At 58.6% G+C, this 57,671-nt stretch carries 54 protein-coding genes and 1 pseudogene (2 of these 55 cut by a window edge); 50 read left to right on the top strand and 5 right to left on the bottom strand.

Annotated elements, in window-relative coordinates; translation table 11 throughout:
• The 20 genes from H8S45_RS06110 to rnc all read left to right on the top strand — a co-directional run.
• Positions 1-276, top strand: partial view of a hypothetical protein gene (locus H8S45_RS06110; RefSeq protein ID WP_147573853.1) — the 3' portion only. Its footprint begins 1,929 nt before the window's first position; 276 of the gene's 2,205 nt are visible here — the last part of the coding sequence; its start codon lies beyond the left edge, outside the window; it ends in the stop codon at positions 274-276.
• A gap of 509 nt (positions 277-785) precedes the next feature.
• Positions 786-2,870 (top strand): elongation factor G, encoded by a 2,085-nt coding sequence (locus tag H8S45_RS06105; RefSeq protein WP_054326101.1) that lies wholly within the window; start codon positions 786-788, stop codon positions 2,868-2,870.
• A gap of 218 nt (positions 2,871-3,088) precedes the next feature.
• Positions 3,089-4,291 carry an FprA family A-type flavoprotein gene (locus H8S45_RS06100; RefSeq protein ID WP_054326102.1) on the top strand — a complete coding sequence of 401 codons (1,203 nt, stop codon included), beginning with the start codon at positions 3,089-3,091 and terminating at the stop codon, positions 4,289-4,291.
• A gap of 121 nt (positions 4,292-4,412) precedes the next feature.
• Positions 4,413-4,901: a DUF4830 domain-containing protein gene (locus H8S45_RS06095; protein ID WP_107630722.1), complete on the top strand. Its 489-nt coding sequence runs from the start codon at positions 4,413-4,415 to the stop codon at positions 4,899-4,901.
• Positions 4,902-5,087: 186 nt separating this feature from the next.
• The gene (locus H8S45_RS06090; RefSeq protein ID WP_054326104.1) at positions 5,088-5,825 is read left to right on the top strand and encodes a pseudouridine synthase; all 738 of its coding nucleotides are present in this window, start codon (positions 5,088-5,090) and stop codon (positions 5,823-5,825) included.
• A gap of 197 nt (positions 5,826-6,022) precedes the next feature.
• The gene (locus H8S45_RS06085) at positions 6,023-7,114 is read left to right on the top strand and encodes a PucR family transcriptional regulator (protein ID WP_054326326.1); all 1,092 of its coding nucleotides are present in this window, start codon (positions 6,023-6,025) and stop codon (positions 7,112-7,114) included.
• Between the two features lie 168 nt (positions 7,115-7,282).
• Entirely contained in the window at positions 7,283-7,963 is a 681-nt protein-coding gene (gene ftsE / locus H8S45_RS06080) for a cell division ATP-binding protein FtsE (protein ID WP_054326105.1), read from the top strand.
• Entirely contained in the window at positions 7,960-8,844 is an 885-nt protein-coding gene (gene ftsX / locus H8S45_RS06075; RefSeq protein WP_054326106.1) for a permease-like cell division protein FtsX, read from the top strand. The genes ftsE and ftsX overlap by 4 nt, the downstream gene beginning before the upstream one ends.
• Before the next feature lie 32 nt (positions 8,845-8,876).
• Positions 8,877-10,055 carry a murein hydrolase activator EnvC family protein gene (locus H8S45_RS06070; protein ID WP_054326107.1) on the top strand — a complete coding sequence of 393 codons (1,179 nt, stop codon included), beginning with the start codon at positions 8,877-8,879 and terminating at the stop codon, positions 10,053-10,055.
• Between the two features lie 63 nt (positions 10,056-10,118).
• A complete protein-coding gene (locus tag H8S45_RS06065; protein WP_054326108.1) occupies positions 10,119-11,285 on the top strand; it encodes a S41 family peptidase in 1,167 nt (388 codons plus the stop codon).
• Positions 11,286-11,417: 132 nt separating this feature from the next.
• Positions 11,418-11,891 carry a transcription elongation factor GreA gene (gene greA / locus H8S45_RS06060; protein ID WP_054326109.1) on the top strand — a complete coding sequence of 158 codons (474 nt, stop codon included), beginning with the start codon at positions 11,418-11,420 and terminating at the stop codon, positions 11,889-11,891.
• Between the two features lie 40 nt (positions 11,892-11,931).
• Entirely contained in the window at positions 11,932-13,443 is a 1,512-nt protein-coding gene (lysS, locus tag H8S45_RS06055; protein ID WP_107630719.1) for a lysine--tRNA ligase, read from the top strand.
• A 72-nt stretch (positions 13,444-13,515) separates the two neighbouring features.
• On the top strand, positions 13,516-14,883 hold the full coding sequence (locus H8S45_RS06050; protein ID WP_243182395.1) for a TrkH family potassium uptake protein: 1,368 nt from the start codon (positions 13,516-13,518) through the stop codon (positions 14,881-14,883).
• Positions 14,884-14,954: 71 nt separating this feature from the next.
• On the top strand, positions 14,955-15,611 hold the full coding sequence (locus tag H8S45_RS06045) for a potassium channel family protein (RefSeq protein WP_054326110.1): 657 nt from the start codon (positions 14,955-14,957) through the stop codon (positions 15,609-15,611).
• A gap of 2 nt (positions 15,612-15,613) precedes the next feature.
• Entirely contained in the window at positions 15,614-16,375 is a 762-nt protein-coding gene (locus H8S45_RS06040; RefSeq protein WP_054326111.1) for a TrmH family RNA methyltransferase, read from the top strand.
• Positions 16,376-16,388: 13 nt separating this feature from the next.
• Entirely contained in the window at positions 16,389-17,606 is a 1,218-nt protein-coding gene (gene dprA, locus H8S45_RS06035) for a DNA-processing protein DprA (protein WP_107630716.1), read from the top strand.
• Between the two features lie 126 nt (positions 17,607-17,732).
• The gene (gene topA / locus H8S45_RS06030; protein ID WP_186949816.1) at positions 17,733-20,198 is read left to right on the top strand and encodes a type I DNA topoisomerase; all 2,466 of its coding nucleotides are present in this window, start codon (positions 17,733-17,735) and stop codon (positions 20,196-20,198) included.
• The gene (gene trmFO, locus H8S45_RS06025) at positions 20,191-21,495 is read left to right on the top strand and encodes a methylenetetrahydrofolate--tRNA-(uracil(54)-C(5))-methyltransferase (FADH(2)-oxidizing) TrmFO (protein ID WP_186949814.1); all 1,305 of its coding nucleotides are present in this window, start codon (positions 20,191-20,193) and stop codon (positions 21,493-21,495) included. The genes topA and trmFO overlap by 8 nt, the downstream gene beginning before the upstream one ends.
• Position 21,496: 1 nt before the next feature.
• Entirely contained in the window at positions 21,497-22,510 is a 1,014-nt protein-coding gene (plsX, locus tag H8S45_RS06020) for a phosphate acyltransferase PlsX (protein ID WP_186949812.1), read from the top strand.
• Between the two features lie 67 nt (positions 22,511-22,577).
• On the top strand, positions 22,578-23,246 hold the full coding sequence (gene rnc / locus H8S45_RS06015) for a ribonuclease III (RefSeq protein ID WP_054326115.1): 669 nt from the start codon (positions 22,578-22,580) through the stop codon (positions 23,244-23,246).
• A gap of 64 nt (positions 23,247-23,310) precedes the next feature.
• On the opposite strand, the gene H8S45_RS16565 is transcribed toward rnc, so the two are convergent.
• Complete coding sequence (locus H8S45_RS16565) at positions 23,311-23,433, bottom strand: hypothetical protein (RefSeq protein WP_256435185.1); 123 nt, start codon at positions 23,431-23,433, stop codon at positions 23,311-23,313.
• Positions 23,434-23,556: 123 nt separating this feature from the next.
• Between H8S45_RS16565 and H8S45_RS06010 the strand changes: the two genes are divergently transcribed.
• Positions 23,557-23,883 carry a helix-turn-helix domain-containing protein gene (locus H8S45_RS06010; protein ID WP_186949810.1) on the top strand — a complete coding sequence of 109 codons (327 nt, stop codon included), beginning with the start codon at positions 23,557-23,559 and terminating at the stop codon, positions 23,881-23,883.
• Between the two features lie 57 nt (positions 23,884-23,940).
• Here H8S45_RS06010 and H8S45_RS06005 read toward each other — a convergent pair whose 3' ends face one another.
• A complete protein-coding gene (locus tag H8S45_RS06005; protein WP_186949808.1) occupies positions 23,941-24,360 on the bottom strand; it encodes a nuclear transport factor 2 family protein in 420 nt (139 codons plus the stop codon).
• A 151-nt stretch (positions 24,361-24,511) separates the two neighbouring features.
• Here H8S45_RS06005 and smc point away from each other — a divergent pair, with 151 nt between their 5' ends.
• The 12 genes from smc (at position 24,512) to rpsU (ending at position 36,948) form a co-directional block, all read left to right on the top strand.
• Positions 24,512-28,087 (top strand): chromosome segregation protein SMC, encoded by a 3,576-nt coding sequence (gene smc / locus H8S45_RS06000; RefSeq protein ID WP_147573852.1) that lies wholly within the window; start codon positions 24,512-24,514, stop codon positions 28,085-28,087.
• 78 nt (positions 28,088-28,165) lie between these two features.
• Positions 28,166-28,342 (top strand): hypothetical protein, encoded by a 177-nt coding sequence (locus tag H8S45_RS05995; protein ID WP_153802369.1) that lies wholly within the window; start codon positions 28,166-28,168, stop codon positions 28,340-28,342.
• 11 nt (positions 28,343-28,353) lie between these two features.
• Entirely contained in the window at positions 28,354-29,280 is a 927-nt protein-coding gene (gene ftsY, locus H8S45_RS05990; protein ID WP_054326121.1) for a signal recognition particle-docking protein FtsY, read from the top strand.
• Complete coding sequence (rph, locus tag H8S45_RS05985) at positions 29,280-30,005, top strand: ribonuclease PH (RefSeq protein WP_054326122.1); 726 nt, start codon at positions 29,280-29,282, stop codon at positions 30,003-30,005. The genes ftsY and rph overlap by 1 nt, the downstream gene beginning before the upstream one ends.
• A complete protein-coding gene (gene rdgB / locus H8S45_RS05980; RefSeq protein WP_186949806.1) occupies positions 30,005-30,577 on the top strand; it encodes an RdgB/HAM1 family non-canonical purine NTP pyrophosphatase in 573 nt (190 codons plus the stop codon). The genes rph and rdgB overlap by 1 nt, the downstream gene beginning before the upstream one ends.
• 24 nt (positions 30,578-30,601) lie before the next feature.
• Positions 30,602-30,901: a YhbY family RNA-binding protein gene (locus tag H8S45_RS05975; protein WP_054326123.1), complete on the top strand. Its 300-nt coding sequence runs from the start codon at positions 30,602-30,604 to the stop codon at positions 30,899-30,901.
• Positions 30,898-31,491, top strand: a complete 594-nt coding sequence (gene nadD / locus H8S45_RS05970; protein ID WP_107630712.1) for a nicotinate (nicotinamide) nucleotide adenylyltransferase — start codon at positions 30,898-30,900, stop codon at positions 31,489-31,491. The genes H8S45_RS05975 and nadD overlap by 4 nt, the downstream gene beginning before the upstream one ends.
• Before the next feature lie 44 nt (positions 31,492-31,535).
• On the top strand, positions 31,536-32,114 hold the full coding sequence (yqeK, locus tag H8S45_RS05965; protein WP_054326125.1) for a bis(5'-nucleosyl)-tetraphosphatase (symmetrical) YqeK: 579 nt from the start codon (positions 31,536-31,538) through the stop codon (positions 32,112-32,114).
• A 27-nt stretch (positions 32,115-32,141) separates the two neighbouring features.
• Positions 32,142-33,761: an LCP family protein gene (locus tag H8S45_RS05960; RefSeq protein WP_054326126.1), complete on the top strand. Its 1,620-nt coding sequence runs from the start codon at positions 32,142-32,144 to the stop codon at positions 33,759-33,761.
• 26 nt (positions 33,762-33,787) lie between these two features.
• Positions 33,788-34,153, top strand: coding sequence for a ribosome silencing factor (gene rsfS, locus H8S45_RS05955; protein WP_054326127.1), 366 nt, complete (start codon positions 33,788-33,790; stop codon positions 34,151-34,153).
• Positions 34,154-34,235: 82 nt separating this feature from the next.
• A complete protein-coding gene (gene leuS / locus H8S45_RS05950) occupies positions 34,236-36,644 on the top strand; it encodes a leucine--tRNA ligase (RefSeq protein WP_054326128.1) in 2,409 nt (802 codons plus the stop codon).
• 121 nt (positions 36,645-36,765) lie between these two features.
• On the top strand, positions 36,766-36,948 hold the full coding sequence (rpsU, locus tag H8S45_RS16560; RefSeq protein ID WP_031472056.1) for a 30S ribosomal protein S21: 183 nt from the start codon (positions 36,766-36,768) through the stop codon (positions 36,946-36,948).
• A gap of 367 nt (positions 36,949-37,315) precedes the next feature.
• Here the strand turns inward: rpsU and H8S45_RS05940 are convergent.
• Positions 37,316-37,946 (bottom strand): annotated as a pseudogene (locus tag H8S45_RS05940) (CatB-related O-acetyltransferase).
• Positions 37,947-38,217: 271 nt separating this feature from the next.
• Between H8S45_RS05940 and H8S45_RS05935 the strand changes: the two are divergent.
• The 11 genes from H8S45_RS05935 to H8S45_RS05885 all read left to right on the top strand — a co-directional run bounded on the left by H8S45_RS05935 (position 38,218) and on the right by H8S45_RS05885 (position 50,475).
• Positions 38,218-40,212 (top strand): DNA gyrase/topoisomerase IV subunit B, encoded by a 1,995-nt coding sequence (locus H8S45_RS05935; protein WP_107630709.1) that lies wholly within the window; start codon positions 38,218-38,220, stop codon positions 40,210-40,212.
• Positions 40,213-40,236: 24 nt separating this feature from the next.
• Positions 40,237-40,416, top strand: coding sequence for a hypothetical protein (locus H8S45_RS05930; RefSeq protein ID WP_054326129.1), 180 nt, complete (start codon positions 40,237-40,239; stop codon positions 40,414-40,416).
• 1 nt (position 40,417) lies between these two features.
• Positions 40,418-41,053 carry a hypothetical protein gene (locus H8S45_RS05925; protein ID WP_147573851.1) on the top strand — a complete coding sequence of 212 codons (636 nt, stop codon included), beginning with the start codon at positions 40,418-40,420 and terminating at the stop codon, positions 41,051-41,053.
• Complete coding sequence (locus tag H8S45_RS05920) at positions 41,037-43,244, top strand: DNA gyrase/topoisomerase IV subunit A (protein WP_107630707.1); 2,208 nt, start codon at positions 41,037-41,039, stop codon at positions 43,242-43,244. The genes H8S45_RS05925 and H8S45_RS05920 overlap by 17 nt, the downstream gene beginning before the upstream one ends.
• Before the next feature lie 37 nt (positions 43,245-43,281).
• Complete coding sequence (locus H8S45_RS05915) at positions 43,282-43,869, top strand: sugar O-acetyltransferase (RefSeq protein WP_054326132.1); 588 nt, start codon at positions 43,282-43,284, stop codon at positions 43,867-43,869.
• 66 nt (positions 43,870-43,935) lie between these two features.
• A complete protein-coding gene (locus H8S45_RS05910) occupies positions 43,936-45,126 on the top strand; it encodes a pyridoxal phosphate-dependent aminotransferase (RefSeq protein WP_054326133.1) in 1,191 nt (396 codons plus the stop codon).
• Positions 45,127-45,831: 705 nt separating this feature from the next.
• Positions 45,832-46,764: a DMT family transporter gene (locus tag H8S45_RS05905; RefSeq protein WP_107630705.1), complete on the top strand. Its 933-nt coding sequence runs from the start codon at positions 45,832-45,834 to the stop codon at positions 46,762-46,764.
• Between the two features lie 21 nt (positions 46,765-46,785).
• Positions 46,786-48,162 carry an MBOAT family O-acyltransferase gene (locus H8S45_RS05900; protein ID WP_107630704.1) on the top strand — a complete coding sequence of 459 codons (1,377 nt, stop codon included), beginning with the start codon at positions 46,786-46,788 and terminating at the stop codon, positions 48,160-48,162.
• A 10-nt stretch (positions 48,163-48,172) separates the two neighbouring features.
• The gene (locus tag H8S45_RS05895) at positions 48,173-49,252 is read left to right on the top strand and encodes an alginate O-acetyltransferase AlgX-related protein (protein WP_054326136.1); all 1,080 of its coding nucleotides are present in this window, start codon (positions 48,173-48,175) and stop codon (positions 49,250-49,252) included.
• A gap of 28 nt (positions 49,253-49,280) precedes the next feature.
• Complete coding sequence (locus H8S45_RS05890) at positions 49,281-49,856, top strand: hypothetical protein (protein ID WP_054326137.1); 576 nt, start codon at positions 49,281-49,283, stop codon at positions 49,854-49,856.
• 121 nt (positions 49,857-49,977) lie between these two features.
• The gene (locus H8S45_RS05885) at positions 49,978-50,475 is read left to right on the top strand and encodes a DUF6530 family protein (RefSeq protein WP_054326138.1); all 498 of its coding nucleotides are present in this window, start codon (positions 49,978-49,980) and stop codon (positions 50,473-50,475) included.
• A 26-nt stretch (positions 50,476-50,501) separates the two neighbouring features.
• Here H8S45_RS05885 and H8S45_RS05880 read toward each other — a convergent pair whose 3' ends face one another.
• The gene (locus tag H8S45_RS05880; RefSeq protein WP_054326139.1) at positions 50,502-51,068 is read right to left on the bottom strand and encodes a sugar O-acetyltransferase; all 567 of its coding nucleotides are present in this window, start codon (positions 51,066-51,068) and stop codon (positions 50,502-50,504) included.
• 25 nt (positions 51,069-51,093) lie between these two features.
• Positions 51,094-51,267 (bottom strand): DUF6472 family protein, encoded by a 174-nt coding sequence (locus tag H8S45_RS05875; protein WP_162838360.1) that lies wholly within the window; start codon positions 51,265-51,267, stop codon positions 51,094-51,096.
• A gap of 127 nt (positions 51,268-51,394) precedes the next feature.
• On the opposite strand from H8S45_RS05875, the gene H8S45_RS05870 reads away from it, so the two are divergent.
• The 6 genes from H8S45_RS05870 to H8S45_RS05845 form a co-directional block, all read left to right on the top strand.
• Positions 51,395-52,288, top strand: a complete 894-nt coding sequence (locus tag H8S45_RS05870) for a fumarylacetoacetate hydrolase family protein (RefSeq protein WP_147573850.1) — start codon at positions 51,395-51,397, stop codon at positions 52,286-52,288.
• A gap of 281 nt (positions 52,289-52,569) precedes the next feature.
• Positions 52,570-54,018 carry a tagaturonate epimerase family protein gene (locus H8S45_RS05865; protein WP_054326140.1) on the top strand — a complete coding sequence of 483 codons (1,449 nt, stop codon included), beginning with the start codon at positions 52,570-52,572 and terminating at the stop codon, positions 54,016-54,018.
• A 4-nt stretch (positions 54,019-54,022) separates the two neighbouring features.
• Positions 54,023-55,045 carry a zinc-binding alcohol dehydrogenase family protein gene (locus H8S45_RS05860; RefSeq protein WP_107630700.1) on the top strand — a complete coding sequence of 341 codons (1,023 nt, stop codon included), beginning with the start codon at positions 54,023-54,025 and terminating at the stop codon, positions 55,043-55,045.
• A gap of 38 nt (positions 55,046-55,083) precedes the next feature.
• The gene (locus H8S45_RS05855) at positions 55,084-56,133 is read left to right on the top strand and encodes a C4-dicarboxylate TRAP transporter substrate-binding protein (RefSeq protein WP_054326141.1); all 1,050 of its coding nucleotides are present in this window, start codon (positions 55,084-55,086) and stop codon (positions 56,131-56,133) included.
• 55 nt (positions 56,134-56,188) lie between these two features.
• A complete protein-coding gene (locus tag H8S45_RS05850) occupies positions 56,189-56,695 on the top strand; it encodes a TRAP transporter small permease (RefSeq protein WP_054326142.1) in 507 nt (168 codons plus the stop codon).
• On the top strand, positions 56,692-57,671 hold the 5' portion of the coding sequence (locus H8S45_RS05845; protein ID WP_054326143.1) for a TRAP transporter large permease. It continues 316 nt past the right edge of the window; 980 of the gene's 1,296 nt are visible here — the first part of the coding sequence; the start codon lies at positions 56,692-56,694; the stop codon falls past the right edge of the window. The genes H8S45_RS05850 and H8S45_RS05845 overlap by 4 nt, the downstream gene beginning before the upstream one ends.

Raw genomic sequence — 57,671 nt, 5'->3', positions numbered from 1 at the left:
CTTGATCCCACCTATGCAAAGGCGGACGCGCCCGCCGCGATCCTAGTCCGCGAGGGGGCGGGACCGTTCCTGCAGGTACTCCGCTGTGCGGACAAGCTGGCAGGCGCGGTGCGCTCCGCCTTGACGCTGGGTGCCTTTGCCGGCATATGCGGAATGCTGATCGTATTCTATCTGGTGTTCCAGAACGCGGTGGACGCACTGCCGGTTCTGCACCTGCTGCTGTATCTGTTGATCTGGTATGTTCCGGTATTCATTATCACACAGCAGACGCACTGAGATAAGGAAATAATGAAAAGGGCCTGGAAGCATGCTTCCAGGCCCTTTTCATTTGCCCCTTGCCGGGGAGTGGCCGCTTGGCAAAAGCAAAGGCCGCCGGAGCGAACCGCTCCGGCAGCCCGATCGGTAGAAGAGAAGAAAAAGAGGGGTTCAAAACGGCAGGATGGACACGACCGAAAACACCGCGAGAGCCAATGCCAAAACGGCGGCGGCGGTAGCAAGATAAGCACGGGTCATGACGGAGGCTCCTTTCCATTCTGCACAGCGGGGTAAAAACCATTACACTTATATAACGTTTGAAAAGGCGGTTTTGTGACAGGAAAAAAACAAAAAAATAAAAAATTTTCGGGCGGTGCGGCTCTGTCGAAAAAAGACAGAGGGGTACATTAAAATTGCACAAAAAACAGCTTGCATGAATTGGTAAAGTCGTGTATAATAACAAACAGGGAGTTTGTTCCCGCCAACTAAGCGCCCGCGTGAAGGCAAGGGCAGGGGAGTGTTTATCAAATATGGCCAATTACCCGGTTAACAAGATCCGTAACGTATGTCTGATGGGGCATGGCGGCGACGGCAAGACCTCGCTCGTCGAGAGCCTGCTCAATATCGCCGGAGTGACCGACCGTGTCGGAAAGATCACGGATGGCAACACTGTATGCGATTTCGATCCAGAGGAGATCAAACGCAAGTTTTCGATCTCAACGGCTGTGGCGCCTGTTGAATGGAACGGCTGCAAGATCAATCTGCTTGATACCCCTGGTTTCTTTGATTTTGAAAGCGAAGTAAACTGCGCGCTGCGCGTAGCCGAATCCGCTTTGATCATCGCCACTGGCAAGGCCGGTCCGGGCGTGGGGACGGAAAAGGCTTGGGAGCGCTGCGAGGCGCGTTCCATGCCGCGCATGTTCTATATCTCCAAGATCGACGAGGAGAACTCGGATTACTATACCTCGCTGCATAAGCTGCAGAAGCAGTTCGGCGTTTCGGTCTGCCCGATCGTGGTGCCGATCTTCGAGGGCAACCGCGATACGGCCGGCGTGGTCGACTGCGTCATCCGCAAAGCGTACCGCATGGAGGGCAGCAAGCGCGTCGAGATCCCGATTCCGGACGATATGAAGGACCGTATCGACCAGCACCGCGCGGCGCTGTGCGAAAATGTGGCCGAGCTGTCCGAGGAGCTGATGGAGCGCTATTTTGCGGGCGAGGAATTCTCGGACGAAGAACTGATCGCGGGCATCCGTCAGGGCGTCAAAGATCTGGTTATTGCGCCGGTGTTCTGCGGCACGGCCGTGACCGGCATCGGCTCCTATGCGCTCCTGAAAGGCATTGCGGACTACATGCCGTCGCCGGACGAAAAGCCGGTCGAGATCTGCGAGGACGAAAAGGGCGAGCTGATCGAGATCAACTGCACGCCCAACGGCTCGACCTGCGCGTTCGTGTTCAAGACGGTCGCGGACCAGTACGGCCGCTTCTCGTATTTCAAGGTCATGTCCGGCGAGGTCAAGCAGGACATGGTGCTGGTCAACAAGCGCGCGGACGCAAATGAAAAAATGGGGCATATTTACTCGGTCTGCGGCAAGAAGACGAGCGAGGTGCCGGTCGTCGGCTGCGGCGATATCGGCGCGGTTTCCAAGCTGGTCACCACCAAGACCGGCGACACGCTTTCCATGAGCGTGCGCAAGGTCGAACTGGAGCCAATCGAATTTGCGCCGCCGTGCTACACGCAGGGCATCCAGCCCAAGGTCAAGGGCGCGGAGGAGAAGATATCCGCCGGCCTGACCCGCCTGCACGACGAGGATCCGTCTTTCGAGACCGAGTTCAATCCGGAAACCAAGCAGCATACGATTTCGGGTGCGGGCGACATCCATCTGGATGTTTTGTGTTCCAAGCTCAAGGATAAATTCGGCGTGGAGGTCGTGCTGACGCCGCCGATCGTGCCGTACCGTGAAAAGATCCGCAAGACCGTCACGGTCGAGGGCAAGCATAAGAAGCAGTCCGGCGGCCACGGACAGTACGGCCATGTTAAGATGGAGTTTGCGCCGTATCCGGAAGGCGATTACCTGTTTGAGGAAAAGATCTTCGGCGGCTCTGTGCCGAAGAACTTCCATCCCGCGGTCGACAAGGGCATCCGCGAGGCAATGGAGCATGGCGTGCTGGCGGGCTATCCGCTGGTCGGTCTGCATGCCACGCTGCTGGATGGCTCTTATCATGACGTGGATTCCAACGAGCTTTCGTTCAAGATGGCGGCGCGCCTGGCCTATAAGGCGGGTATCCCACAGGCGAGTCCGGTGCTGCTTGAACCGGTCTGCTCGCTGCGCGTCGTCGTGCCGGATTCGTACATGGGCGATGTGATCGGCGACCTGAACAAGCGCCGCGGGCGGATCATGGGTATGAACCCGATCGAGGGCGGCAAGCAGGAGATCCTGGCGGAGTGTCCGATGGCAGAGTTATCCGACTATGCGATCACGCTGCGCTCGATGACGCAGGGCCGCGGCTCGTTCGTTTCCAAGTTCGAGCGGTATGACGATGCGCCTGCTCCGGTGCAGGAAAAGGTTATTGCGGAAAACAAGGCGAGACTGGAAGCGCTCAACAAGGAATAACATAAAAAAACCGGCTGCATAGCAGCCGGTTTTTTATCCGCCGCACGGGGGAACATACATAGCGATGCGGCGGGCTGGAGACGATAAATCATGAACGACGCCAAAAGTCGCAGGTTTTTTGCCCTGTTTTTTTATGCTTTCGTTTGTTTTGGCAGGGTAGACGGCTGTAAAATTATATGTTATAATTTTAACAGAAACTATTTCGGAGGTGTCGTGCGATGCACAGTACCAGAAAGATCAAGGACGATCTCATCTATGTTGGCGGCAGTGATCGCCGCCTGAGCCGGTTTGAAAATTTATTCCCGATTCCGCGCGGTGTATCCTATAACAGCTATGTGCTGCTGGACGAAAAAACCGTGCTGTTCGATACGGCGGACGATTCGATCGGCCGCCTGTTCTGTGAAAACGTGACATATGCGCTGGACGGGCGCGCGCTGGACTATCTGGTGGTTCAGCATATGGAGCCGGATCACTGCAGCCTGATCGACGAAATGCTGCGCCGCTATCCGGAGGCGAAAATCGTCTGCAGCGCGAAGGCGCTGTCCATGCTGGCGCAGTTCTACGGCCTGGATGCGAAAGACCGCGCGCTGGTCGTTGCCGAGGGGGACAAGCTTTCCACCGGCCAGCATACGCTGCATTTCATCATGGCGCCCATGGTCCACTGGCCGGAGGTAATGGTCACCTATGACGAGCAGCACAAGCTTCTGTTTTCTGCGGATGCGTTCGGTACGTTCGGCGCGTTGGCGGGCAATATTTTTGACGATGAAATCAACTTCGACAGCGCGTGGATGAACGACGCGCGCCGGTATTACACCAACATTGTCGGCAAATACGGCGCGCAGGTGCAGGCGCTGCTGAAAAAGGCGGCCGCGCTGGATATCGAAACCATCTGCCCGCTGCACGGACCGGTTTGGCGCGGGCACTTGGCGTTGCTGCTGGAAAAATACCAGTTGTGGAGCACCTATCAGCCGGAGGATAAGGCTGTTTTGATCGCTTACGCCACCCTGTACGGCAATACGGAAAACGCGGCCAATGTACTGGCCGGCCTGCTGGCGGAAAAAGGTGTGCGCAGCATCGCGATGTATGATGTTTCGGAGACCGATGTATCCGAGCTGGTCGCGGAAAGTTTCCGCTGCAGCCATCTGGTGCTGGCGGCGCCGACCTACAACGGCGGACTGTATCCCCGTATGGAGGCCTATCTGGCGGATCTGAAGGCGCTGAACCTGCAGAACCGCACGGTGGCGCTGCTGGAAAATGGCACATGGGCGCCGGTTTCCGCGAAGCATATGCGGACCGTGCTGGAAAGCATGAAGAACATGACCGTGCTGGAAGGCGCGGTCGCGCTCAAGTCCGCTTTGGCGGAGGGTCAGCTCGCCGCACTGGAGGCGCTGGCGGAGGAGATTGCGGCGCAGATACAATAAACCATTCGACAGGTTGCCGCCGGCATGCGGCAGCCTGTTTTTTTGTGCGAGACGGAGAAAAGCCTGTTCTGCTTTGCGCCCAGGATGCATAGGATAGAGCAAAAGCAGGAGGGACAATGCCATGATCGTTTATGCAACCAAGGTGTCAGTAAAGAAAGCGATAGCGGGCGTGCTGGTAATCGGCGCGGTGGTGCTGGGCGTGACCGCACTTATGCCGAAGGCGGCGGAAACGGTCGATGCGCAGGCGGCTGCCGGCGAGGTGGACCTGGACACAAAGCTGAAAAACAACGAGCAGCGCGTCGCGCTACTGGAAAGCTACGGCTGGAAGGTGGAGGCGGAGCCGCGCAGCGAGCGCGAGGTGCAGATCCCCAAAACCTTTGACGACACATACCAGGCGTACAACGCGATCCAGCTCGGGCAGGGGCTGGACCTGACGCCCTATCAGGGGAAACGGGCAACGCTCTATACCTACGAGCTGCTCGAATACCCGACCGGACAGGAGGGGGTTGTCGCCAACCTGCTGGTTCGGCGCAACCGGCTGATCGCTGCGGATATCAGCGCGCCGGAAGCGGATGGATTCGTCCACGGTATTACCGAGATGCCGGAATAACGCGCCCGAACGCGCCCATGCGGGCGCGTTTTTACTTGACTGTGCAATTCCACGAAAAAACACGGTAGGGTTTAGGACACCTATTGGTGACTTTCAGGGGATTGCACTTTTTTTGCATTTCCCTATTGTGCAATATGCGAAAAAGTGGTATGCTATAGCCAGTAATGGGTTGTCGGGAGGCACAAAATGGCCCAGATGCGTTTGGATAAATTGCTCACCCACCTCAATTGCGGCAGCCGGAAAGAAGTGCAGGCGCTCATCCGCGCCGGCCGTGTGTCTGTGGAAGGGCAGGTGGTCCGCGATCCGGCGGCCAAGCTCGATCCGGAGACTGCGGCGGTTTCTGTGGACGGGCAGGTGCAGCGCTACCGCGCGCAGCGGTATTACATGCTCAATAAGCCCGCCGGTGTGATCACGGCGAGTCGGGACACGCGGCACCCGACAGTGCTCGGGCTTTTTCCGGAGAACGAGCGGCGTGGCTTGTTTGCGGTCGGACGGCTGGATAAGGACACCGAGGGGCTGCTGATCGTAACGGACGACGGGGCGCTCAGCCATGCGCTGATGAGTCCGGCGCGGCATGTCTCCAAGGTGTACGAGGCCGAGATCGAGGGGGAAATGGCCAAAGACGCGGTGCAGCGCTTCGCGCAGGGTATGACGCTGAAGGACGGTACGGTTTGCCGCCCTGCCAAGCTGGAACACGTTCCGGCGGCGTGCGGACAATGTGTGCGGATCACGCTGCAGGAGGGGAAATACCATCAGGTCAAGCGGATGGTCGCGGCAGCCGGCGGGGTGGTGGCGCACCTGCGCAGGGTCAGGCTGGGGGGGCTGTCGCTCGATCCAAAGCTCGCGCCGGGGGAATACCGGCTGCTGCGGGAGGAGGAGGTTGTCCTGTTGCGGCAGGAGCCGGAAGATGAACCGATTGGCTGAAAAAATTGCCAAAAAAATTTGAAAAAATTTGTACAAAAATGTAGAACTCTGTGATATAATTACTTAAAATGCACAGAGGGAATGCTGGCTTCTTGTGAAGAATGTTCAGAGCTGGGGATGCTAAGCAAGGAAATAAGCGTTTTCGGGAGAAACTATTATGACCGCCACAGGCGGAAAAGACGGGAAAGGTGATGGAAATGGCTTCGAGATTGTTCCAGTCGATTGTTTTGCAGATGAAGGACACGGTGGACCGTACTATCGGTATTGTGGATGCCAGCGGCGCGGTCGTTGCGTGTACCGATCTGCCTCGGATCGGCGAAATGCGTGAGGAAGCGATCACCGAGCTGGGATTTGCGGGCGAAATCGTGCGCTTCGGTGGCTATACCTACCATATTACCGGAGAGCGGTCGACTCGGCTGGAATATGCCGTTTTCGTGCAGGGCGAGGATGAGCTTGCGCGCAGCATCTGTTCGCTTGTCGCGGTATCCATCAATAATATTAAAACACTTTACGACGAAAAGCATGACAAGGCGACGTTCGTAAAAAACATTATCCTGGATAATATCCTCCCAGGCGATATCTACATCAAATCCCGCGAGCTGCATTTCGGCAACGACGTGCCGCGCGTTGTATTCCTGGTGCGGCAGCAGTCCCCTGCGGATGTGGCGGCGATCGATGTCGTATCCGGCATGTTCCCGGATAAGCAGAAGGATTTTGTCCTGCATATATCTGAAAGCGATATCGTCGTCGTTAAGGAGGTCAAGTCGGGCAGCGAGGCCAGGGATCTGGCCAAGATCGCCGCAAGCATTGAGGAGACGCTCGCAAGCGAGCTTTCGGTCAAATGCCTGATCGGCATCGGCTCGGTTTCCTCGCAGATGAAGGACATTGCGAAATCCTTTAAGGAAGCCCAGACCGCGATCGAGGTCGGTGGCGTTTTTGATACGGAAAAGAGCATTATCAGCTTTGAAAATCTGGGGATTGGTCGCCTGATTTATCAGCTGCCGATCACGTTGTGCGAGATGTTCCTGTCCGAAGTGTTCAAAAAAGGATCGATCGACTCGCTCGACCAGGAAACGCTGTTTACCATCCAGAAGTTCTTTGAAAATAACCTCAATGTGTCGGAAACCTCCCGCAAGCTGTTTGTACACCGCAATACACTGGTGTACCGTCTGGAAAAGATCAAAAAGCTGACCGGACTCGATCTGCGGGAATTTGACCACGCGATTGTGTTCAAGGTTGCGCTGATGGTGCGCAAATATCTGGCAAGCCGTGAGGAAAACAGCCGCTGAAGGCAAAAGTTCACAAAAATTTCACGAAAAAAACCGGATCGTGTTCCGGATTGGCAGTTGTTGTCGTCTTGCGCGATCGGGGAATATCTGTTATAATAGGCAAAGGTGTATGAAGCGCATGCACCTTTGTCTTTTTTTGCAAATGCAAGGCTCCGGGGAGGACTGCCAGTGATACGGATGAACGATGTCACCATGGTGTACGATAACGGCACCCGTGCGGTGAACAAAGCAAACCTGCGCATCGACGAGGGCGAATTCGTCTTTTTGGTCGGCGCGTCCGGTTCCGGCAAAACGACGATGATCAAGCTCCTGACCGCGGAGGTGCGGCCGACCGAGGGGCGGGTGCTGGTCAATAACTACAATATCGGTGAAATGAAAAAACGCCAGATCCCATACCTGCGCCGCACGCTCGGCGTGGTGTTCCAGGATTTCCGGCTGATTAACAGCAAAACGGTGTATGAGAACGTCGCGTTCGCCATGCGCACAATCGGCGCAAAAGGGAAAGCAATCAAGGAACGCGTGCCGTATGTGCTTGATCTGGTTGGTTTGTCGGAAAAAGCGCATGAAAAACCCCTGAACCTTTCGGGCGGCGAGCAGCAGCGCGTCGCGATCGCGCGCGCGCTTGTCAATAACCCGCGGCTGATTATTGCGGACGAGCCGACCGGCAACCTCGATCCGGCGCGTTCGCTCGAGCTGATGACGCTGTTTGAAAAAATCAACGAATTGGGAACCACCGTCCTGATTGTCACCCATGAGAAGGGCTTGGTGGATGAATTTGAAAAGCGTGTCGTCGTCATTGATAAGGGCGAGGTCATCAGCGACCAGACAGGTGGGTACTATCAGTTATGAGAAGTTTTGGTTACTACTGGAAGGAAGGCTTCCGCAATATTTTCAAGCACGGGTTTATGTCGATCGCGGCCGTGATCATCATGATCGCCTGTCTGCTTTTGACAGGAACCGTCACGCTGATCGCATATAATATTAACCTGAGCATTATTGACCTGCAGCAGTCGAATGAGATCGTGGTATTCATCGACGATAGCCTGACCACGCGCGAAGCGAGGGCGCTCGCCACGGAATTCGAGCGGATCGACAATATTGCGACGGTCGATTTTGAGGACCGCGATGAGGCGCTGGAAATCTACCGCCAGCAGCTTGGCGAGGATGCCGATATCCTGGCGGACTTTGATTCCAGCAACAATCCGCTGCGCAACAGCTATATCTTTACCCTGAAAGATCCGACGCAGGCGGAGCAGACCATCGAGGAGATCCAGCAGGTCGAGGGGACCGACCGCATCCGTGCAGATGAGGAGGTTATCTCCAAGCTGATCCAGGTGCAGCGGGTGTTCAATATCATTTCGCTGGCCATGGTCGTGGCGCTGACGCTGATCTCTATTTTCATTATCGCCAATACGGTCAAGCTGGCCATGTTCGCGCGCAGGGAGGAAATATCCATCCAGAAAATGGTGGGCGCGACAAACTGGTTTATCCGCTGGCCGTTCGTGATTGAGGGCATGGTACTCGGCCTGCTGTCCGGCGGGCTGGCGTTTTTCGCCGAGTGGGGCCTGTATAACGAAATGGCGCGGGTCGTCGGTGATGTGATCCCCTATTTCCAGGTTGCTGCGTTTGACAGCGTCCGCATGCTGGTGCTGGGGATATATCTTGGCGCGGGCGTGCTGTTCGGCATCGGTGGCTCGGTAACGAGCATCCGCAAGTTTATGAATGTGTAACCCCTGGTAAACAGCAAAGGAGCAGAAACATTATGATGAAGAAAAGGACCGTGCGGATCATTTCATGCGTAATCGCCGGTATCCTGGTGGTTGCGATGCTGGTTTCCATGCTGGCCTCCAGCCTGACGTTCGCAGCCGCGGCGGAGGATGCGGATTCTCTTCGGGATAAGCTGTCGACCTTGGAGGATGAAAAGGCGGCGGTGAAAGAGCGGATCGCCGAACTGACCCGCGAGGCGAACGATGTGCAGGCTACGCGGGACGCGCTGCAGAGCGAGATCGACTTGACAAAGGAAGAGATCACCACCGTGGAGGCGTATATCGACCGCCTGCAGGAGCAGATCGATGTCAAGACCTCAGAGCTGGAAGTGGCGGAGGATGCGCTTTCCGAAAAGGAAGCGCAGTTTGCCAAGAGCGTGCGCACGACCTATGAGCTGGGCGACACGAGCTATCTGGAGGTGCTGCTCAATTCCTCCAGCTTTTCCGATATGCTCACGCGCATTGAAATGATCACCGACGTGATGGACTACAATAAAAAGGTGGTCGCGGAGTATACGGCGGCGAAGGAGGATATCGAGCAGAAGCGTGACGACCTGCAGAATACGCAGGATTCTCAGAAGGAATACCAGAAGAACCTGAGCTATAAGGTGGACGAGTTGGCGGCGAGCGAAGCCGAACAGGCCGCCCTGCAGGAGAGCCTGGAGGCCTACAAGGCAGAGAGCGAAGAGGAATACGACCGCATTGCAAGCGAGATGCAGGATGTCAGCAATCAGATCGCCGAGTTGTCCCGCCAGTCCGCTGCAAACGGCTCGGTTCCGATGGGCGACGGCACGCTGATCTGGCCGACCCCGAGCTGCACCACGACCAATTCCGCTTACGGCTACCGTGTCCATCCGATCTATGGAACGGTCAAGTTCCACGCGGGCGAGGATATCCCCGCGGGCTACGGCGCACAGATCCTGGCCGCGGCGTCCGGCACGGTCGTCACCGCGGGCTGGGTTTCCGGTTACGGTAACTATACGGTTATCGACCACGGCGGCGGACTGATGACCGCCTATGGACACCAGAGCTCGTTCGCGGTGTCGGTGGGCGATGTGGTCACACAGGGCCAGGTGATCGGCTATGTCGGTTCGACCGGTAACTCGACCGGTCCGCACCTGCATTTTGAGGTTTATGTCAACGGTTCTACCGTCGACCCGAAGAGCTACTTTTAACAGTCATACATAAGGGGAGAGGGCGGCGCGTCCTCTCCCTTTTTTGGAGGGAAGCTGCGGAATATGAAAAAACTGCGGGAAACACAGATCACATTGGGAACGGCGCTGGCGCTCTGCCTGATGGCTTGCGCCGCGGGTATCGCGTGCTGCTATGCGGCGTTCGGCTGGCGTACGCAGGCGGTGCAGAACAAGCTGCGCGAGATCGACGCGATCGCCGCTGAGCACTATGTCGGCGCGTTTGACGCGGAGACAGTCGCGGACTATGCGGCGGTGGGCTACATCACCGGCCTGGGTGATCAGTGGTCGGGCTACATTCCGGCCGACCAGTATGAAAGCTACCAGATGAATACGGAGGGCAAGGGCTGCGGCATCGGCGTGTCCGTGGTGACGTCGGGGCAGGGCATCCGCATCAGCCTGGTATATGATGCGTCGCCCGCGCAGCAGGTCGGCATCCGCAAAGGCGATTGGATCGTTGGCGCGGAGGGACTGACCGTCAAGGCGGATGGCGCGGATGCCGTGATCGGAGCGATCCAGGGCGAGGAGGGGACCGAGGTCACCGTGACCGTGCGGTCGGGCGAAGACGGACGGACGCGCGACGAAACCATGACCCGTGCGGTCGTGGTGCAGAAAATGGCGTGGGGAGAGATGCTTGCGGACCGGATCGGCTATATCCGCATCGAGAATTTCCATGTCGGCGCGGCGGAGCAGTTCCAAAACGCGCTGGACGAGTTGATCGCGGACGGGGCGCGTGCGCTGGTGCTGGATGTGCGCCACAACGGGGGCGGCCGCGTCAAGGAAATGAGCGAAATGCTCGATCCGCTGCTGCCGGAGGGTACAATCATGACGCTACGGACCAAGGATGGACATGAAACCGTATACTCATCAGACGCGGAGATGACCGACCTGCCGGTCGCGGTGCTGGTGGATGAGCAGTCGATCTCGGCGGCGGAATTTTTCGCGGCGGCGTTGCAGGAATACGGGCGCGGCCCGCTGGTCGGCGCGCACACGACCGGAAAGGGGCGGGCGCAGCAGACGTTCCGCCTATCCGACGGCTCGGCTGTCAATCTGTCGGTCGAGCAGTATTATACGCCGGAAGGCAACAGCTTGGCCGGCGTGGGGGTCGCGCCGGACGTTTCGGTGGGCCTGAAGGAGGCGCAGCAGGCGGACTTCTATTTTTTGATACCGGAAAATGACCCGCAGCTTCAAAAAGCCTGTGAACTGCTTACATAAAGCGGTGCGGATGCGAGAAAAATAGGCAAAAATCTTCGGGCTCGCTTGACAGCGCGCCCATCCTTACCTATAATAAGGAGTACTGTACGGCCGCTTCGCGCCGATTATCAAGATTAAGAAGGGTTTGCAAACATGGCAAAAGAAATCAAGCTGACACAGGAAAGTCTGGATTCTTATAAAGAAGAGCTGGAATATCTGAAAACGACCCGCGCCGACGAGGTGGCGGAGCAATTGAAAGAAGCGCGTTCTTTTGGCGACCTCTCGGAGAACGCGGAGTATGATGAGGCGAAGAACGAGCAGGGCAAGCTCTATTCGCGCATCGCCGAGCTGGAAGAGATCATCAAAATGGCGGTCGTCGTTTCCGGCGACACCTACGCGGCGGACGAGGTATCGCCCGGTTGCCGCTTTGTGGTGAAAGACCTCGAACTGGACGAGGAGGAGGAATACCACTTTGTCGGCTCGCAGGAGGCCGACCCGATGGAGGGCAAGATATCGGATGAATCCCCGTTCGGCAAGGCCATGCTGGGTAAAAAGGTCGGCGCAGTGGTCGAGGTTGAAGCGCCGATCGGCATGGTAAAATATCAGATCATGGATATTAAGAAGTGATCCGGCAGGATCAAAATAGAAAAGTAAGGTGAAAAAAGACATGGCAGAACAGCATCAGGCACAGGAGCAGCACGAGCAGACTGCAGAGGAGCTGCATGAGCTGAAGCGCATCCGCCGCGAAAAGCTGGCGGAGCTGCAGGCCGCGGACGCGGACCCGTATCAGCAGGTGCGCTTTGAACGCGACCATCATACCAATGAGATCCACGCGCGTTTCGAGGAGCTGGAGGGCAAAACCGTGCGCCTTGCCGGCCGCATGATGAGCAAGCGCATCATGGGCAAGGCATCGTTCTCCGACCTGTCCGACCGGTATGGCCGCCTGCAGCTCTACATCAAGCGGGATAACGTGGGCGATGAGGTCTACAAGGGCTATAAAAAGTTCGATATCGGCGATATCATCGGCGTGGAGGGCGAGGTGTTCCGCACCCAGAAGGGCGAGATTTCGGTTGCTGTGCATGAGCTGACGCTGCTCTCCAAAAACTTGGCGCCGCTGCCTGAAAAGTGGCACGGCCTCAAGGATACCGATATGCGCTACCGCCAGCGCTATGTTGACCTGATCGTCAATCCGGAGGTGCGTGATACCTTTGAAAAGCGCTCGGCTATTGTGCGCGAGATCCGCAATTTTATGGACTCCCGCGGCTTTATGGAGGTCGAGACGCCCTGCCTGAACACCATCCCGGGCGGTGCGGCGGCGCGTCCGTTCATCACGCACCATAATGCGCTCGATATCGATATGTATATGCGCATCGCGACGGAGTTGCACCTCAAGCGCCTGATTGTGGGCGGCTTTGAACAGGTATACGAGATCGGCCGCATCTTCCGCAACGAGGGGATGGACACCAAGCACAATCCGGAGTTCACCACCATCGAACTGTATCAGGCGTTTACCGATTACCACGGAATGATGGACATTACCGAGGATATGGTTGTCCATGTGTGCGAAAAGGTGCTGGGTACGACCAAGGTCACTTATCAGGGGACGGAGATCGATTTCGCTAAAGGCTGGAAACGCATGACCATGGCCGACGCGGTCAAGGAATACGCCGGCTTGGACTTTATGGCGATGGACGCGGAAGAAGCCCTTGCCGCGGTCAAGGCTAAGGGCGTGGAGACAGAAAAGGGCAAGGAAAGCTGGGGCGACCTGCTTGCGCTGTGCTACGACGAATTTGTCGAAGCCAACCTCACCCAGCCGACCTTTATTATGGATTACCCAGTCGAGGTTTCGCCGCTGGCCAAGAGGAAGGCCGCCGACCCGCGCCTGACCGAGCGCTTCGAGTGCTTTGTCGTCGGCAGGGAGCTGTGCAACGCGTTCTCCGAGCTGAACGACCCGATCGACCAGCGCGAGCGCTTCGAGCGCCAGGCCGCGCTGCGCGCCGCGGGCGACGACGAGGCCAATATGATGGATGATGATTTCGTCAATGCTTTGGAATACGGCATGCCTCCGACGGGCGGCATGGGCATGGGCATCGACCGCTTGGTTATGCTGCTCACCGACTCCGCTTCCATCCGCGACGTGCTTCTGTTCCCCACGATGAAGCCCATCGGCATGGAGTAAAAAAACGCTTTGCAAAGCCTGGACGGAACCGTTCAGGCTTTCGGTATATTGGTATCTAAAGGGGATTCGGGAATGAACCGCCTGCATTTGCATAACCGCCGTATGCGCCGCATGCGACCGACAACGGTCATGGCGCTGGGCTTTCTTGCCATTATCCTGACGGGGGCCGTGCTGCTCGCCCTGCCGGTCTCGGCTCGCAGCGGGGAGGCCACGCCGTTTTTGGACGCACTGTTCACGGCCACCTCCGCCACTTGCGTGACCGGCCTGATACGGGTCGGCACAGCGACGCATTGGTCCAGCTTTGGTCAGGCGGTCATCCTGCTGCTGATCCAGATCGGCGGCCTGGGATTTATGACGCTGGCCTCCATCGCGTCGTTTCTGACGCACCGCACCATTACGCTGCGCGAGCGCATGGTGATGAGCGCGGGCCTGAACCTGACGGACAACGCAGGCATCGTCCGGCTGACGCGGCGCGTGCTGTACGGGACCTTTGCGTTTGAGGCGGCGGGCGCTGTCATTCTGTCCTGCCGCTTTATTCCCCAGTTCGGCTTTTTTAAAGGGATTTCGATGGGCGTTTTCCATTCGGTGTCCGCGTTCTGCAACGCTGGCTTTGACCTGCTGGGAACGCCGGACGCGCCGTTTTTATCGCTGGTCGATTATGTGGGGGATCCGCTGGTCAACCTGACGATTATGGCGCTGATCGTGATCGGCGGCCTGGGTTTTTTTGTCTGGGGCGATATCTGGGATAAGCGCAGCTTCCGGCATTTCCGCCTGCATACCAAGCTGGTGCTGGTGACAACGGCGGCGCTGCTGCTGCTGGGCTTCGGGCTGACGCTGCTGTTTGAATGGAACAACCCGCGGACGCTGGGCGCGCTTTCCGGACCGGAAAAGGTGCTCGCCGCGGCGTTCCAATCGGTCACGCTGCGCACGGCGGGGTATAATACGATCGACCAGGCCGCGCTCGGCGGGCCGGCACAGGCGGTTTCCTGCCTGCTCATGCTGATCGGCGGTTCGCCGGGCTCCACAGCGGGCGGCATTAAGACGGTCGCAGCGGCAGTGCTGCTGCTTTCCGCAGCTTCCGCGCTACGCGGGCGGATCACGGTGTCGGCGTTCGGGCGCACGATTACACCGCGTAGCATTATGAACGCGGTCACCATGCTGATTGTCGGCGTGGTAGTCAGTCTGAGCGGCGCCTGTGCGATCGCCTATATCGAAGACGCGCCGCTGCATCAGTGCTTGTTTGAGGCGGTGTCCGCGTTTGGTACGGTCGGCCTGACCATGGGGCTGACGCCGTCGCTGCACACGCCCTCCTGCCTGATTTTGATTGTGCTGATGTATTTGGGACGCGTAGGTGTGCTTACGCTCGGTGTGAGTGTGCTGATGCGGCACAGGGAGCCGCCCAAGCTGCAGTATCCGGAGGGCAATGTGATGGTGGGATAAAGCCAGGGCTTTATGGAATTGACGCCGCGCAGTGCGCGGTGGGAAGATAACGATGGATAAGGGGCTTTGTGATGAAATCTTTTTTGGTAATTGGGCTTGGCCGCTTTGGCGCGTCGGTCGCGCAGGAATTGTCAGCACTCGGGCAGGAGGTGCTTGCACTTGATATTGACGCGGAAAACGTCCAGTATATTTCGGATCAGGTCACGCAGGCCATACAGGGTGATGCACAGGACGAAGCGGTGTTGCGCTCGGTGGGAGCGCGCAATTTTGACTGCTGCGTGGTCGCCGTGGGCGCGGATATGGAAGCCAGCATTCTGATCACGGTGATGCTCAAGGAACTGGGTGCGCAGTATATCGTCGCCAAGGCGATAGCGCCTATCCATGCGCGCGTACTTGAGCGCGTCGGCGCGGACCGCGTGGTGCTGCCCGAGATCGAAATGGGGCAGAGGCTGGCGCAGCGCCTCGCGCGCACCAATGTTGTGGACTATATCGGCGTCTCGGATGATTTCTCCATTTTGGAGATACACACCCCCAAAAGCTGGATCGGGCATTCGCTCGGCGAGTTGAATGTGCGGGCGCGGTATCTGATTAACGTGCTGGCGATCCGGCACGGCGAGGGTGGCAGTGTGAACGTATCGCCTGCGGCCGGTCAGATCATAGGGCCGGACGATGTCCTGATCGTGATTGGAACGAATGACAATGTCAACAAGGTGGTGGAAATGAATTGACCGTGATTCAGAGCCGCCAGAACGCCGCGCTCCGCCATCTGGCGCGGCTGGGACGGGAAAAGAAGTACCGCAGGAGCACGGGGGAAATGCTGTGCGAAGGAGAGAAAATGCTTCGGGAAGCACTGGCCTCCGGCACGCGGGTGAAAACCCTTCTGGCGCGGGAGGGCTGGCAGGACGCCCTGCTTGACCATGCGGCGGAACAGGGGGCCGTGCTGTACTGCGCGGCGGACGCCCTGTTCGGGCTGGCAAGCGATGTGGAAACGCCGCAGAACGTGGTGTTTTCATGCCGCCAACCGCAGTGGGAGGCGCGCGACCTACAGGGGAAGCGGCAGGTGCTGCTGCTGGACGGGCTGCAGGACCCGGGCAACCTTGGCACGATCTTACGAACCGCCGAAGCGTTCGCGCTCGGCGCCGTCGTGTTGTGCGAGGGCTGTGCCGATCCCTTTTCCCCCAAGGTCGTGCGCTCGACGATGGGCGCGGTGTTCCGCCTGCCGTGCGTGCAGCTGCCGCTCGCGGATGCGGTGGAGCAGCTGAGGGAAGCGGGGCTTGCAGTCTATGCGACTGCGCTGCATGCGGACAGCATGCCGCTGGACACCGTGCCGCTGGAACGGGCGGCGGTCATCATCGGCAGCGAGGGCAGGGGCGTTTCGCAGAGCGCGCTTAACCTGTCCGACAAACGGGTGATTATTCCGATGGCGGGCCGCGCCGAGTCGCTCAATGCGGGCGTGGCGGCGGCTATCGTGATTTATGAAATGACAAAATGAGGAGGCGTGCAGTATGCCGTCACGTCTGAGTTATGTATGGCTTTCCTTGCGGCGAGGACTGGGTTCGCGCGCAGCTGCGGAAGCCCTGCGTGCGTTCGGGTCGCCGGACGCGCTGTATGCCGCGGATCGGAAAATGCTGGCAACCGCGCCCTGCGGGCTGTGCAAGGCGCAGGTCGACGCATTATGCGATAAGGACACCGCGGAAGCGGAACGGATCATCGGGGAATGCGCGGAACGGGGGATCCAGATTATCACGGCCGGCGACAGCGCCTATCCTGACCGGCTGCGCGCGATCGCGGACCCGCCCATGGTGCTGTATGTGCGTGGCAGATGGCCGGATTTTGACGTTACGCCCGGCATCGCCGTGGTCGGCACGCGGGAAGCGACCGCGTATGGCTTGCAGACTGCGGAAAGCATCGGCACGGCGCTGGCGCGCGCAGGATTTATCACGGTCAGTGGGATGGCGCTGGGAAACGATGGAGCGGCGCACCGCGGCGCGCTCCGCGCAGGCGGGCTGACGGTCGCTGTGTTGGCGGGCGGCGTGGATGTGTGTTACCCGCCCCGACACAGGGGGCTGATGGGGGATATCCTGTTGTCCGGCGCGGTCGTCAGCGAATATCCGCCCGGCACCGAGCCGAAAGGCGCGCATTACCATGACCGCAACCGCATCATCAGCGGCCTTTCGGTCGCGTCGGTGATCGTGGAGGCGGCGGATTACCGCTCGGGCGCACTGATTACGGCACGGCACGCGCTCGATCAGGGGCGCGACGTATACGCGGTACCCGGCGCTTTGGACGCGCCGCAGTCCAAGGCGTGTAATGAGCTGATCGAGAAAGGCGAAGCCGCATTGCTGCGCAGCCCGCAGGCGCTGGTCCGCGCCTATAACGGACTGCTGCGCGTACCTCCGGCGGCACGCCGTGCCGAGCAGACGCCCCGGCGGCAGGCCGACATGCGTCCAGCGGCGCCAGGGCGGGAGGCTGGATCGGGCGGCAATAAACAGGAGCCGCCGGCAAAGACCGGTCAGAAGCAGGCGCCGACAGCCCTGCCGGAAACGCTGCGCGGCGAAGAGCGCCGCATCGCGGAGCTGGTGCAGCAGGGTGTATCAACGCCGGAGGAGCTGATCGAACGCTGCGGCCTGCCTGCGCCGCGCGTGATGGCGCTGGTCACCATGCTGGAGGTGGACGGCGTTCTGCGCCGCGAAAAGGGCAGGCTGGTAATGGGCGGCAGGTGAAAGCCGCCGTATTGCCCAAGGATCGCATCAAACGCGCCGTCAGGCGCGCAGAAATAGCCGCCTTGCGAGCGGCCTTGGAAAACCGGATGCCGGCCGGCTTTCCAAAACCATGCTTTGGAGGTTTTTATGTCAAAATTAGTCATCGTGGAGTCCCCAGCCAAGGCCAAGACCATTGGCAAATACCTCGGTTCGGATTATGTGGTCAAGGCGTCGATGGGGCATCTGCGCGATTTGCCGAAAAAGAAAATGAGTGTCGATTTTGAGCACGATTTCAAGCCGGAATATGTGCCGATCGAGGGAAAGGATAAAATTATCAAGGAAATCCGCAGCGAGATCCGCAAAAGCGATTTCGTGTACCTTGCGACTGACCCGGACCGCGAGGGCGAGGCGATTTCCTGGCATATCAAGGAGCTGTTCAAGCTTAAGGAGAAGGATTCCAAGCGCGTGACCTTCAATGAGATCACCAAGCCTGCGGTCAAGTATGGGATCGAGCACCCGCGCGATATCGACATCGACCTGGTCAACGCCCAGCAGGCACGCCGCATCCTGGATCGCATCGTGGGCTACGAGCTGTCGCCCTTCCTGTGGCGCAAGGTCAAGCGCGGCCTGTCCGCAGGGCGCGTGCAGAGCGTGGCCACCCGTCTGGTGGTAGACCGCGAGAATGAGATCCGCGCGTTCGTACCCGAGGAATACTGGACTATCGAGGCGCTGCTGCAGACCGCGGACGGCGGCCGCTTCACCGCGCGTTACTACGGCGACCAGACCGGCAAGGCCGAGCTGAAAAACGAGTCCGAAGCGCAGGCGGTCGTGGACGCGGTATCCGGCAAGCCCTTTACTGTGAGCGAGATCAAGCGCGGCAAGAAAAAGCGTACGCCCGCGCCGCCGTTCATCACTTCCACCTTACAGCAGGAGGCCAGCCGCAAGCTCAACATGACCCCGCGCCGCACCATGAGCATCGCACAGGAACTGTACGAGGGTATCGAACTGGGCGAGTTCGGACTGACCGGTTTGATCACTTATATGCGTACTGACTCGCTGCGCTTAGCCGACGAGGCCACCGCTGCCGCCGCCGGCTTTATCCGCGGCCGCTATGGGGACGAGTACTACCCCGGCAAGCCGCGCGTGTTCAAGACCAAGGGGAACGCGCAGGATGCGCACGAAGCCATCCGCCCGTCCGACGTCAAGCTCCTGCCGGACGAGATTCGCCAGTACCTCTCGCCCGACCAGTATAAGCTGTACAAGCTCATCTGGTCGCGTTTTGTCGCTTGCCAGATGGCGGACGCGATTTTGGACACGGTTTCAGCGGATATTGTGTGCGAGGGTCAGGTGTTCCGCGCCTCCGGCCACACGGTAGCCTTCCCCGGCTTTACCGCGGTTTACGAAGAGGGCACGGACGACGAGAAGAAGGGCGAGGCGGGCAAGCCCCTGCCGCGCTTTGCGGAGGGCGATACCCTCTCGGTCGAAAAACTCGACCCGTCGCAGCACTTCACCCAGCCGCCCGCACGCTATACCGAGGCCTCGCTCATCCGTGCGATGGAGGAGCGAGGCATCGGCCGCCCGTCCACCTATGCGCCGACTATCTCCACCATCCTCGACCGCGACTATGTGACCAAGGAGAACAAGGCGCTGCGCCCTACGCCGCTCGGCGAGGGCGTAACCGGCCTGTTGGTGGACGAGTTCAAGTCGGTCGCGGATTATGAGTTTACCGCCAATATGGAGGAGCAGCTCGACGAAGTAGAGGCGGGAAAGCTCAACTATATCCAGCTCCTGCACAATTTCTATGACGACTTTGAAAAGGCGCTGGGGCAGGCCGAGATCGATCTGGAGGGCCAACGCATCAAGATCAAGGACGAGGTCACGGATGTGATCTGCGAAAAGTGCGGCCGCAATATGGTTATCAAGTCCGGCCGTTTCGGCAAGTTCCTGGCCTGCCCGGGCTTCCCAGAGTGTACCAATACCAAGCCCATCACCGAGGACACCGGCGCGGCCTGCCCGGTGTGCGGGGCCAAGGTGGTCAAAAAGAAATCCGCGCGCGGCTATGTGTATTACAGTTGCGAAAAATATCCGGAGTGCCAGTTCATGACCTGGGATAAGCCGCTGGGAAGCAAATGCCCGAACTGCGACTCCTCGCTGTTCCGCCACACCGACCGCGACTCCAAGGAGGTCACGGACGTGTGTCTGCGCGAGGGCTGCGGTTATACCGAGCTGGTTAAGGAGGGCCTGCCGCCCGAGGAGGCGGAAAAGAACCGCCAGCGCCGCGAAGCGCGCGCCGCGAAAGCAGCCGAACGCGCGGCGGCCAAGGCAGCGGCGGAAGCCGCGGGCGAGGGCGGAGAGACATCGAAAAAAGCCGCGCCAGCCCAAAAGCCCGCCGCGGCGAAAAAGCCTGCGGCAAAAAAGCAGGTGCCGTGGATGACCAAGACCACGAACCGCTTCAAAAAGCTGAAGGACGAGGATGTGCAGGCGCTGACCAAGGCCCAGCAGGCGCAGTACGCCAAGGCACTGGAGAAATACGAGGCAGAAAAAGCCGCAGAGAAAGCGGCAAAGGCAAAGGCCCGTAAGACGGCCAAGGCAAAGGAGGCCGCTGGTGAGTGAGTTTGTAACGGTGATCGGCGCGGGGCTGGCGGGCTGCGAAGCGGCCTGGCAGCTCGCGCAGCGCGGCGTTAATGTGCGCCTGCATGAGATGAAGCCCGAAAAACGCTCGGAGGCGCATCACGCGGACGATTTTGCCGAGCTGGTGTGCTCGAATTCGCTGCGGTCGGACGAGCTGACCAACGCCGCGGGCCTGCTCAAGGAGGAGCTGCGGCGGCTGGACAGCCTGATCCTCGCCTGCGCGGATGCGCACCGCGTGGAAGCGGGCGGCGCGCTCGCAGTTGACCGCGAGGCATTTGCGCGCGCGGTGACCGAGAAGATCAAGTCTCATCCGAACATTGCGGTTATATCCGGCGAAGTGACCGAGATACCGGAGGGCAGAGTGATCGTCGCCTCCGGCCCGCTGACCTCGGACGCGCTGTTCGAGGCCATCCACCGCAAGGTGGGCGGGGACTTCCTGCACTTTTTCGACGCGGCCGCGCCCATTGTGACCGCGGAGAGCATCGACATGGATTCCGCTTACGCGGCCTCGCGCTACGGCAAGGGTACGGCGGACTATATCAACTGCCCGCTGAGCCGCGAGGAGTACGACGCGTTCTGGAACGCGCTGACCACGGCCGAGGAAGCGCCGGTTCACGGGTTTGAGGACTCCAAGGTGTTCGAGGGCTGCATGCCCATCGAGGTCAACGCCCGCCGCGGGTATGATACGCTGCGCTTCGGTATCCTGAAGCCCATCGGCCTGCCCGACCCCAGGACGGGCAGGGATCCATATGCGGTGCTGCAGCTCCGGCGCGACAACGCGCAGGGTACGCTGTACAACCTGGTCGGCTGCCAGACCCACCTCAAATGGGGCGAGCAGAAGCGCGTGTTCTCTATGATCCCAGCGCTCCAAAACGCCGAATTCATGCGCTACGGCGTGATGCACCGCAACACGTTCCTGGATTCGCCGCGCCTGCTGGACGCGACCTATGCGCTGAGAGCCGATCCGCGCATCCGCTTTGCCGGACAGATGACCGGCGTGGAGGGCTATATCGAGTCCACCGCCTCGGGCTGGGCGGCGGGGGTGGCCGCCGCATGCGAAGCGCAGGGTAGGCCCATGCCTGCGCTGGACCGGCAGACTGCGGTCGGTGCGCTGGCGTGCTACATCTCGGATCACACGGTAACAAAATTCCAGCCCATGAACATCAATTTCGGCATCATTGACCCGTTGGGGTATAAAATCAAGGGCAAGCGGGAGAAAAACCTGAAGATTTCCGAGCGGGCGCTTGCAAAAATCGACAGTCTGAAAGGGGAGCTTTGACATGAAAATCATCGTGGACGCAATGGGCGGCGACAACGCGCCGGAGTCCGCCGTTTGGGGCGGCGCGCTGGCAGCGCGGGAATATGGCGAGGAAGTGCTGCTGGTCGGCCGTCCGGAAACGGTCGAGGCGGTCCTGAAGGAGAAAGGGCTGCAGGATACGCAGGGCGTGACCATCATGCCTGCCTCCGACCTGGTGGATATGCACGACGATCCGGCGACTGTGCTGCGCAAAAAGCCGGATTCCTCAATGGCGGTGGCGTTCAAGCTGCTCAAGGCGGGCGAGGGCGACGCGCTCGTTTCCGCGGGCAACACGGGCGCCCTGCTCACGGGCGCGACCCTGTTCGGCGGCCGGATCAAGGGTATCCGGCGCGGTGCGCTCGCGCCCGTCATGCCCTGTAAGGGCGGCCAGGTCATGCTGTGCGACGCGGGCGCGAACACTGAATGCACGGCCGAGATGCTGCTGCAGTTTGCGTTCCTCGGCTCGCTGTACGCGGAGAAGATAGGCGGGGTCAACCGTCCGCGCGTCGGTCTGGTGAACAATGGCACGGAGGACACCAAGGGCGATCCGCTGCGTAAGGAAGCGTACATCCTGCTCAAAAAGGCGGGCGACGAGGGGCGGCTCAACTTTGTCGGCAACGTGGAGGGCAGCATGGTGCCGCTCGGCGCGTGCGACGTGGCGGTGTGCGACGGGTATTCTGGCAACGTGATGCTCAAGACCATCGAGGGCGTGGCCAAGTTTATGGCGGGCGAGATCAAAACCGTGTTCATGCGCAATTTGGCGACCAAGCTGGGCTATCTAGCCTGCAAAAAGGGCATGGACGATTTCCGCGAGCTGTTCAATCAGGACAAGATCGGCGGCGCGCCGTTCCTGGGGATCGCCAAGCCGGTGATCAAGGCGCACGGCTCCTCCAATGAGATTGCGGTGATGAACGCCGTGCGGCAGGCGATCGCCTATACAAAATCGGGTATGATCGACGCGGTTTCGGAAAACATAGCATATATGACCGTCGAATGAGCGGCTGTGCGCTGCCCGCCGGCTTGCCGACCGGAGGGGCGCGGTTTGGAAAGCGAGGTGAAAGAAATTGGAACTGAATTATAAGTTTAAGGATGTAACGCTGTTCCAAACAGCGATGACACATACCTCCTATGCGAACGAGCATAGGGGCAGTCATCTCCACCATAACGAGCGGCTGGAGTTTCTTGGCGATTCCGTACTGGGCTTCGTTACAGCGGACTACCTGTTCACGCATTATCCGGATCTGCCGGAGGGGGAGCTGACCAAGCTGCGCGCGGCGGTCGTATGCGAGGGCGCCTTGTGCGAGATCGCGAGGGAACTCGGTATTCCGGAACAGATCCGGCTGGGCCATGGGGAAGAAACAGGCGGTGGCCGCGGGCGGCCGTCCATTCTGGCGGATGCAACCGAGGCACTGCTGGGCGCCATTTTCCTGGATGGCGGTATCGAGCCCGCGCGCGCGTTCGTGCTGCGCTTTATCCCGAAAAAGGTGGAGCTTGCACTGGCAGGCGGCGCGTTCAAGGATTATAAGACCATCCTGCAGGAGATCGTGCAGAAGAACAAGCAGGAAACGTTGGAATACCGCTTGGCCGGCCAGTCCGGACCGGATCACGATAAGCGCTTTACGATGGAGCTGCTGCTCAATTCCAATGTGTTCGCGTCCGGTACCGGACGGAGCAAAAAGGAGGCCGAGCAGATGGCGGCTAAAAAAGCCCTGGAAATGATGGGGGAAGCGTGACGGCCGCCAGTGTAAGGGAATAGAGTACAAAAGCGCCCCGATCGCTCGGGGCGCTTTTGCGGCTTTATTCCGGCTTTTTTCCCGCTCCGCCGATCAGACGGGTCACGGCCGCGATCACCGCCGCGAGCGCGCGGAGGTCCTGTTCGGCGGTTTCGGCCCTGGGTTTTTCTGCGCTGCTGTCTTTCATGGGGCATCTCCTTGCACAGAGGCAATCCAAAGAAACAATAGATAACATAAAAAGATATCTTATAACATATTCTAACATAAGGGCATCTGTTTTACAATAACAAAAAAGAGGTGCTGAAAAATAATGCAGAAACAGCAGTTGATCGATATGGGCCACCGCCTGCGCCAGCGCAGGACCGAGCTGGGGCTGACGAGGGAGAAAATGTCGGAGCTGGCGGATATCGGGATGGGCTATTACGGCCAGCTTGAGGTTGGCACGTCGCAAATGTCACTGGATACGCTGATCAAGCTGTCGCGCGCCATGCACCTGCCGATGGAGTACATCGTGCTGGGTGAGGGCGAGCCGCGCGGGGATGCGTCGGCGGTGCGGGATATGCTTGACCGCTGCTCCGCGCGCGAGCTTAAGCTGGCGGAAGAGGTGCTCAAGCTGTTTTTAATGAAACAAAACTGATCTCGGAAAGGGTGGACGCCTGGTTCCGAGATCAGTTTTTGTTTGGACAGAACGGGGTTAAAACCAGCGCGCGCCTTCCTGTCGGAAGCGAGGCACAGGGCCGTCTGCATATGGGTCATAAGTCTGAATATTGCAGCCAAACTCCTTGAGCGAAGCGATTTTGCCGTCTGCCGTCCAGCGGATGAGCGAAAAACCGTCGAATTCCTCCGCCCGTCCGTCCAGCATCTGGTTTTTGAAGCGCCATTCGACTGCGGTATGGCTTTCCGTATGGAAAAACCGGAGGATATCCCAGACCAGCACCCGACCCCGCGCGTTCCATTCCTCGAACCAGTGCTTGACCTGTGCCGCGCCGTGGTACTCCGGCCCCCAGCTTTCCGTGTATATGCAGTCCGGCGCAAAAATAGACATAATGCCGCGATCCTCTGCCTGCAGCCACATGTCAAACCACAGGCGGACCGTTTGCTCCCTTTCATTCATGTGCTTCGCCTCCTGCCTACCAGCATAGCATGGCGGAACGCGTCTGTCCAGTGCGGGCGATTTATGGCCAAGCTGTAAATTATCGCGCTGCGCATTGAAAAAAAAGCCGCGCGGTGGTAAAATAATACCATATATATCTTTGAGGTGCTACATGGTTCTGAAGAGCCTGGTTTTACAGGGCTTTAAGTCTTTTCCGGACAAAACCGAGATCAATTTTCTCGGCGGCGTAACGGCGATCGTCGGACCGAACGGTTCGGGGAAATCAAATATTTCGGATGCGATCCGCTGGGTGCTGGGCGAGCAGTCCTCACGTTCCCTGCGCGGCGCCAAGATGGAGGACGTTATTTTCGGCGGAACGGCTAGGCGCGGACCGGTCGGCTTTGCCGAGGTTTCGCTCATTCTGGATAATTCCGAGGGCGTGTTCCGGTCAGAATTCACCGAGATCATGGTCACCCGACGCTACTACCGTTCGGGGGAAAGCGAATATTTTCTGAACAAAAAGCACTGCCGCCTGCGCGATATCCATGAGTTGTTTATGGATACCGGACTGGGACGGGATGGTTATTCCATCATCGGGCAGGGCCGCATCGACGAGATCCTGTCGCTCAAGAGCGAGGATCGGCGCGAGATATTTGAGGAAGCTGCGGGCATCACCAAATTTCGCTACCGCAAGGAGGAGGCCGAGCGCAAGCTCTCCGCTACGGAGGATAACCTGACCCGTATCCGCGACCTGTACGACGAATTGGAGCGCCAGGTCGGACCGCTGGAAAAACAGGCGGAAAAGGCAAGGCAGTATTTACTGCTGCGTGACGAGCTGCGTGTGCTGGAGATTTCGCTCTGGCTGCTGTCGCTCGACCGCATCAAGGGGGATACCGCAAAGCTTGCGCAGGACGCAGAGGCTTGCGCTGCGCAGCTTGCGGAGGAAAAAAAAGAACAGGAAGCACTTTACACACGGTCAGAACGGCTTTCTGAGGAAATGCGCGGCATCGACCGCGCTTCCGACCGCCTGCGCCAGCAGCTCCGCGAGGCGGAGCAGCGCGCCGCCGAGCAGGCGAGCCGCGCGGCGGTGCTCAAAGCGAACATCCAGAACAATCGGGATAACATCGACCGCGCCGAGCGGGAGAGCGCCCAGCGTGCCGAGCAGGCCGCAGGGCTTGGCGCGCAGCTTGCCGAACGGCGCGCGCGTATCGAGCTGCTGGATGCCCAGCGGGAGGGTCTGGCCGCGCGTCTGGATGATTTGAAGCGGCAGGGAGACGAGCAGGCCGCCCAGCGGGAGCAGGCTGAACGCGCGCTGCACCGCGCGGAACAGGAGCGTGCGGCGCGGCAGGACGTGTTGCATGCGCTGGAGATCGACCGCACGGCGGCGGAAACTGGTCTAGCCGGCATGGACGGACGGCGCGGGACGATCGTGTCCGACATTGAAGCCGCGGGCAGGCGTCTGGAAGCGGAACAGGACGCGCATAACGAGCTGGAAGAGCGCATGCGTGGCTGCCTGGATACCCTTGCGGGGGCGAAAAATAAGGTGCAGGGCGTGGCGCTGAAAGCGGAAAGCCGCCGCAGAAAGGTGGAGGCCCTGAGGGAAACGCTGGAAAAGGCGGCGGCGGCGTTGACCGAGACGCAGGGCCGCGTGAAGATGCTGTCCGATATGCGGCGCGATTACGAAGGTTTTTCGCGCTCCGTCAAGGCGATCATGCAGCAGGTGGAGCGCGGCGCGATGCGCGGAGTGCATGGGCCGGTTTCCGCGCTGCTTTCGGCGGAGGAACAGTTCGTCACCGCGATCGATACGGCGCTTGGTTCGTCCGCGTCCTCCATTGTGGTGGATACGGCATCGGATGGCAAGCGGTGCATCGAATATCTGAAGCGAACGGACGGCGGGCGCGCAACCTTTCTGCCGCTTGACACGATCCGACCAAATTTGTTGCGGGAAAGCGGCTTGGAGGCGCAGAAAGGCTGCTTTGGAACCGCTGATCGTTTGGTTGTTTTTGATGAGTGCTATGCAGCCATTGCACAAAACCTGCTTGCGCGCACGGTGGTGTGCGAAAATATGGATACTGCTTTGGCGCTCGCCAGGACGTATGGCCACCGCTTCCGTATCGTGACACTGGACGGCCAGGTGATCCAGGCCGGCGGCGCGATGACGGGCGGCTCGGCCTCCCGCGGTACGGGCGCGCTTGCGCGCGCGAGCAGGCTGCGCGCCGCGCAGGAGCAGGCAAAGGCACTCGAAAAACAGAAGCAGGAGGCGGAACGCGCGTTCCATGCGGCAAAGGAAGAACTGGCGGCGCTGGATTACGACCTGAAGGCGATCGAGGCGGAGCGCGCCCGCGCCGCGCAGGAGGAAGCGGGGCTGCGCGCGTCGGTTTCCCAGCACGGGGCGTTGCTGGAAAGCCTGCAGACACAGTACGACGGGCTGGTGCTCGAACGGGATAACCTTGCCGCGGCAAGGCAGCGATATCAGGAAACGATTGCTCAATGTGGACAGAAGCAGGACGAGGCGCGGCAGGCGCTCGCGGACGCGGAGGAGGCGGTGGAGCAATGCCACGCCGCACAGGAAGCGCTGGACACGCAGGCGGCCAGCCATACGGCGCAGGCCGCGTCGGTGCAGACCGAGTTGGCGGAGAACCGCTCGGAGGCCGCAAGCGAAGCGCGCGCGCTGGCTGACTTGGAGCGGCTTAAGGCCGGGTTGGACGCAGGGGTTTCGGGCTCCGCGGAAACCATCGCCGGCTTTGAGGAGGAAATCGCCCGCCTGACCGAAGCGCTGTCCCGCGCGCAGGACGCGGAAGAGGAGAACCGTGCGGCGGCCACACAGCTGAACGGGCAGATCGCCGCGCAGATGCAGCAGCGCGAACGGGTCGAGGGCGAACGCGCGCAGGTCGACCGCGAGGCGCAGGGGAAAAATGAAGAAATACTGGGCCTTGAGCGGGAATCCGCGCGGTTGGAGAACCGTTCGGTGCAGCTGAAAAACGAGGAAGCGCAGATTTTGGATAAAATGTGGGAAAGCTATGAGCTGACGCCTACGCCCGCGCGGGAGGCTGCGCGCCCGCTGGAGGACGTACCCGCGGCGAAAGAGCAGGTGCAGTCCCTGCGGGGTAGGATGCGCGCGCTCGGCAATGTCAATCTGGACGCGGTGGAGGAATACCGGCAGGCGCTTGAGCGGTATACTTTTATGGGCGGGCAAAAGGACGACCTGGAAAAAGCGCAGAAAGAGCTTTACAAGGTCATTGAACAACTAACCGTCAATATGAAAGAAATTTTCGCTTCGGAATTCGCCAAGCTCAACGCTTATTTCGGGCAGACGTTCCGCGAGATATTCGGCGGCGGCCATGCGGAACTGCAGCTTGCGGATACCTCGGATATCCTGAACTGCGGGATCGATATCCGGGTTTCCCCGCCGGGCAAGGCGGTCAAGACGCTGACGCTGCTTTCGGGCGGCGAAAAAGCGTTCGTTGCGATCGCGCTGTATTTCGCGATCCTCAAGCTGCGCCCCACTCCGTTCTGCGTGCTGGACGAGATCGAGGCCGCTCTGGACGATGTGAACGTCGCGCGGTTCGCGCAGTATATCCGTCGACTGGCCGGCGCGACGCAGTTCATCGTGATTACGCACCGCCGAGGCACCATGGAAGAGGCTGATATGCTGTACGGCGTCACCATGCAGGAGCAGGGGGTTTCCAAGATGCTGATGCTCAACCTGGCGGAGGCGGAAAAGCATTTGGGCAAGACGCTGCAATGAGAGGGGATGGAGAACGTGCTGTATGATCTTTTGTGTGATCTTTATTCAATTTTTCGTGAAATAGGGGCATTTCTATGGTTGGTGTGGCCGTTTATGTTCGTGTTCGGGCTGGGCAGCATCGTCTGGTACGCGCATCCTCAGCCGGAGGAAAGCGAGGCGGACAGCGAACGGCGGCGCAGCCGCTTTATTGCGGCAGAGATCGCGGCGGGCTTTGCGCTGCTGATGATGTTCTGTGTAGTGGAAAGTAACATTTAGGAGCTGAAGCAATGGGATTATTCGATAAAATCAAAAAAGGGCTGCAGAAGACGAGCGATGCGGTCAGCCGCTCGCTCGACGCGGTGTTCGCGGGGTTTGTTACGATAGATGACGACCTGCTGGAAGAACTGGAGGAAGCGCTCATCCTGTCCGACGTAGGCGCGGCAAACGCCGCCAAAATCGTGATGGAGGTAGAAAGGCGTGCGCAGAGGCAGAACGTCACCTCCGCGCTTGAACTGCGCTATGTCCTCAAGGACACGCTGCTCGATATGATGCTGGATAATCAGCCGCTGGACGTTTCAGGCAAGCCTGCGGTTGTGCTGGTGATCGGCGTCAACGGCGTGGGCAAGACCACGTCGATCGGCAAGCTGGCCGCCCGCTATGTGGGCGAGGGCAAAAAGGTCATGCTGGCCGCCGCGGATACGTTCCGCGCTGCCGCCGCCGACCAGCTTGAGATTTGGGCGAAGCGCGCGGGCGCGGACATCGTGCGCCACGGCGAGGGCGCGGATCCGGCCGCGGTCGTATTCGATTCGATCTCTGCGGCCAAGGCGCGCGGCAGCGATGTAATCATCATCGACACTGCGGGACGCCTGCACAACAAGGCTAACCTGATGAATGAGCTGGCCAAGATCGACCGTGTGATTGCGCGCGAGCTGCCGGACGCTTCGCGCGAAACACTGCTCGTGCTGGACGCGACTACCGGACAGAACGCCGTACATCAGGCGGAGGAATTCAATAAGGTTGCAGCGCTTACCGGCATTGTACTGACCAAGCTGGACGGGACGGCGAAGGGTGGCATCGTTATCGCGATCTCGGCCGGACTCGGCGTGCCGGTCAAGCTGGTCGGCGTGGGCGAAGGCTTGGACGATCTGGTCGATTTCGACCGTTCCGCATTTTTGGAGGCGGTCCTGCCGCCGCTTGAAGGAGGGATTTCCTGATGCAGAGACCGGACGGAAGAACAGCCGGCGCGTTGCGGCCGGTAAAGCTCATCACGGATTTCACCATGTACGCCGAAGGCTCGGTGCTGGTCGAGATGGGCAACACCCGCGTGATCTGCACCGCCTCGGTGGAGGATAAGGTGCCGCCGTTTCTGGAGGGCAAGGGCCTCGGCTGGGTAACGGCCGAATACGCCATGCTGCCGCGCGCAACCAACACGCGCAAGAAGCGCGATATCAAAAGCCTGAAGCTGGACGGGCGCTCAAGCGAGATCCAGCGGCTGATCGGCCGCTCGCTGCGCGCGGTGGTCGACCGCGAAGCGCTGGGCGAGCGCCAGATCACGATCGACTGCGACGTGATCCAGGCGGACGGCGGCACGCGCTGCGCGTCCATCACGGGCGGCTTTGTGGCGCTGTGGCTGGCCTGTAAGCGCCTGCTGGACGAGGGCGTGATCGATAAGATGCCGCTTACCGCGCAGGTCGCGGCGGTTTCGGTCGGCATTTTTGAGGATGAGGCCGTGCTGGACCTGAATTACGCGGAGGACAGCCACGCAATCGTGGACTGCAACGTCGTGATGACCTCGAAAGGCGAGTTTATCGAGGTGCAGGGTACGGGCGAGGGGCGCCCGTTCACGGACAGGGAGCTGAAAAAGCTGCTCGGTCTTGGAAAACGCGGCTGCGCGCGCCTGTGCCGGACGCAGAGCAAGGTCATGGGGGAGAGCCTGTGATGAAATTCGTGCTTGCATCCCACAACAAAAAGAAAATAGCGGAAATGGCGGCGATTCTGGGGGCGCTGGGCGTCGAGGTCGTCCCGCTGCCCGAGGATGCGCCCGAGCCGGCGGAGGATGGCGCCACGTTTGAGGAAAACGCGCGCATCAAGGCGGTGAGCGCGGCGGGCTTCACTGGTCTGCCTGCCATCGCGGACGACTCCGGCCTTTGCGTGGACGCGCTGGGCGGCGCGCCGGGCATCTACTCCGCGCGCTACTGCGAGGGGGCCGATCGGGCGCGCAACGACCTGCTGCTGCGCAATATGGAGGATCAGGATGACCGCTCCTGCCGTTTCGTGTGCGCGATCGCGTGCATCCTGCCGGATGGGGAAACGCTGACCGTGCGCGGCGAGTGCGAGGGGGAGCTGCTCCGTGAAAGCCATGGCGCGGGCGGATTTGGATATGACCCGCTGTTCTATGTGCCGGCCTGCGGCTGCACGTTCGGCGAACTGCCGCCGGAAACCAAAAATGAGATATCCCACCGCGGCCGCGCTCTGAGAAAGTTGAAAGAGGCGCTGCAAGGCCGCCTTTAACCGATCAAGACAGGAGAATCATCTATGCTGACTACCAAACAGCGCGCACAGCTGCGCGCGCTTGCCAATCCGCTTGCCGATACGTTAATCATCGGTAAGGAGGGTGTGACCGATGCGGTCGAGCGCCAGCTCGACCAACTGCTCGAAGCGCACGAGCTGGTCAAGGGTAAGGTGCTGGAAAGCGCCATGCTCACCCCGCGCACGGTGTCCGAAGCGCTGTGCGAGGCGGCCGGCGCCGAACCGGTGCAGTGCATCGGCTCGAAATTTATCCTCTACCGCCAGGCGCGGGACAAGGATAAGCGGAAGATCGTGTTGGTCAAATGAGAACGGGCATACTCGGCGGGACGTTCAACCCGCCGCACCTGGGGCATCTGCACGCCGCGCGCCTTGCCAGGGAAGCGCTGGGGCTGGATAAGGTGTTGTTCATCCCGACCAATATCCCGCCGCACAAAGCGCTGCCGGAGGACACCGCGACCGTGGCCGACCGCTGTGAAATGGTGCGCCTGCTGCTGGCGGATACCCCTTGGGCACGGTTGGACACGCTGGAGGTGGCGCGCGGCGGCGCGAGCTATACGGTCGATACGCTGCGCGCGCTGCATGCGCGGGGCGAGCGTGCGCTTTACTTGATTGTCGGCACGGATATGCTGCTGTCGTTCGACCGGATCTGGCGCGCGCCGGAGGAGATCGTACGCCTGTCCACGCTTGCCGTGTGCGCGCGGGACGGGGACGACTGGGACGCGCTGGCCGACAAGGCGGCGCGCCTGCGCCAAACCATGAACGCCAAAATCGAGATGGTCCGAGGGGAAAGCCTGACCATCTCTTCGACCGAACTGCGGCAGGGCGGCGCGCTGCGCCGCTATACCCCGCCCGCAGTCGCGGATTATATCGAGCGAAATCACCTGTATGGGTATTGACAAGATAGAAAAATCGATATAAAAAAGAAAGGCGGGTAAAAGTTATGTTGTGTAACGACGAAATGCGGAAGGGGATCCTGTCGAGGCTGCACGGATACCGGTATGAGCATACGCTCGGCTGCGAGCGGGCGGCCAGGCTGCTGGCGGAGCGCTTCGGCGGGGACGTGGAAAAAGCGGGTTTCGCAGCCATACTGCATGACATAACAAAACATCTTTCTCCGCAAGAACAGTTGAATTTATGTGCGAAATACGGTATAATACCCTGTAACGTCGAAAAAAGCGAGCCGAAAATGCTGCACGGGAAAACCGCTGCGGCGATCGCGCGCGTGGAATACGGCGCGCCGGAGGATGTGTGCGAGGCCATCGCCTGCCACACCACCGGAAAACACGGCATGACGCTGCTGGATAAAATCCTTTATCTGGCGGATTACATTGAGGAAACCCGCGATTTTCCCGGGGTCGAAAAAGCAAGGGAGCTTGCCAGGCTCAGCCTGGACCGCGCGCTGCTTTACTGCTACGACCAAACGCTGACCGAGCTGATCGCGCGGGGCAAGCTGATCCACAGCGATACCATCGGCGCCTACAACGATATGATCTACCATGGTATCCGCTGGCGGGAGTGACAGGAGTAAACTGGAGGCAGGAATCGTTTGAAACTTTTTGGAGGAAGCGGCGGCCACAGCGGTAAACCTAGCCGCGCGAAAAAGAAAAAGACGGCGCAGTATGCGGCGCCTATCGCGGACGAAAAGCCGCAGGCCGCCAAAACCGCGCCCAAACCGACGGGCAAAAAAGGCGGCAGGACAAAAAAGCCGCTCACCAAAGGGCAGAAGCGGAAGCGGGTCATCGTCACGGTGGCGGTGGTGCTTGCGCTGCTGGCCAGCGTGGCCGCGGCCGCAGCGATCCTTGTCCGTCCGCCGAAGGGCAATGACCCTACGATCAAGGACAAGGAGAACGGCGATAAGATCGACGTCAACAGCCTGCTCAATTCGGGCACGCGCATTGACGATGTGGTCACTTTTGTGGTCGGCGCGGTGGACGAGGACGAAACACGGACCGACGCGCTCATGGTCGTCACCATGGATACCAATAAAAAGACAATTAACGTCATGAATATCCCGCGCGACACCATGTGCAACAACAGTGCCACAGGCGCGAGCCGCAAGATCAACGCGGCCTATGCCATCGGCGGCATCGAGCAGACCAAGAAAGAGATCGAACGGCTGCTGGGCTTCCGGCCGGACTATTATGTGATTGTCAACTTTGACGGCATCGCGGCTATTGTGGACGCGATCGGCGGCGTTGAGTATGAGGTGCCGTTCCGCATGGAGTACGACGACCCCTCGCAAGACCTCCACATTGACCTGTATGCGGGCAACCAGACGCTGAACGGTGATCAGGTCGTGCAGTTCCTGCGCTGGCGCCATAATAACGACTACTCCGTACAATACCCCAACGGCGACGAGGGCCGTGTGGAAAACCAGCAGAAATTCCTCAAGGAGCTGGCCAACCAGGTCTTCCAGCTGAAAAATATCACCAAGATTCCGAGTATCGCGGATGCGGTGTTCCAGAACGTCAAAACTGACCTGACCGCGGGCAACCTGCTCTGGATGGGCATGCAGGCGCTCAAGATCAAAAACGACAGCATCCAGTTCTTCACCCTGCCCGGCTATGGGCAGATGAGTACGGCGGGAAGCTCGACCGCGTATTCGTTCTTTTTCCCGTATTATCAGGAGACGCTCGATCTGGTCAACCAGTATTTCAACCCATATGAAGAGGATATCACGGCGCTCGACATGGTAAGCGGTCCGGAAAGCTATTCGGGCGGCGGCTATGACGATACGGATCCGTATGAAAATTACGTCTGGGGCGACACCGCCTCCAGCGATGAGCCAAGCGACGATGCCTCCGGCGGCGATGTGTCGGCCGATCCTGAGGTCGGCGGCACGGAGGGAGACAACAGCGACGCCGGCGGCGGCACGACCACGGGACCGGATACCGGCGGCACAACGACTGACCCGAACGCTGGCGGTACCGGCGGCAGCACGACCGATCCGAACGGCGGCACGACGACCGACCCGAACACTGGCGGCTCCGGTGGCGGAAGCGGCGGCACAACCACTGATCCGAACGGCGGTACCGGCGACGGTACGACGACTAGCCCGAGCGGCGGTGCAAGCGGCGGCGGTACGACCGACCCGGGCGGCTCCTCCGGCGGGGGAGAATCCTCGGGCGGCGAAACGACGCCTCTGCCAGGCGATCCTGAGGCATAATTTATTGAGTAAAAGGAGTTTGCAAATTGACTGCACAACAGACGGTAAAGGCGATCTGCGAAGCCCTGATCGAGAAAAAAGGGCAGGATATCCAGGTGCTCCAGGTCGAGCGCCTGACCGAGCTGACCGAGTACTTTGTCATTTGCTCGGCAAGCTCTACCACACAGGTCAAGGCCTTGGCGGACAACGTGGAGTGGCACCTGAAATACGACCACGAGACCCTGGTCCACCATACGGAAGGCTATGAATCCGCGCAGTGGATGCTGCTGGATTACGGCTGCGTGGTCCTGCATGTGTTCATGCCGGAGGCGCGCAAGTTCTATAATCTGGAGAACCTGTGGAAGGACGGAACGCCGGTGCCGCTGGGCGACCTTGGCGTGGAAGAAAAGTAAAAACGGGATGCGGCGGGTGAAGAACGGTGTCCGCCGCGTTGCCGCGTCTAAAATAAACCATTCACTTTAGGGGGAGAATCCGTTGAAGTACGATCATAAACAAGTCGAAAAAAAGTGGCAGGACATCTGGGACGAGGCGCACTGCTTCGAGGCTGAGAACGGCAGCGACAAGGAGAAGTTTTACGCGCTCGTCGAGTTTCCGTACCCGTCGGGACAGGGGCTGCATGTAGGCCATCCGCGTTCCTATACCGCGCTGGATATCGTCGCGCGCAAAAAGCGCATGCAGGGATACAACGTCCTTTACCCGATGGGATGGGATGCGTTCGGCCTGCCGACCGAGAATTACGCGATCAAAAACCACGTTCATCCGGCTGAGGTGACCAAAAACAACATCGCCCGCTTTAAGGGACAGCTCAGGGCGCTCGGCTTGTCGTTCGACTGGTCGCGCGAGATTAATACCACCGACCCGAATTACTACAAGTGGACCCAGTGGATCTTTCTGCAGCTTTTCAAGAAGGGCCTAGCGTACAAGAAGGAAATGAGCGTCAACTGGTGTACCTCCTGCAAGTGCGTGCTGGCAAACGAGGAGGTCGTCAACGGCGTGTGCGAGCGCTGCGGCAGCGAGGTCGTCCACAAGACCAAGAGCCAGTGGATGCTTGCCATCACCAAGTATGCGCAGCGCCTGATCGACGATTTGGACGACGTGGACTTCATCGATCGCGTCAAGGTGCAGCAGAAAAACTGGATCGGCCGTTCGACCGGCGCGGAGGTCGATTTCAAGACCACCGAGGGTGATACGCTGACCGTTTACACCACCCGTCCGGACACCCTGTTCGGAGCGACCTATATGGTTATCTCGCCCGAGCATCCGGCGGTCGAAAAGTGGGCGGGCAAGCTGGCCAATATCGACGAGATCCATGCCTACCGCGAGGAGGCTGCCCGCAAGTCGGACTTCGAGCGAACCGAGCTGAACAAGGACAAGACCGGCGTTAAGCTCGACGGCGTGGCGGCGGTCAATCCGGTGAATGGCCGCGAGATCCCGATCTTCGTGTCGGATTACGTTCTGATGGGCTACGGCACGGGCGCGATCATGGCTGTGCCGGCGCATGACGACCGCGACTGGGAATTTGCCAAAAAGTTCGGCTGTGAGATCATCGAGGTGGTTTCCGGCGGCGAGAATGTGCAGAAGGCTGCTTTTACCGCCAAGGACGAAACCGGTATCCTGGTCAATTCGGAGTTCCTCAACGGAAAGACGGTCAAGGACGCCATTCCGGCGATGATCGCTTGGCTGGAGGAAAAGGGTATCGGCCGCGCCAAGGTGCAGTATAAGCTGCGCGACTGGGTGTTCTCCCGCCAGCGCTACTGGGGCGAGCCTATCCCGCTGGTACACTGTGACAAGTGCGGATGGGTGGCGATCCCGGAGGAGCAGCTGCCGCTTGAGCTGCCCAACGTACACACCTACGAGCCGACCGACAACGGCGAGTCCCCGCTCGCGCACATGACCGACTGGGTCAACACCACCTGCCCGTGCTGCGGCGGCCCCGCTAAGCGCGAGACCGACACCATGCCCCAGTGGGCGGGTTCGTCCTGGTACTTCCTGCGCTATATGGACCCGCACAACGACAAGGCGCTCGCGTCTAAGGAAGCGCTCGAATACTGGTCCCCAGTGGACTGGTACAACGGCGGCATGGAGCACACCACGCTCCACCTGTTGTACAGCCGCTTCTGGCACAAGTTCCTCTATGACATCGGTGTGGTGCCAACCAAGGAGCCATATGCCAAGCGTACCAGCCATGGCATGATCCTGGGCGAAAACGGCGAGAAGATGTCCAAGAGCCGCGGCAACGTCGTTAATCCGGACGAAATTGTAGAGACCTACGGCGCGGACACCATGCGCCTGTACGAAATGTTTATCGGCGACTTTGAGAAGGCCGCGCCGTGGAGCCCTAAGTCGATCAAGGGCTGCCGCCGTTTCCTCGAGCGCGTATGGGCGCTGGTGGAAAAGGTGCAGGAGGGCGATGCCTACTCCAAGCAGCACGAGGTACTCATGCACCGCACGATCAACAAGGTCGGTGACGACGCGGACAACCTCAAGGCCAATACCGCGATCGCGGCGCTGATGACCATGCTCAACGAATTCTACGACAAAGGCGTCAATAAGGCGGAGTATATGACGTTCCTGACCCTGCTCAACCCCTTTGCGCCGCATATCACCGAGGAATTGTGGCAGCAGATGGGCGGAAAGGGCCTGCTCTCCATTGCGCCGTGGCCGCAGTACGACGAGGCCAAGACGGTCGAGGACACGGTCGAGATGGCGGTGCAGGTCAACGGCAAGCTCAAGTGTACCATCAAACTGCCGGTCGACTGCGACAAGCAGGCGGCGATCGACGCCGCGCTGGCCGAGGAAAAGGTGCAGCACGCGGTCGAGGGTAAGCAGATGGTCAAGCAGATCGTCGTGCCGGGTAAAATCGTCAATCTGGTTGTCCGCTGAACTTTGCTGTTGACACGGACGGTAAAAACAGATATAATATTCTTACGGTTTTTTGTGCTCTGGCGCAGGAGACCGTGCAAAGTGTCCCTCCATAGGGGGACGCGCGGAGGGAGGGAAAACTGTGTCGGAGATCCGCATTAAGGAAAACGAGTCTATTGACAGCGCGCTGCGCCGTTTTAAGCGTTCGTGCGCCAAAGCGGGTACGCTTTCCGAGCTCCGCAAGCGTGAGCATTATGAAAGCCCGAGCGTCAAGCGCCGCAAGAAGTCTGAGGCCGCGCGCGCGAAGAAGAAAAAGTTCAGATAAGATCGGTTAAAGCGCGTTTTCGATCGAACAAAACGTTCCTGAGGGCTTCGGCTGAGGGACGTTCGCAGAAAGATGCCGCAGGAGGTATAACCTCCTGCGGCATCTTTCTGTCTGTAGCCGATGGGCGAAGTTTACAGTTCTTTCAAAGATTCTACAAACTTTAGACATATCGATCGGGTATTCTATTATCAGAGCAAGGGACCCCCCTTTTGACATATACTTCTTCATGGGAAGATAATAAAAATCTGTTCGGCCCTGTGGGACGGAATACCGCGCAGGCTCCCGGACAGTCCACAAACAAGAGGCGGTACCGCCCATTATTATAAAAACGCGCTTTGCAGAGGCAAAGCGCGTTTTTGGTGTGTGCTTATGATAGCGGCGGTTCAAGCCGCCCAGACTGTATAGCAGCGATATTGCGTGCTATGCAATCGCGCGGCCAGTCCCACCAACGGAGCGAAAACAGGGCAGACACCGTGCCGTCATCGAACCTTTGTCGAATGACCCTGGCGGGGACGCCTCCGACAATGGAATACGGGGGCACATCCCTTGTGACTACAGCGCGTGTACCGATTACCGCGCCGTCTCCAATCATAACGCCAGAGAGGAGTACCGTCTCATAGCCAATCCACACGTCGTTTCCGACAATGATACCACCCCCGGTTGTACCAGGCATCGGCTACATTGGACTTGTCGAGACCCCATTCCTCAAAAAACAGCGGGAAGGAATAGGCTGCGAGTGAGCGCGTATGGTTGGTGCTGGCGAGCAGAAAACGGGTTCCGCAGGCAATGGAGTAGTATTTGCCGATTATCAAACGGTCGTGGTTGATGGGATACTGGTACAGCACGTTGTTCCGCCTGAACAGGCGGGGGTCGTTTACAAAATCGTTATATATGGTATAGTCGCCGGCTATAATGCCAGGGCGGGTGGAGACGTTTTTTAGATAGACTATTTGATTGTCACCCGTGCGGGGATAAATGCGAGGTTCCGGAATAGTCATAAAATATCCTCTTGTTAAATGCGATTGAGCAGACTATTCCGGACAGGGCATTCCCGCGCAGTCTGATAGGAGATGGCCGCTGCTTTCGAAAAAACAAGACAGTGCAGGTATATGATTCGCGGGCGGGTTGTCGAAACAGACGGATTTTGTGTCTGATGCAGGCGGTGTGCATGGGTAGATGCAGAAAAGTGATTGAAAAAATCCTGAAAACAGCGTATACTATATTAGTTATGGAATTTAATGAGCCTTAATACAGGAGTTAGGAACGTATATGAGCAAAGCAAAACCGTCTTACGGTAATGAAAGCATTTCCTCGCTCAAGGGCGCGGACCGCGTCCGTAAGCGCCCAGGCGTGATTTTCGGGTCGGATGGTCTGGAGGGCTGTGAGCACGCGGTGTTCGAGATCCTCTCCAACTCGATTGACGAAGCGCGCGAGGGCTATGGCAGCGAGATCGTCACCACCCGATACGCGGATGGCTCGATCGAGGTCGCGGACCACGGCCGCGGCATTCCAGTGGAGTGGAATGAAAGCGAGCAACGGTATAACTGGGAGCTGGTGTTCTGCGAGCTGTACGCGGGCGGCAAATACAAGAACGACACTGGGGAGAACTACGAGTTTTCGCTCGGCCTTAACGGCCTGGGTACCTGCGCGACCCAGTACTCTTCGGAATATATGGATGTGACGGTCGTCCGCGACGGGTTCGAGTACACCCTGCATTTTGAAAAGGGCGAAAACAAAACCGGCACCAGAGAGGGCTTTGTCAAATCGCCCACGACCAGCAAAAAGACTGGCACCACCATCCGCTGGAAGCCCGACCTCGAGGTGTTCACGGATATCAACATTCCGGTGGAGTATTATCTGGATACGCTCAAGCGGCAGGCGGTGGTCAACAGCCATGTGAAATTTGTGCTGAAAAACCAGTCCGGCGGCAAGTTCGAAACCACCGAGTTTTTGTACCAGAACGGCATTGTGGATTATGTGACCGAGCTTGCGGGCGAGAACCCGCTGACCTCAGTGCAGTTCCTCGAAAGCGAGCGCCGCGGCCGTGACCGCGCGGACAAACCGGAATACAAGGTCAAGCTGTCGTGTGCGTTCTGCTTCTCGTCCGCGGTGTCGCAGATCGAGTATTACCACAACTCGTCCTGGCTGGAGCACGGCGGCGCGCCGGACAAGGCGGTACGCTCGGCGTTTGTCTCCGCAATCGATGCCTACCTTAAGCAGAACGGCAAATATAACAAATCCGAAAGCAAGGTCACGTTCCAGGACGTGATGGACAGCCTGGTGCTGGTGACCAACTGCTTTTCCACCCAGACCTCGTACGAGAACCAGACCAAAAAGGCCATTACCAACAAGTTCATCCAGGAGGCGATGACCGATTTCCTCAAGCAGGGGCTGGAAATCTACTTCATCGAGAACAAGGCCGAGGCGGACAAGATCGCCGAGCAGATTCTGATTAACAAGCGCAGCCGTGAGCAGGCGGAAAAGGCGCGCCTGAACATTAAAAAGAAGCTGTCCGGCAATATCGATCTCGCTAACCGCGTGCAGAAATTCGTGGACTGCCGCACCAAGGACGTGACGCGCCGCGAGCTGTACATCGTGGAGGGCGACTCTGCGCTCGGTTCGGTCAAGCAGGGGCGGGACAGTGAGTTCCAGGCCATCATGCCCGTGCGCGGCAAAATCTTAAACTGCCTGAAGGCGGATTACGACAAGATCTTCAAAAACGATATCATCACTGACCTTTTGAAGGTACTCGGCTGCGGCGTGGAGGTGCGCGGCAAGGCCAGCCGCGACCTGTCCGCGTTCGATCTGGACGCGCTGCGCTGGCGGCGCATCATCATCTGCACGGATGCGGATGTGGACGGCTTCCAGATCCGCACGCTGATCCTGACCATGCTGTACCGGCTGGTGCCGACGCTGATCGAGCAGGGGTATGTATATATTGCGGAGTCCCCGCTGTATGAGATCACGCACAGGGACAAGAGCTATTTCGCGTTCGACGAGAGCGAAAAGGCCGCGATCCTAAAAAAACTGGAGGGCAAAAAGGTGCTTATCCAGCGCTCCAAGGGTCTGGGCGAGAACGAGGCCGACATGATGTGGGAGACCACCATGAATCCCGAGACCCGCCGCCTGATCCGCATTACGCCGGACGAAGCACAGGCGACCAGCGAGATGTTCGACCTGCTGCTGGGCGATAACCTGTCTGGCCGCAAGGAGTATATCGCGGAGAACGGGGCGCAGTATTTGGAGCTGGCGGATATTTCGTAACAAAAGGGGAGCAGGGGGGTAGTGATGGGACGTTTTCCGCAGATGGATGGGCTGCGCGCGGCCGTGGCCATGGCTGTTGTAATGCTCCATACAACGGCGGGGGCGGCCGGATGGCCGGAGGTTTGCTGCAATCAGCTTGCGCGGTTTTCCGTGCCGCTTTTTCTGATGCTTTCCGGCCTCGAATATGCAAAAGTGTACGCGTAAGGTGGGCGAATGTATACGGGGAAGGGTACACTCGGCTTGGAAACGGCTGAAGCGGGTTCTGCCCGCGTACCTCGTCTGGTCGGCGGCTTATCTGCTGCTTGAAGCGGTTGCCGGCGTTTCCTATCTCGCCGACAGTATGATTCCTCCCGTGGACGGTGTTCTATGTGGGCGGGGCGCTGTTCCGGCGGCAGGTGGAGAGGGGGATGCCGCGGCTTTCCCTTTGTGTATGGCTGGGACGGCGAGCGCTGCCGCCGTACTGGGGACGGCAAAGCTGCAGCCCGTTGTGCGTGCGCTTTCGCTCCGGCCGGATATTACGGCATATGCCTTTACCTCTTTTCTGCTGCTGTGGGCGCTGTGCAGCCTGCCGCGGGATGTTCCGCGGCACGCCCGCGCAGTTAGCCGGTTATCCTTTGGACTTTATCTGTCGCATCTGCTGGTACTGCGCCTGTGGATAGAATGGACGACGCGTCGGCCAAAGGTGATGTACCTGCGGTTTGGGCAGCTTTGGCTGCTGGTGTTCGCCGGCGGGCTGCTGATTGCATCCGTGCTGGCCATTCTGCCGCACGGTAGTCTGCTGGGCGGCGCGCCGTGTAAAAATACGAAACAAACGGAGGGCCAGAATGGCGAAAAAACCTGAGATAAAACAATATAAGGAGCATCCCTCGGTGGACCAGCGCATCACGGACACGCTGCGCGAAAACTACATGCCGTACGCAATGAGTGTTATCGTCTCGCGAGCGATACCGGAAATCGACGGCTTCAAGCCCTCGCACCGCAAGCTGCTGTACACCATGTACAAGATGGGGCTGCTGAACGGCAACCGTACCAAGTCGGCCAATATCGTCGGCTCGACCATGAAGCTCAACCCGCACGGCGATGCGGCGATCTACGAGACCATGGTGCGCCTGACGCGCGGCAACGAGGCGCTGCTGACCCCGTTCGTGGACAGCAAGGGCAACTTCGGCAAGGTGTATTCGCGCGATATGGCCTACGCCGCGCCGCGTTATACCGAGGCTAAGCTGGATGCGTTCTGCGCTGAGCTGTTCCGCGATATTGATACGGACGCGGTCGATTTCATGGACAACTATGACGGCACGATGCAGGAGCCGACGCTGCTGCCGACCACCTTCCCCAATATCCTGGTATCGGCCAATACGGGCATCGCGGTCGGTATGGCTTCGAATTTCTGCGGTTTTAACTTGGGCGAGGTGTGCCGCACCACGATCGCGTATATCAAGGATCCCGCGCACGACCTGCTCTCCACCCTGCCCGCTCCCGATTTTTCGACCGGCGGCGAACTGATTTACGATGAAGCCGAGATGCGTGCGATTTACGAGACCGGCCGCGGCTCGTTCAAGGTGCGCGCCAGGTGGGCGCATAACAAAAAGGAGAACCTGATCGAGATCACCGAGATCCCCTATACGACGACCATTGAGGCGATTATCGACAAGATTGCCGAGCTGGTCAAGTCCGGCAAGGTGCGCGAGATTGCGGACGTGCGCGATGAGACCGACCTTTCCGGCTTAAAGATCGCCATTGACCTCAAGCGCGGCGCCGATCCGGACAAACTGATGGTGCGGCTGATGAAAATGACCCCGCTGATGGACAGCTTTTCCTGTAACTTTAATGTGCTGATCGGCGGCATGCCTCGCGTGCTGGGTGTGCGCGAACTGCTGGACGAGTGGACGGCCTGGCGTACCGAATGCGTTCGCCGCCGCGTGTTCTTCGACCTGAACAAGAAAAAGGACAAGCTGCACCTGCTGCACGGCCTGCAGAGGATCCTGCTCGACATCGACAAGGCGATCCAGATCATCCGCGAGACCGAGGAGGACGCCGAGGTTATTCCCAATCTGATGATCGGCTTCGGCATCGATCAGCTCCAGGCCGAGTTCATTGCAGATATCCGCCTGCGCAACATCAACAAGGAATATATCCTCAAACGAACGCAGGAGACCGAGGCGCTCGAAAAAGAAATCGCCAGGCTCGAGGAGATCGTAGGTTCCAATGCCAAGATCCGGAATATTATCGTCAAGGAACTGGAGCAGGTTATCAAGAAATATCCATCCGAGAGGAAGACCAGCCTTGTGACCGCAGGGGCGGTGCAGGAGTTCGATGCGGAGGACCATATCGAGGACTACCCCGTGCTACTGTTCCTGACGCGCGAAGGGTATTTCAAGAAGATCACGCCGCAGTCCTGGCGCATGTCGCAGGAGCATAAGCTCAAGGAGGGCGACGAGGTGGCCTGGCAGGCCGAGGCGACCAACAAAGCGGAGATTATCTTCTTCACCAATTTGCAGCAGGCGTATAAGGCGCGGCTGTATGACTTTGACGACTGCAAGGCCTCCGTGCTGGGCGATTATCTGGCCGCCAAGCTGGACATGGAGGACGGTGAAGCACCGGTGTATGCCCTGTTGCCGGGCGACTACAAGGGCAGCATGGTCGTCGTTTTCCAGAACGGCAAGGCCGCGCGCTTCTCGCTCGAGTCGTTCGAGACCAAGACCAACCGCCGCCGCCTGACAGGTGCGTATTCGGGCAAGTCACCCGCAGTGGCGTTCTTCCATCCGGTCGACGAGGAAACCGAAATCACCATGTTTTCCACCGCGAACCGTGCGCTGACGTTCCGCGCGGGCATGCTGGATATCAAGACCAGCCGCTCGACGCAGGGCGTGCAGGCGATGGTGCTGCGCGGCAAGCACACCATTACGCGCGCTTGTCGCATGGAGGATGCGGGCCTGACCGACAACGGCCGCTACCGCTGCCGCAGCATCCCGTCCATTGGCGCGCTGCTGACCGACGAGGATTTGCCGGAGCAGCAACTTAAGCTGTAAGTCTTTATCGTCCGAAAAACCGGACAGAGGGAGAGTTATGAATATTTTAGACGTGATGACCGCGAACGAAGGCTACTGCGCGCGGCATACCGATACGCCGCTTGCGCTGCAGGACCGCGCCAAGCTGCTGTGCTGGCAGTACAACCAGACTCGGCCGGACGAGGGGGAGCGCCGTGCGGCGCTGCTGCGCGAGCTGTTCGGAGACTGCCATCCGCTGACGTTTATCGAACCGTCGTTCCGCTGCGATTATGGCTTTAATATCCATACCCACGGTTTGACCGTCATCAACTATAATTGTGTTATTTTAGACACCTCGCCCGTACACATCGGCGAAAATGCGTTTATTGCCCCCGGGGTCTGCATCGCCTGCGCGGGGCATGCAGTGGACGCGGCGCAGCGTGCGGCCGGTATCGGCACCTCGCGCCCCATCACGATCGGGCCGGACGTGTGGATTGGCGCGAACGCCACGATCTGCGGTGGTGTGACGATTGGCGCGGGCAGCGTGATCGGCGCGGGCAGCGTAGTGACGCGCGATGTGCCGGCGGGCGTGATTGCGGCGGGCAGTCCATGCCGTGTGCTGCGGCCGGTCACCGAGGCGGATCGGGTGGAACCGCTTCGACTGTGAGCGACGCTTGCGTTTTGCTTTCGCACTGTGCTATAATAAACTTCACAAGAAAGGGGAGGTTTCCTGATGATCAATCAGAGCATGGCCGCGCTGGGAAACAACCGTTCGACCATCCGCGAGCTTTTTGAATATGGAAACAGCCGCGCCGCAGTCGTGGGGCGGGAAAACGTATTTGATTTTTCAATTGGCAACCCAAATGTACCCGCGCCCGACGCGGTGCGCCGGGCGATTCTGGAAGAGACGGCGGGTGATCCGGTCGCCTTGCATGGGTATACCTCCGCGCAGGGCGCGGCGGATGTGCGCAGGACGTTGGCCGACGACTTGAACCGCCGGTTTGGAACCGACTATACGGGTGACTGCCTGTATCTGACTGCGGGGGCGGCGGCGGCGCTGTCATGCGCGTTCCAGGCGATCGCTTGCCCAGGGGATGAGTTTATCGTGCTGGCGCCGTATTTTCCGGAATATAAAATGTTTATTGAAAGCGGTGCGGGGGCGAAATGTGTGGTCGTCCCGCCGGCTGTTCAGGATTTCCAGATCGATTTTGCCGCGCTTGCGCAGGCGTTGAATGCGCGTACCAAAGCGATCGTGATCAACTCGCCCAATAATCCGTCAGGCGCGGTGTATTCCGAGCAGACCATTCGGCGGCTGGCCGGCCTGCTGGCTGAAAAGGAGGAGCAATACGGACATCCGATCTATCTGGTGTCGGATGAGCCCTATCGGGAGATTATTTACGATGGGATCGAAGCGCCGTTCGTCCCACAGTACTATGAGAATACGATCGTCTGCTATTCCTACTCCAAGTCGCTCTCCCTGCCGGGCGAGCGCATCGGCTATGTGCTGGTTCCGCCGCAGGCGGCGGACAGCGCCGACCTGTATGCTGCTGTATGCGGCGCGGGACGCGCGCTGGGCTATGTGTGCGCGCCCAGTCTGTTCCAGCGTGTAGCGGCGCGCTGTGCGGGCCAGACAAGCGATATTACGGTCTACCAAACCAACCGCGATCTGCTTTATAACGGCCTTACGGAAATGGGCTACCGCTGTGTCAAGCCGCAGGGAGCGTTTTACCTGTTCCCGCAGACTCTGGAGCCGGATGACCGTGCGTTCTGTGAGCGGGCGAAGAAATATGATTTGCTGGTTGTGCCGGGGACGGATTTCGGCGCGCCGGGGCATATGCGTATCTCTTACTGCGTGCAGACCGAGACGATCCGCCGCGCGCTTCCGCTGTTCAAAAAACTGGCGGAAGAGTATGGGTGCAAATGAATTATGTAAATTCTACAATAAAGAATTATTTACATTGTGCAAAATGCGAATATAGATTGTGGAGTTCATACAAAAATATTGTTTGCATATTGTATAATATTCATAAAAACTGACGCTTGTTTTTTGTTGCTACTCCCTGTATGATAATAGCGGAGGCCGGAAGAGGGCCGCCGATATTGACAGGAGAGGAGTGATCCGCAGGATGAAATGCTTTTTTAACAATCTGGTAGCAGTCCGCACGATGGAACTGGATACCAACCGGATGAAGCCGGCTGCCCGTCAAGCGCGCCGCACTGCCAAGTAATCGCAATGAAAAATGGCAGCGCGACTGCCGGGGAGCTTGGAAATGAAAAGGAAAGACAGCAGGTAAAAGGCCTTCCGCATGGTTGACGGAAGGCCTTTTTTGCGCCGCTATCCGGAGCGTTTGCCGACAGGAAGAAACTCTGTGCGGAGACGGAAAAATTCCGTGCGTTCGCCGCGCGTTGCCGGTCGGATTTGCTTTTTGCCGCAGTCAGGGCAGGCGGCTTCCCGTTGACTGCCGTAGAACAGATAGTGGCAGTACTTGGTTTGACAGGCATAAATCATAGCACTCACCTCTCCTTGTGTATAGGATAGCAGCAAAGCTGTCCCATAAAACTCCCTTGCTTGCGGGAGCTTGAAAAAAATGCTATACTGTGCTTACGACAATGAGGAGGAAAGACAGAAATGACGGAACAAAAAGGTTCGCTGGTGCGTCAATTATACATGCCTGCGGTATTGTGTACCGCACTCTGGGGCAGCGCGGCGCCATGTATCAAGGCCGGCTATGGATTGTTCGGCATCCAGGCCGGTCAGTCGTTTTCCCAGCTCGTGTTTGCCGGCTGGCGGTTTGCGCTGGCGGGCCTGCTGGTCCTGCTGGTTGCAAAGTGCAAAAAGCACAGGATCATCCCACGCAGGGAGGAATGGCGGCCGATCCTGTGGATCAGCCTGTTCCAGAGCATGATCCAATACATATGCTACTATATCGGCCTGTCGATGACGACCGGACTGAAAGGTTCGGTGTTATCCGGTACGCAGACTTTTTTTGCGCTCATTTTCGCGCATCTGTTCCTGCGGAACGATAAGCTGAACCGGCAGAAGTCAATCGGCTGCCTGTGTGGTCTGGCGGGGGTGCTGGTGCTCGGCATGGGAGGCTTGAACGGCTTTAACCTGTCGGGGGACGGGCTGGTGCTGCTGTCCGCGGTTTCGTCGGGCGCGGGCGCGCTGGTGTCCCGCATTTTCACGCCCGGCCGCGACCCCATGCTGCTGACCGGCTGGCAGTTGTTCCTCGGCGGATTGGTGCTTTACGGTATCGGCGCTGCCGGCGGCGGCCGGCTGGGAACGGTCAGCCTGCCGGGCGTTTTGCTGCTGGGATATATGGTGGTGCTGTCCGCAGCCGCGTTTACGATCTGGACCGCCTTGCTGGGCAAATTCCCCATCGGCAAGGTCAGTCTGTTCGGGTTCCTGATTCCGGTGTTTGGCGCGCTGTTTTCGGCGGTTGTGCTGGCGGAGGATGTGTTTACACTGCGCAATCTCACGGCGCTGGCGCTGGTCAGCGGAGGCATTGCGATCGCAAACTATGTGCGGACGGATAAAACGGGTGCGGGGCAGGCAGAATAAAGAGAAAAAGGGATTTTCAACATGATTTTTAGCTCGGCGGTCTTTTTGTTCATCTTTCTGCCCGTTGTATTTTTGCTCGACCGTCTGTTCCGCGGCACAAAAGCGAAAAACGCGCTTCTGCTGGCCTCAAGCCTGATTTTCTATGCGTTCGGACAACTGAGATATCTGCCGCTGTTGCTGTTGTCGGTTGCGCTCAATTACGGCTGCGGCCTGCTCGCTGCGGGAAAACGGCCGCGGTTGGGCGTGTGGCTCGCGGCCGCCGGCGGGATCGGCATGCTGGCGGTGTTCAAGTACGCGGACTTTTTGATAGGGACCGGTAACCGCCTGCTGGGGCTGTCCCTCCCGCTGACGGGGATTGCGCTGCCGGTCGGAATTTCGTTTTTTACCTTCCAGGGGCTTTCTTATGTGATCGATGTGTATCGTGACCGGACTGCCGTCTCCCGATCCTTTGTGAAGGTGCTGCTCTATATTTCGTTTTTTCCGCAGCTGATCGCCGGTCCGATCGTCAAGTATCACGACATTGAAAAAGAGATCGACGAGCGCCGCACAACGACGGAAGAGGCCGCGCTCGGCATCCGGCGTTTTATTTGCGGTCTGGCCAAAAAGCTGCTGGTCGCCAACACTATGGGACGGATGGCGGACGCGGTGTTTGCCCTGCCGGCGGGGGAGATCGGCATGCTTGCTGCCTGGATGGGCGCGCTTTGTTATACGCTGCAGATTTATTTTGATTTTTCCGGCTACAGCGATATGGCGATTGGCATGGGCCGGATGTTCGGCTTTCACTTTCAGGAAAATTTTCAGTATCCATATGCCGCTACCACGGTCAAGGAATTCTGGCGCCGGTGGCACATCTCGTTGTCCACCTGGTTCCGCGACTATCTGTATATCCCGCTGGGCGGGAATCGGAAAGGGCGGGGACGCACTTGGGCCAACCGTTTCATCGTTTTTTTCGCGACAGGGCTGTGGCATGGCGCGAGCTGGAATTTCGTATTGTGGGGGCTGTGGCACGGCTGCTTTTCCGTGCTGGAGGACAGCGGTGCGCTGCCGGTCGGCCGGCTACGCGGCAGGTTCCTCGGGCGAGTGTATACCCTGCTGGTCGTGGTGCTGGGCTTTACTCTGTTCCGCGCGGATACATTGGGGCAGGCGGGCGCGATGCTTGCGGCCATGTTTACAGGAGCCGGACTGAACTGGACTGGGACCGCGACTGTATGCTCATTATTGGATCCGGCGTTTCTGTTGACCTTGGTTGTGGCGCTGTTCCTGTCGTTTCCGGCAGCAAAATGTATCAAAATGAAATGGGAAGCGCCGGCCTTTGTCGGGGCGATTGTATTGCTGGTGCTGTGCATGTTTGACCTTTCGGCGGGTACGTTCAACCCGTTCATCTATTTCCGTTTTTAAGGAGGCTGGCATGAAATACCGGATTTTTACAGCGGCGTTCGTGCTGCTCTGTCTGCTCCCAGCGGCCGGCATGCTGTTTTTGCCGCCGACCCAGGCGGCGGGGAATGAAAGGCTGGCGCCAGCGCCGCACCTGAAACAGGAGGATGGGAGCTGGAACACGGAGTTTCTGGGCGACGTGACCGATTATGTGGCCGATCACTTTGCCCTGCGTCAGGAGCTGGTGACCGCGAACGCGTTGCTGCGTACTAAACTACTGGCCAGCTCGCCGGCGGAGGATGTCATTTATGGCAGCGACGGCTGGCTGTATTATGCACAGACGCTGGACGATTACCAGAACCATGCGACGCTGAACGCGCAGGAGCTTGAGCAGATCGCGCGGACCGTTGCGGAGATGCAGGCGTTTTGTCAGGCGCGCGGCGCGCGGTTTTTGTTTACCATTGCGCCCAATAAGAATTCACTGTATCCTGCGCATATGCCTTCGCGCTATTTGGTGAGCGATTCCCAGGGAAATTATGAGCGGCTCCGGCCGCTTCTGGAAGAATACGGCGTACAGTACGCCGATTTGTTTACGTTTTTTGCAAAACAGGAGGAGGTCCTGTATTTGCGGACGGATTCCCACTGGAGCAATCGCGGCGCAGCGCTTGCGCATGATTTTTTGATGCAGTCGCTTGGCCTGCCATATACCTGCTTTGGACAGGCGGCGTACCGCATGGCAAACACCCATCGCGGCGACTTATATGATATGCTGTATCCCAAGGGGACAGCCCTGGAAGAGCAACAGCAGTATCAAACGACGTTTTCCTATGTCAATGAGCCGCGCACAGCGGAGGATATTTTGATACAGACGACGAGCGGGAACGCACAAAACGGGCGTCTGCTGCTGTGCCGCGATTCGTTTGGCAACGCGTTGCACCCATTCCTGGCCGAGGATTTTTCCGAAGCGGTCATCACGCGGCAGATGCCGTACCCGTTGACGCAAGTGCAGGCGGGCGACACGGTGATTGTGGAGATTGTGGAGCGCAATTTACCCAACCTGCTCAAATACCCGCCTGATTTGGGGAACAACCAGGCAGCGGATTCCGTCGAATGAAATAAAGAAACCGTAGGAGGACCCTTACATGAAACAGAGAATAACAGCGATGCTTCTGGCGCTCGCCCTGTGCGGCAGCTTGGCAGCCTGTGGCAATGCGGAAGATACCGGCCGCGCAGAACAGCAGGAAGAGAACCAGACAGTGGATACCATGAAGCCGGACGCCCAGCCGGAGACGGAGCAGCAGGAGGACGAGGACAAGCCCTCTACGGATGCGCCGCAGACAGAGGAAGTGCCGGAAAAGCAGCCGGCTGCGCCCGGTGGCGCTTCCTCTGGCGGCGGAAGCAATACGTCTAATCCGCCGGCGGCCAGCGGAAGCACGGGCGGAAGCACGCCGGCCACACCGCCGGCCTCGACCCCGTCCCCTGCGCCGCAACCCGAGCCGGAACCGGCGCCCGAACCCTCCAAACCGACCGCCGCGCAAGCATCGGGCTATGTAGGCTCGTCCGCTTCCGCAATGGAAAGCGCCCTCGGCTCGCCCAGTTCCAAGACCTATTCGCCGAGCTGCATGGGTGAGGGTGAAGACGGTATTTGGACCTATGACGGGTTCACGGTCTATACCTACCGCGAAAACGGTTCGGAAACCGTCGAGGCGGTACAGTAAAAGAGCAAGCCCCGTTCCGTGGTATCCCACGGAACGGGGCTTTTGTAAAATGGTTGACACGATGGAGCGTGTGGATTATAATATAGATACTAAATTACTGATTTACTAAAGAGGATGCGATATGAAAATACCAACGACACTGAAGCATAAGCCGGTCGTTACCGTGGAGAATTATGAAAATGTAGATGGGCGTGCGGCCTATCACAGCGACGCAAAAGGGCTGTCCCTTGGGCTGGCGCAGTGGAACGACCGCGGCCGTGTGGATATTTCGGCAAAGGTTTGGCGTTATACCGGGGAAAAATGGTCGCGCCAGTCCGAGGAACTCCCGTTGCACCGCGTACTCGATCTGGCCATCCTGATCTGCCGCGCGCGCGGCTATTTTGCGGATGCCTACCGCTTTCCCAAGCTGTATGATGAAGCCGCGCCGCAGATTGATCGGATTGGTGTGCAGGGCGATGCGATGACCGTTTCGGTCTGCACGGAAAATCCTATGATAGACGAGGATATCAGGCTGTTCTCAGAAGCCCTTTCGCGTGATGATGAAATGCTTGCGGAGCGGCTCCATCTTCTGAGCAATTTGCTGCAGGAAATGGGATATGGGCGGCGCAGTCGGGAATAAAAAGAGGGGAATGAAAGCGATGGCTTTCATTCCCCTCTTTCCTGCAGGCTGCGCACCGGACGGCAGGGGTTGCCAACGGCCAACACACCGGCAGGGATATCTCGATTAACGACGCTGCCCGCGCCGATCACCGTGTTATCGCCGACCGTCACGCCGGGGAGGACGCAGACGTTCCCTCCGATCCAGACGTTACTGCCGACTCGGATGGGCTTGGCATATTCAAGCTCCGCATTGCGCTGGGCAACATCAAAAGGATGCGCCGCGGTATAAAAGCCGCAGTTGGGGGCGATAAAGACATGCTCGCCAAAAACGACGGGCGCGGCGTCCAGGATCACAAGGTTGTGGTTGGCATAGAAGTGTTCCCCCACATGGATATGAAAGCCGTAATCACAGAAAAAGGATGGCTCGATCAGGACGTGCGTGCCGCAGGAGCCGAGCAAACCACGCAGCAGCGCGTCGCGTTGGTCGGCCGCAGAGGGCGGCAGGGAATTGTACTGGACGCATTGCTCCTTGGCAGCGTTCCGCGCGGCAAGAAGCGCTGCCTCGCTGGGGTCATACAAAGCGCCGGAAATCATTTTTTCCCGCTCAGTCATAGGGGGTTCCTCCTGTTTTTATAGGCTAATTCTGGTGGCGTACCAGTTCGTAGTCGTCTCCGGAACGGTAATAGGGACAGGCGCGCCCTTCGCGCATGACATGGTAGAATTCATCCTCGTCCAGATACGCTTCACAGACATATTCCTCCAGTTCATCGTCATACAGGTTGTACGCGCAGTCGTCGCAGCGTCCGGTCATAGCAGATCACCTCTTTTTTCTGTTAACAGAATATCATAAATGGGATAAAAGTTCAAATGGGTGCTTTTTATTTTGGGGACGATATGCTATGATGGAACAGGAAAACTATTTGGGAGCGTGAATCTCTATGAAGCTGTATACCTATCAAAAAGACAATGACGGCGTCGACCGCATCGGCGTGGGCTGCACCGGCTGGCCGGGGCTGCTTTGGCCGGTCGAAGCGTTCGGCCTGTCGTTTGCAGATATGAACGACCTGATCCGGCGCGCAACACCGGCGCAGCTTTCCCGCATGGCGGATGCGGAACAGGCGACCGAGGGGGCGGCGGTGCGGCTGGACAGCGTGCGGCTGCGCGCGCCGATACCGCATCCGGAGCAGGATGTACTGTGCTTGGGCATCAATTACGCGGACCACGCGGTCGAATCGGCGCGGTTCCATGAGGATGCTTTTCTGGTCAACCGCAAAAAAGCGGTCTATTTCAGCAAGCGCACTTATGAGGCGACCGGCTGCGGCGACCCAATCCCCTCCTATGAGGGATTGGTGGACAGTCTGGACTATGAGGCCGAGCTGGGCGTCATCATCGGCAGGGACTGCAAAAACGTTAGCGAGGCGGAGGCCGCACAGTATATCTTCGGCTATACGGTAGTGAACGACGTATCCGCGCGCAACCTACAGACCGCGCATAACCAGTGGTATTTCGGCAAGTCGCTGGATGGCTTCACACCGATGGGGCCGTGCATCCTGACCGCAGACGAGGTGGCGTTCCCGCCCGCGCTGGCGATCTCCTCGACCGTCAACGGTGAGAAGCGGCAGAACAGCAATACGGACCATCTGATCCACTCGGTCGCGGAGATCATCGCTGAGCTGACGCGCGGCATCACGCTGCGCGCGGGTACGATCATTGCCACCGGCACGCCGGCCGGCGTGGGTATGGGCTTCACGCCGCCGCAGTTTTTGAAGAAAGGCGACGTCGTCACCTGTGAGATCGAGGGCATCGGCGCGCTCACCAATACGGTGGAATAAAAACGGACATATACAAAGGGACCTTCCAAAGCGGGAAGGTCCCTTTTGCTTTGCGCCAAACGCCGGAAACCGCGGGGGAAATTTTGTGGAATGCGGACAGGCAATAGAAAAAGCGGAGTTTTTTAGCGGTTATGGCAAAGGAGAAACTGCTAAAAAAGCAAAATATTTTGCTAAGCCGAAACGGATAAGAACAAATTGATAGAAATACCGACAATACCCTGTGGTGAAAAGGCAGGGGTTACGGTTCAATATAGACAGAACAAAAAAGGAGGCGGATGCGAATGCATCGAATAGCGACCTTTGTCGAAAAGCTACCGGCGCACCCCAACGCGGAATATTATAAAGTCTACCCGCGTTCCGTGCGGCAATACCCGGGCGGTACGGCGTTCATGGCGGCGGACGAGCAGGGCTGTGATAAGCTGTATTCCTGCGGGGAAAAGGCTCCGTTCGAGGGGCTTCGGCGGGAAGCCGGAGGGACCGTTTTTTATGAATGTGAACTGAGCGCCCATAATGCCGCGGTGCTACGGGAGCTGTTCCCGTTCTGCGGGCCACAGAAAGTGCTTTCCCGAAAATGCACTTTCGGCACCGGCGACCGGCTGGGGCTGGCGACGCCCGGCCATATCGCGGCTGTCAGAAAATATGATGCCACGCCTGTTCTGGCACAGCAGTCCATGCGGGAGCTGTCGCTGACCGGCCGCACCTTCCGCGATGTAATCGATGATGTGACGTTTTATGTATTCCGAGAGGGCTATACCGGCGGCTACGGCGCGGACGGGGACCATCTGAAAACGATGGAAGAGATCGAAGCGGCGATCGGGAGCGGCTGCACGATGATTACCCTGGACCTGAGCGAGCATATACATCGTCCGGAGGAAAACCGCGGAGACGTGGATGACGCGGTAAAGGCGTACTATTTGGACCGTGCCTTTCCACTGGAGGGCGGTTATGAAATCCGCTTCAGCGAGCGGGAGCTGCGGGATGCAGTAACGATCTACGGGGAAGCGCTTGCCTTTGCGTCACAGGCCGCGCAGCGCTTTTTTAATCAGGAGGATGCGCCGGCGGAGCTTGAGATTTCGATCGATGAAACCATATTGCCGACAACACCGCAGCAGCATTTTTTCGTCGCTAATGAGCTTGTGAGAAAAGGCGTTCGTTTTGCCACCATCGCACCGCGCTTCACAGGGGAATTCCAAAAGGGAATCGACTATATGGGGGATCTGGCGCGGTTTGAAGAGGAGCTGAAGATCCATGTGGCGATCGCAAAAACCTACGGGTATAAGCTGTCTGTACATTCCGGAAGTGATAAATTCTCCATTTTCCCCTATGTGGGGCGCTGGACAGAGGGGAATTTCCATATCAAAACATCCGGCACCAGTTGGCTTGAGGCGATGAAGCTGACCGCGATGCAGGCGCCAGCGCTGTACCGCCAGATACATAAATATGCGCTGACGGTTTTTGAAAAAGCGCGCGCCTATTATCACGTCAGTGCGGACCCTGCGGCGCTGCCGGAGGTGGATCTTGTTCCGGAGGAACTGCTGCCCAAGCTGTTTGAGGAGGATAATTGTCGGCAGCTCATTCATATCACCTATGGCTATATCCTGCGGCATCCGGTATTTGGAAGCCTGCTTCGGCAGCTGTGGAAAAAGGAAACAGGCCGCTACACGGCCCTGATTGAACAGCATATGACACGCCATTTGGAATATCTGTCCGTGCCGTATACAGGGGAGTGATACCATGACAAATCAAAGCGTTCTGATGACCGCGCCGGGAGAAATCCAAATCGTTGAGGCGCCCATGCCGGTCAGGAAAGAAGGGGAAGCGCTGCTCGAGCTGCTCTACGGCGGCCTGTGCGGCAGCGATCTGGGCGCGTATCGGGGAACCTATGCCTATGCCAAATATCCAAACGTGCCAGGGCATGAGTTTTCCGCGAAGGTCGTGGAGATCGGAGAAAATGAGGCGGGGCTGCGGTCAGGCGATATCGTAACCGCAAATCCGTATTTCAACTGCGGGACGTGTTATTCCTGCAGGCGGGGACTGGTGAACTGCTGTGTGGATAATCAGACGATGGGCGTACAGCGCGCCGGCGCTTATTCGCGCTTTATCACGATGCCGGTCGAGCGGCTCTATCCGGTGGGGAAACTGGAGCCCAAGCTCGCAGCACTGGTGGAACCGTTTGCGATCGGATACCACGGCGTGCAGCAGGCGATGATACAGCCGGATGACCGCGTGCTGGTGGTAGGCGCCGGAACGATCGGCATTTTTACCATGCTGGCGGCAAAGCAGAAAGGCGCCAGGGTATACATCACCGATGTGGCTGAGGAAAAGCTGCGGATCGCGCAAAAAATGGGCGCGGATGGCGTTCTCCTGAACGACTCGCCGGAGCATTTTGCAGAGCAGGCGGCGCAGATCACACAGGGGGATGGTTTTGACGGCGCGCTCGAGGCGGTCGGCATGCCTGAAACGCTACAGCTCTGTCTGGACCATGCCGCGCACGGCGGGCATGTTGTGGTGATCGGTATTTCCAAACGGCACCTTGACCTGGATTCTAATATCATTCAGAAAAAAGAACTGATGATCCGCGGCTCGCGCAATGCACAAAAGCAGGATTTCCTGGATTTGATCGCATGGGTCACCGAGAATCAGCAGGCAGTCGCCCCCATGATTACCGACCTGTATCCGTTTACACAGGCGGCGGACGCGTTCCGCGAATTTGCGGCAGGGGCCGCCACCAAGCTCAAGGTAATGCTTCAGTTTTAATTTGTGGCAACACAAGAAAATAAAAAGGAGATGTAAGAATGAGGTACAAGAGAATTCTATCAATGGGTCTGGCAGCGGCGATGGCGGCGGGAATGCTGACAGGCTGCAGCAGCTCCGCGCAGGAAAACACCGGAAATGCGGCTTCCGGCGCGGGCGATAGCGCGGCGGAGCAGGTTGTGATCCAGTTGGGCTATGAGAACAATCCGGGCGAAGCGATCGACTTGGGGTGTAACGAATGGGCGCGGCTGGTAGAGGAGAAGAGTGGAGGCACCATGAAAATCGAGGTGTTCCCGTCCAGCCAGCTTGGCGCAAAGGTCGATTTGATCGACCAGATGCTGGCCGGAGCTCCGGTCATTACCCTGGCGGATGGTGCGTTCTATGCCGACCGCGGCGTGCCGGATTTCGGCATCCTTTTTGGGCCATATCTGTTCAGCGATTGGGAGGAGTGCTGGACGCTGACGGAGAGCGATCTCTATGCAGATCTGTGCAGTGACCTGGAGGAGCAGGGGCTAAAAATCCTTACCTCGAACTGGATTTACGGCGACCGTCACATTCTGTCCAAAAAGCCGATCCGCTCTCTGGCGGACCTGAAGGGCATGAAGATCCGTGTGCCGAGTAACGATATCCAGGTGGAGGGCATGCAGGTGCTGGGTGCGAACCCGACTCCCATGGCGCTGGGCGATGTGTATACCGCGCTGCAGCAGGGTACGATCGATGGCTTTGAACAGCCGATCACGGTTATCTATGCAGGCAAATATTACGAGGCCGCGAAGTATCTGACGCTGACCGAGCATGTGAAAAACAATACCACCTGGATTTGCGGCACGGACTTCTTCAATAGCCTGACCGCAGAGCAGCAGCAGATCCTGATCGAATGCGGAGAAGAGGCGGGCATTTACAACAATGAGCAGTATTTCCAGCAGGAGGAAGAAGCGCTGAATGCGCTGAAGGAAGCTGGCGTGGAGGTTATCGAGATAGATAAAGATGAGTTCCGCGAGGCAGCGCAATCGTTCTATCAGCTGGATAAGTTTACGTCCGTATGGTCGGACGGCCTGTATGACAGGGTTAAGGAGGCTATGGGAGCTTAACTTTTGCGGGGCCTAAGAATTCTTAGGCCCCTTCAATCTGAAAGGAGGAAAACAGATGAAAAACAAAGGCAGGCTGCTGGAGCGTCTTTTGAATCTGGATTTTGTCTTGAGCGGCGCGGCGTTTATCCTGCTGGTGCTGGTGACATTTGTCGGCGTTATCATGCGCTATCTGTTCAACAACCCGTTGACCTGGCAGGAGGAGATGCAGCTCAGCCTGATTATTTGGGTCGTGTTTTTCGGCGCCAGCGCGGCATTTCGTACAGGCGGCCATGTTGCTATCGAAATTATTGTGGACGCCATGCCCAAGCGGCTGCGGTTCGTCATTGAGGTACTGGGCTACCTTGTGACCTGTGTGGTTTTGATTTATCTGCTCAGGAGCAGCATTGATCTGGTCATGCAGATGGTGACAACCGGCCGCACCACCAACATACTGCGTATCCCGCAGCAATTTGTTTACGGCGCGTTTCCGGCGGGCTGTGTCCTGATGATTATCAACTATACCTATAGTATGTACCACTCCCACCTAAAGCGTAAGGATGCGGAAAAGGAGGAAGAAGTATGAGTATCAATCCTGTGGCAGCGGCCTCTATCATCATGCTGGTGCTGCTGTTCCTCAAGGTACCGGTATTCGCCTCGGTATTCGCCGCCGCGGCCGCTTATTTCTTTCTGATGCCGGATCTGCCGCAACAGATTGTTGTGCAGCGTATGCTAGCCGGTGCGGAGAGCATCCCGATGCTTGCGATCCCGTTTTTTGTGTGCGCGGGTACGTTTATGAACTATTCCGGCGTTACAGCGCGCGTCATGCAGTTCTGTGAGGTGCTGACGGGGCGGATGACGGGCGGCTTGGCGCAGGTAAACGTATTGCTGTCCACTCTGATGGGGGGGCTTTCGGGCTCCAACCTGGCGGACGCGGCGATGGAGGCCAAGATGTTGGTGCCGGAAATGGAAAAGCGCGGCTTTTCCAAGGAATTCTCGTCGGTCGTAACCGCGTGCTCGGCCATGATTACGCCGCTGATCCCGCCCGGCATTGCGATGATCGTTTACGGCTCGATCGCGAACGTTTCAATCGGCAACTTGTTTATCGCCGGTATCGGCCCCGGGCTGCTGCTGTGTGTGACGATGATGCTTCTGGTATCCATCATTTCCCACAAGCGAAACTACAAGCCGCTCCGCACAGAGCGGATGAAAGCGTCGGACTTCATGCGCGCGCTCAAAGAGGCGGCGCTGCCGCTCTGCTTGCCGATCATTATTATCGGCGGTATCCGCCTGGGTATTTTTACACCTACCGAGGCAGGCACCGTTGCGATCGTTTACTCGCTGCTGCTCGGCGTGATTTATCATGAGCTGACGATGGACAGCTTCATAAAAGGTATGAAAGAAACGATCATCACGACCTCCGGCATCATGCTGATCATCTGTGCGGCAAACGCATTTGCGTGGGTACTGACCCGAGAGCGTATTCCGCAGATGATTACGGAACTGATCGTCGGCCTGATCGACAACAAATACATCTTCCTGATCGCGGTAAATATTTTCCT

The organism is Agathobaculum faecis (genome assembly GCF_014287995.1).
In the GTDB taxonomy this organism is placed as follows: Bacteria; Bacillota; Clostridia; order Oscillospirales; family Butyricicoccaceae; genus Agathobaculum; species Agathobaculum ammoniilyticum.
This window is presented reverse-complemented; position numbering and strand designations above follow the sequence as displayed.

Bases quoted from the DNA above. Each gene is read 5' to 3' on its own strand.
- H8S45_RS06105 (WP_054326101.1), top strand. From the start codon at position 786: ATGGCCAATTACCCGGTTAACAAGATCCGTAACGTATGTCTGATGGGG.
- H8S45_RS06100 (WP_054326102.1), top strand. From the start codon at position 3,089: ATGCACAGTACCAGAAAGATCAAGGACGATCTCATCTATGTTGGCGGC.
- H8S45_RS06095 (WP_107630722.1), top strand. From the start codon at position 4,413: ATGATCGTTTATGCAACCAAGGTGTCAGTAAAGAAAGCGATAGCGGGC.
- H8S45_RS06090 (WP_054326104.1), top strand. From the start codon at position 5,088: ATGGCCCAGATGCGTTTGGATAAATTGCTCACCCACCTCAATTGCGGC.
- H8S45_RS06085 (WP_054326326.1), top strand. From the start codon at position 6,023: ATGGCTTCGAGATTGTTCCAGTCGATTGTTTTGCAGATGAAGGACACG.
- ftsX (WP_054326106.1), top strand. From the start codon at position 7,960: ATGAGAAGTTTTGGTTACTACTGGAAGGAAGGCTTCCGCAATATTTTC.
- H8S45_RS06070 (WP_054326107.1), top strand. From the start codon at position 8,877: ATGATGAAGAAAAGGACCGTGCGGATCATTTCATGCGTAATCGCCGGT.
- H8S45_RS06065 (WP_054326108.1), top strand. From the start codon at position 10,119: ATGAAAAAACTGCGGGAAACACAGATCACATTGGGAACGGCGCTGGCG.
- greA (WP_054326109.1), top strand. From the start codon at position 11,418: ATGGCAAAAGAAATCAAGCTGACACAGGAAAGTCTGGATTCTTATAAA.
- lysS (WP_107630719.1), top strand. From the start codon at position 11,932: ATGGCAGAACAGCATCAGGCACAGGAGCAGCACGAGCAGACTGCAGAG.
- H8S45_RS06050 (WP_243182395.1), top strand. From the start codon at position 13,516: ATGAACCGCCTGCATTTGCATAACCGCCGTATGCGCCGCATGCGACCG.
- H8S45_RS06045 (WP_054326110.1), top strand. From the start codon at position 14,955: ATGAAATCTTTTTTGGTAATTGGGCTTGGCCGCTTTGGCGCGTCGGTC.
- dprA (WP_107630716.1), top strand. From the start codon at position 16,389: ATGCCGTCACGTCTGAGTTATGTATGGCTTTCCTTGCGGCGAGGACTG.
- topA (WP_186949816.1), top strand. From the start codon at position 17,733: ATGTCAAAATTAGTCATCGTGGAGTCCCCAGCCAAGGCCAAGACCATT.
- plsX (WP_186949812.1), top strand. From the start codon at position 21,497: ATGAAAATCATCGTGGACGCAATGGGCGGCGACAACGCGCCGGAGTCC.
- H8S45_RS16565 (WP_256435185.1), bottom strand. From the start codon at position 23,433: ATGAAAGACAGCAGCGCAGAAAAACCCAGGGCCGAAACCGCCGAACAG.
- H8S45_RS06010 (WP_186949810.1), top strand. From the start codon at position 23,557: ATGCAGAAACAGCAGTTGATCGATATGGGCCACCGCCTGCGCCAGCGC.
- H8S45_RS06005 (WP_186949808.1), bottom strand. From the start codon at position 24,360: ATGAATGAAAGGGAGCAAACGGTCCGCCTGTGGTTTGACATGTGGCTG.
- smc (WP_147573852.1), top strand. From the start codon at position 24,512: ATGGTTCTGAAGAGCCTGGTTTTACAGGGCTTTAAGTCTTTTCCGGAC.
- ftsY (WP_054326121.1), top strand. From the start codon at position 28,354: ATGGGATTATTCGATAAAATCAAAAAAGGGCTGCAGAAGACGAGCGAT.
- rph (WP_054326122.1), top strand. From the start codon at position 29,280: ATGCAGAGACCGGACGGAAGAACAGCCGGCGCGTTGCGGCCGGTAAAG.
- rdgB (WP_186949806.1), top strand. From the start codon at position 30,005: ATGAAATTCGTGCTTGCATCCCACAACAAAAAGAAAATAGCGGAAATG.
- H8S45_RS05975 (WP_054326123.1), top strand. From the start codon at position 30,602: ATGCTGACTACCAAACAGCGCGCACAGCTGCGCGCGCTTGCCAATCCG.
- nadD (WP_107630712.1), top strand. From the start codon at position 30,898: ATGAGAACGGGCATACTCGGCGGGACGTTCAACCCGCCGCACCTGGGG.
- yqeK (WP_054326125.1), top strand. From the start codon at position 31,536: ATGTTGTGTAACGACGAAATGCGGAAGGGGATCCTGTCGAGGCTGCAC.
- H8S45_RS05935 (WP_107630709.1), top strand. From the start codon at position 38,218: ATGAGCAAAGCAAAACCGTCTTACGGTAATGAAAGCATTTCCTCGCTC.
- H8S45_RS05930 (WP_054326129.1), top strand. From the start codon at position 40,237: ATGGGACGTTTTCCGCAGATGGATGGGCTGCGCGCGGCCGTGGCCATG.
- H8S45_RS05920 (WP_107630707.1), top strand. From the start codon at position 41,037: ATGGCGAAAAAACCTGAGATAAAACAATATAAGGAGCATCCCTCGGTG.
- H8S45_RS05915 (WP_054326132.1), top strand. From the start codon at position 43,282: ATGAATATTTTAGACGTGATGACCGCGAACGAAGGCTACTGCGCGCGG.
- H8S45_RS05910 (WP_054326133.1), top strand. From the start codon at position 43,936: ATGATCAATCAGAGCATGGCCGCGCTGGGAAACAACCGTTCGACCATC.
- H8S45_RS05905 (WP_107630705.1), top strand. From the start codon at position 45,832: ATGACGGAACAAAAAGGTTCGCTGGTGCGTCAATTATACATGCCTGCG.
- H8S45_RS05900 (WP_107630704.1), top strand. From the start codon at position 46,786: ATGATTTTTAGCTCGGCGGTCTTTTTGTTCATCTTTCTGCCCGTTGTA.
- H8S45_RS05895 (WP_054326136.1), top strand. From the start codon at position 48,173: ATGAAATACCGGATTTTTACAGCGGCGTTCGTGCTGCTCTGTCTGCTC.
- H8S45_RS05890 (WP_054326137.1), top strand. From the start codon at position 49,281: ATGAAACAGAGAATAACAGCGATGCTTCTGGCGCTCGCCCTGTGCGGC.
- H8S45_RS05885 (WP_054326138.1), top strand. From the start codon at position 49,978: ATGAAAATACCAACGACACTGAAGCATAAGCCGGTCGTTACCGTGGAG.
- H8S45_RS05880 (WP_054326139.1), bottom strand. From the start codon at position 51,068: ATGACTGAGCGGGAAAAAATGATTTCCGGCGCTTTGTATGACCCCAGC.
- H8S45_RS05875 (WP_162838360.1), bottom strand. From the start codon at position 51,267: ATGACCGGACGCTGCGACGACTGCGCGTACAACCTGTATGACGATGAA.
- H8S45_RS05870 (WP_147573850.1), top strand. From the start codon at position 51,395: ATGAAGCTGTATACCTATCAAAAAGACAATGACGGCGTCGACCGCATC.
- H8S45_RS05865 (WP_054326140.1), top strand. From the start codon at position 52,570: ATGCATCGAATAGCGACCTTTGTCGAAAAGCTACCGGCGCACCCCAAC.
- H8S45_RS05860 (WP_107630700.1), top strand. From the start codon at position 54,023: ATGACAAATCAAAGCGTTCTGATGACCGCGCCGGGAGAAATCCAAATC.
- H8S45_RS05855 (WP_054326141.1), top strand. From the start codon at position 55,084: ATGAGGTACAAGAGAATTCTATCAATGGGTCTGGCAGCGGCGATGGCG.
- H8S45_RS05850 (WP_054326142.1), top strand. From the start codon at position 56,189: ATGAAAAACAAAGGCAGGCTGCTGGAGCGTCTTTTGAATCTGGATTTT.